Source organism: Paraburkholderia sp. J10-1 (genome assembly GCF_905220165.1).
GTDB lineage: Bacteria > Pseudomonadota > Gammaproteobacteria > Burkholderiales > Burkholderiaceae > Paraburkholderia.
Genome location: NZ_CAJMYW010000025.1, coordinates 1 through 57,671, shown reverse-complemented (window position 1 = coordinate 57,671; position 57,671 = coordinate 1). Strand labels below are relative to the sequence as shown.

The 57,671-nt window shown below is 63.8% G+C and carries 46 protein-coding genes and 1 riboswitch (1 of these 47 running past the window's edge); of the genes, 28 read left to right on the top strand and 18 right to left on the bottom strand.

Going from position 1 to position 57,671, the window contains the following annotated elements; all coding sequences use genetic code 11:
* A protein-coding gene (locus U5A65_RS37395; RefSeq protein ID WP_321916501.1) for an acyl-CoA dehydrogenase family protein crosses the window boundary here: on the top strand, positions 1–521 show its end. Its footprint begins 646 nt before the window's first position; the window shows 521 of its 1,167 coding nt (coding positions 647–1,167); its start codon lies beyond the left edge, outside the window; it ends in the stop codon at positions 519–521.
* A gap of 13 nt (positions 522–534) precedes the next feature.
* Entirely contained in the window at positions 535–1,563 is a 1,029-nt protein-coding gene (locus tag U5A65_RS37390; protein ID WP_321949396.1) for an acyl-CoA dehydrogenase family protein, read from the top strand.
* On the opposite strand, the gene U5A65_RS37385 is transcribed toward U5A65_RS37390, so the two are convergent.
* On the bottom strand, positions 1,524–2,732 hold the full coding sequence (locus tag U5A65_RS37385; RefSeq protein WP_321949395.1) for a M20 aminoacylase family protein: 1,209 nt from the start codon (positions 2,730–2,732) through the stop codon (positions 1,524–1,526). The genes U5A65_RS37390 and U5A65_RS37385 overlap by 40 nt on opposite strands.
* Before the next feature lie 19 nt (positions 2,733–2,751).
* Complete coding sequence (locus U5A65_RS37380; RefSeq protein WP_321949394.1) at positions 2,752–3,966, bottom strand: diaminopropionate ammonia-lyase; 1,215 nt, start codon at positions 3,964–3,966, stop codon at positions 2,752–2,754.
* Between the two features lie 115 nt (positions 3,967–4,081).
* Here U5A65_RS37380 and U5A65_RS37375 point away from each other — a divergent pair, with 115 nt between their 5' ends.
* Both U5A65_RS37375 and U5A65_RS37370 read left to right on the top strand, forming a co-directional pair.
* Complete coding sequence (locus tag U5A65_RS37375; RefSeq protein ID WP_321916507.1) at positions 4,082–4,561, top strand: Lrp/AsnC family transcriptional regulator; 480 nt, start codon at positions 4,082–4,084, stop codon at positions 4,559–4,561.
* A gap of 53 nt (positions 4,562–4,614) precedes the next feature.
* Entirely contained in the window at positions 4,615–5,376 is a 762-nt protein-coding gene (locus U5A65_RS37370) for an aldolase (protein ID WP_321938942.1), read from the top strand.
* A gap of 13 nt (positions 5,377–5,389) precedes the next feature.
* Here the strand turns inward: U5A65_RS37370 and U5A65_RS37365 are convergent, their stop codons facing one another.
* The 3 genes from U5A65_RS37365 to U5A65_RS37355 are packed head-to-tail and all read right to left on the bottom strand — an operon-like array spanning position 5,390 to position 8,176.
* The gene (locus U5A65_RS37365) at positions 5,390–6,154 is read right to left on the bottom strand and encodes a crotonase/enoyl-CoA hydratase family protein (protein ID WP_321949393.1); all 765 of its coding nucleotides are present in this window, start codon (positions 6,152–6,154) and stop codon (positions 5,390–5,392) included.
* 12 nt (positions 6,155–6,166) lie between these two features.
* The gene (locus tag U5A65_RS37360) at positions 6,167–6,946 is read right to left on the bottom strand and encodes an SDR family NAD(P)-dependent oxidoreductase (RefSeq protein WP_321916512.1); all 780 of its coding nucleotides are present in this window, start codon (positions 6,944–6,946) and stop codon (positions 6,167–6,169) included.
* A gap of 36 nt (positions 6,947–6,982) precedes the next feature.
* Positions 6,983–8,176 (bottom strand): thiolase family protein, encoded by a 1,194-nt coding sequence (locus tag U5A65_RS37355; protein WP_321949392.1) that lies wholly within the window; start codon positions 8,174–8,176, stop codon positions 6,983–6,985.
* Between the two features lie 342 nt (positions 8,177–8,518).
* Between U5A65_RS37355 and U5A65_RS37350 the strand changes: the two genes are divergently transcribed.
* From U5A65_RS37350 to U5A65_RS37335, 4 genes are read left to right on the top strand one after another with little or no spacing between them, the layout of a single operon-like run.
* Positions 8,519–9,379 (top strand): IclR family transcriptional regulator, encoded by an 861-nt coding sequence (locus U5A65_RS37350; protein ID WP_321916516.1) that lies wholly within the window; start codon positions 8,519–8,521, stop codon positions 9,377–9,379.
* Positions 9,358–10,905 carry an AMP-binding protein gene (locus tag U5A65_RS37345; protein WP_321949391.1) on the top strand — a complete coding sequence of 516 codons (1,548 nt, stop codon included), beginning with the start codon at positions 9,358–9,360 and terminating at the stop codon, positions 10,903–10,905. The genes U5A65_RS37350 and U5A65_RS37345 overlap by 22 nt, the downstream gene beginning before the upstream one ends.
* Positions 10,906–10,946: 41 nt before the next feature.
* Complete coding sequence (locus U5A65_RS37340; RefSeq protein WP_321916520.1) at positions 10,947–12,077, top strand: acyl-CoA dehydrogenase family protein; 1,131 nt, start codon at positions 10,947–10,949, stop codon at positions 12,075–12,077.
* Positions 12,078–12,113: 36 nt separating this feature from the next.
* Complete coding sequence (locus tag U5A65_RS37335; RefSeq protein ID WP_321938948.1) at positions 12,114–13,136, top strand: CaiB/BaiF CoA-transferase family protein; 1,023 nt, start codon at positions 12,114–12,116, stop codon at positions 13,134–13,136.
* Here the strand turns inward: U5A65_RS37335 and U5A65_RS37330 are convergent.
* Both U5A65_RS37330 and U5A65_RS37325 read right to left on the bottom strand, forming a co-directional pair.
* Positions 13,133–15,241 carry a putative bifunctional diguanylate cyclase/phosphodiesterase gene (locus U5A65_RS37330; protein ID WP_321949408.1) on the bottom strand — a complete coding sequence of 703 codons (2,109 nt, stop codon included), beginning with the start codon at positions 15,239–15,241 and terminating at the stop codon, positions 13,133–13,135. The two genes, U5A65_RS37335 and U5A65_RS37330, sit on opposite strands and share 4 nt — an antisense overlap.
* 55 nt (positions 15,242–15,296) lie before the next feature.
* Positions 15,297–16,763 carry a methyl-accepting chemotaxis protein gene (locus U5A65_RS37325; RefSeq protein WP_321949390.1) on the bottom strand — a complete coding sequence of 489 codons (1,467 nt, stop codon included), beginning with the start codon at positions 16,761–16,763 and terminating at the stop codon, positions 15,297–15,299.
* A 411-nt stretch (positions 16,764–17,174) separates the two neighbouring features.
* On the opposite strand from U5A65_RS37325, the gene U5A65_RS37320 reads away from it, so the two are divergent.
* Complete coding sequence (locus tag U5A65_RS37320) at positions 17,175–19,031, top strand: acyl-CoA dehydrogenase (protein ID WP_321916525.1); 1,857 nt, start codon at positions 17,175–17,177, stop codon at positions 19,029–19,031.
* Between the two features lie 157 nt (positions 19,032–19,188).
* Here U5A65_RS37320 and U5A65_RS37315 read toward each other — a convergent pair whose 3' ends face one another.
* Positions 19,189–20,160, bottom strand: a complete 972-nt coding sequence (locus tag U5A65_RS37315) for a LysR family transcriptional regulator (RefSeq protein WP_321949389.1) — start codon at positions 20,158–20,160, stop codon at positions 19,189–19,191.
* Between the two features lie 403 nt (positions 20,161–20,563).
* On the opposite strand from U5A65_RS37315, the gene U5A65_RS37310 reads away from it, so the two are divergent.
* From U5A65_RS37310 to U5A65_RS37290, 5 genes are all read left to right on the top strand, one after another.
* Positions 20,564–21,718, top strand: coding sequence for a porin (locus tag U5A65_RS37310; RefSeq protein WP_321949388.1), 1,155 nt, complete (start codon positions 20,564–20,566; stop codon positions 21,716–21,718).
* 134 nt (positions 21,719–21,852) lie between these two features.
* A complete protein-coding gene (locus U5A65_RS37305) occupies positions 21,853–22,065 on the top strand; it encodes a hypothetical protein (protein WP_321949387.1) in 213 nt (70 codons plus the stop codon).
* Between the two features lie 466 nt (positions 22,066–22,531).
* Positions 22,532–23,623, top strand: coding sequence for an efflux RND transporter periplasmic adaptor subunit (locus U5A65_RS37300; RefSeq protein WP_321949386.1), 1,092 nt, complete (start codon positions 22,532–22,534; stop codon positions 23,621–23,623).
* Positions 23,624–23,626: 3 nt separating this feature from the next.
* On the top strand, positions 23,627–26,776 hold the full coding sequence (locus U5A65_RS37295) for a multidrug efflux RND transporter permease subunit (protein ID WP_321949385.1): 3,150 nt from the start codon (positions 23,627–23,629) through the stop codon (positions 26,774–26,776).
* Positions 26,777–26,779: 3 nt separating this feature from the next.
* Positions 26,780–28,216 carry an efflux transporter outer membrane subunit gene (locus U5A65_RS37290; RefSeq protein WP_321949384.1) on the top strand — a complete coding sequence of 479 codons (1,437 nt, stop codon included), beginning with the start codon at positions 26,780–26,782 and terminating at the stop codon, positions 28,214–28,216.
* 143 nt (positions 28,217–28,359) lie between these two features.
* Here U5A65_RS37290 and ugpB read toward each other — a convergent pair whose 3' ends face one another.
* The 4 genes from ugpB to U5A65_RS37270 form a co-directional block, all read right to left on the bottom strand.
* Positions 28,360–29,652: a sn-glycerol-3-phosphate ABC transporter substrate-binding protein UgpB gene (ugpB, locus tag U5A65_RS37285; RefSeq protein WP_321916568.1), complete on the bottom strand. Its 1,293-nt coding sequence runs from the start codon at positions 29,650–29,652 to the stop codon at positions 28,360–28,362.
* A gap of 268 nt (positions 29,653–29,920) precedes the next feature.
* The gene (locus tag U5A65_RS37280) at positions 29,921–30,319 is read right to left on the bottom strand and encodes a VOC family protein (RefSeq protein WP_321916569.1); all 399 of its coding nucleotides are present in this window, start codon (positions 30,317–30,319) and stop codon (positions 29,921–29,923) included.
* 47 nt (positions 30,320–30,366) lie between these two features.
* Positions 30,367–31,050: a methyltransferase domain-containing protein gene (locus U5A65_RS37275; protein ID WP_321949383.1), complete on the bottom strand. Its 684-nt coding sequence runs from the start codon at positions 31,048–31,050 to the stop codon at positions 30,367–30,369.
* A gap of 365 nt (positions 31,051–31,415) precedes the next feature.
* Positions 31,416–31,646 (bottom strand): DUF4148 domain-containing protein, encoded by a 231-nt coding sequence (locus U5A65_RS37270; protein ID WP_321949382.1) that lies wholly within the window; start codon positions 31,644–31,646, stop codon positions 31,416–31,418.
* Positions 31,647–32,095: 449 nt separating this feature from the next.
* Between U5A65_RS37270 and U5A65_RS37265 the strand changes: the two genes are divergently transcribed.
* Entirely contained in the window at positions 32,096–33,268 is a 1,173-nt protein-coding gene (locus tag U5A65_RS37265; RefSeq protein ID WP_321938961.1) for a porin, read from the top strand.
* 62 nt (positions 33,269–33,330) lie between these two features.
* A riboswitch (yybP-ykoY riboswitch) is annotated at positions 33,331–33,537 on the top strand.
* 73 nt (positions 33,538–33,610) lie between these two features.
* Positions 33,611–34,609 (top strand): sodium:calcium antiporter, encoded by a 999-nt coding sequence (locus U5A65_RS37260; protein ID WP_321916543.1) that lies wholly within the window; start codon positions 33,611–33,613, stop codon positions 34,607–34,609.
* A gap of 17 nt (positions 34,610–34,626) precedes the next feature.
* On the opposite strand, the gene U5A65_RS37255 is transcribed toward U5A65_RS37260, so the two are convergent.
* A complete protein-coding gene (locus U5A65_RS37255) occupies positions 34,627–35,715 on the bottom strand; it encodes an HPP family protein (RefSeq protein ID WP_321949381.1) in 1,089 nt (362 codons plus the stop codon).
* A gap of 564 nt (positions 35,716–36,279) precedes the next feature.
* On the opposite strand from U5A65_RS37255, the gene U5A65_RS37250 reads away from it, so the two are divergent.
* From U5A65_RS37250 to U5A65_RS37220, 7 genes are all read left to right on the top strand, one after another.
* Positions 36,280–36,669 carry a hypothetical protein gene (locus U5A65_RS37250; protein WP_321949380.1) on the top strand — a complete coding sequence of 130 codons (390 nt, stop codon included), beginning with the start codon at positions 36,280–36,282 and terminating at the stop codon, positions 36,667–36,669.
* Positions 36,670–36,798: 129 nt separating this feature from the next.
* On the top strand, positions 36,799–37,734 hold the full coding sequence (locus tag U5A65_RS37245) for a LysR family transcriptional regulator (RefSeq protein WP_321916548.1): 936 nt from the start codon (positions 36,799–36,801) through the stop codon (positions 37,732–37,734).
* 47 nt (positions 37,735–37,781) lie between these two features.
* Positions 37,782–38,456, top strand: a complete 675-nt coding sequence (locus tag U5A65_RS37240; protein WP_321938967.1) for a response regulator transcription factor — start codon at positions 37,782–37,784, stop codon at positions 38,454–38,456.
* A gap of 195 nt (positions 38,457–38,651) precedes the next feature.
* On the top strand, positions 38,652–41,924 hold the full coding sequence (locus U5A65_RS37235) for an efflux RND transporter permease subunit (protein ID WP_321949379.1): 3,273 nt from the start codon (positions 38,652–38,654) through the stop codon (positions 41,922–41,924).
* Positions 41,914–43,131 carry an efflux RND transporter periplasmic adaptor subunit gene (locus U5A65_RS37230; protein WP_321949378.1) on the top strand — a complete coding sequence of 406 codons (1,218 nt, stop codon included), beginning with the start codon at positions 41,914–41,916 and terminating at the stop codon, positions 43,129–43,131. Before U5A65_RS37235 ends, U5A65_RS37230 begins: the two co-directional genes overlap by 11 nt.
* The gene (locus U5A65_RS37225; protein WP_321949377.1) at positions 43,124–44,578 is read left to right on the top strand and encodes an efflux transporter outer membrane subunit; all 1,455 of its coding nucleotides are present in this window, start codon (positions 43,124–43,126) and stop codon (positions 44,576–44,578) included. Before U5A65_RS37230 ends, U5A65_RS37225 begins: the two co-directional genes overlap by 8 nt.
* Positions 44,579–44,797: 219 nt before the next feature.
* Positions 44,798–45,082 (top strand): hypothetical protein, encoded by a 285-nt coding sequence (locus U5A65_RS37220; RefSeq protein ID WP_321949376.1) that lies wholly within the window; start codon positions 44,798–44,800, stop codon positions 45,080–45,082.
* A gap of 126 nt (positions 45,083–45,208) precedes the next feature.
* Here U5A65_RS37220 and U5A65_RS37215 read toward each other — a convergent pair whose 3' ends face one another.
* From U5A65_RS37215 to U5A65_RS37195, 5 genes are all read right to left on the bottom strand, one after another.
* Positions 45,209–45,955: a response regulator transcription factor gene (locus U5A65_RS37215; protein ID WP_321949375.1), complete on the bottom strand. Its 747-nt coding sequence runs from the start codon at positions 45,953–45,955 to the stop codon at positions 45,209–45,211.
* 33 nt (positions 45,956–45,988) lie between these two features.
* A complete protein-coding gene (locus U5A65_RS37210; RefSeq protein WP_321916556.1) occupies positions 45,989–47,413 on the bottom strand; it encodes a HAMP domain-containing sensor histidine kinase in 1,425 nt (474 codons plus the stop codon).
* A gap of 6 nt (positions 47,414–47,419) precedes the next feature.
* A complete protein-coding gene (locus U5A65_RS37205; RefSeq protein ID WP_028208339.1) occupies positions 47,420–48,094 on the bottom strand; it encodes a response regulator transcription factor in 675 nt (224 codons plus the stop codon).
* A 151-nt stretch (positions 48,095–48,245) separates the two neighbouring features.
* Entirely contained in the window at positions 48,246–48,944 is a 699-nt protein-coding gene (locus tag U5A65_RS37200; protein WP_321949374.1) for a response regulator transcription factor, read from the bottom strand.
* Positions 48,945–48,947: 3 nt separating this feature from the next.
* Positions 48,948–50,429, bottom strand: a complete 1,482-nt coding sequence (locus U5A65_RS37195) for a HAMP domain-containing sensor histidine kinase (RefSeq protein WP_321949373.1) — start codon at positions 50,427–50,429, stop codon at positions 48,948–48,950.
* Positions 50,430–50,840: 411 nt separating this feature from the next.
* On the opposite strand from U5A65_RS37195, the gene U5A65_RS37190 reads away from it, so the two are divergent.
* The 5 genes from U5A65_RS37190 to U5A65_RS37170 form a co-directional block, all read left to right on the top strand.
* The gene (locus U5A65_RS37190; RefSeq protein ID WP_321949372.1) at positions 50,841–51,155 is read left to right on the top strand and encodes a DUF4148 domain-containing protein; all 315 of its coding nucleotides are present in this window, start codon (positions 50,841–50,843) and stop codon (positions 51,153–51,155) included.
* A 1,508-nt stretch (positions 51,156–52,663) separates the two neighbouring features.
* Positions 52,664–54,037, top strand: a complete 1,374-nt coding sequence (locus U5A65_RS37185; protein ID WP_321949371.1) for a replication initiation protein — start codon at positions 52,664–52,666, stop codon at positions 54,035–54,037.
* A gap of 937 nt (positions 54,038–54,974) precedes the next feature.
* Positions 54,975–55,664 carry a ParA family partition ATPase gene (gene parA / locus U5A65_RS37180; RefSeq protein WP_158763032.1) on the top strand — a complete coding sequence of 230 codons (690 nt, stop codon included), beginning with the start codon at positions 54,975–54,977 and terminating at the stop codon, positions 55,662–55,664.
* Positions 55,654–56,691: a ParB/RepB/Spo0J family partition protein gene (locus tag U5A65_RS37175; RefSeq protein ID WP_321949370.1), complete on the top strand. Its 1,038-nt coding sequence runs from the start codon at positions 55,654–55,656 to the stop codon at positions 56,689–56,691. Before parA ends, U5A65_RS37175 begins: the two co-directional genes overlap by 11 nt.
* A gap of 518 nt (positions 56,692–57,209) precedes the next feature.
* Positions 57,210–57,671: pyridoxal-phosphate dependent enzyme (locus U5A65_RS37170; protein ID WP_321949369.1), on the top strand; the 462-nt coding region annotated here is incomplete at its 3' end.

Here is a 57,671-nt window from a genome sequence, read left to right as displayed (position 1 = left end):
CCGAAGTCACGTTCGACGATGTCGAATTGCCCGAGAGCGCGCTGATCGGCACCGAAGGCGCGGGCTGGGAACAGGTCACCGCCGAACTGGCGTTCGAGCGCAGCGGTCCCGAGCGCATCTATTCGAGCATCGTGCTGCTGGAAGAATGGGCGCATACGCTGCGCGAAGCCGCGCGCGCAACCCGCACGCCGGTTGGCGAAAGTGAGCGCCGCACGCTCGGCGCGTTCGTGACCGAACTGGCCACGTTGCGAGCGATGTCCGTCGCCGTCACGGGCGCGCTTGCCGACGGCGCAAGCCCCGCCACCCAGGCCGCCCTCGTGAAGGACCTTGGCACCAGCTTCGAGCAGAGCGTGCCCACGCTGATCGGCGACGCGCTCGGCGCGCAACCGCAGCAAGCCGTGCCCCGCGAGCTTGCCGATACGCTGGACTACGTGACGAAGATCGCGCCGTCGTACTCGCTGCGCGGCGGCACGCGCGAGATCCTGCGCGGCATGATCGCGCGCGGCCTCGGGCTGCGCTAAACGAACGACGAACATGGAGAAGAACACCGTGGATGACATGCTGACCGAATCGGCGCACAACGTGCTCGCACGCCATTGCACGCCGCAATTCGTACGCACCGTGGAAGCGGCTCGCGAGCGCAACGCGGGACGCGCCCTGTGGGACCAGCTCGACGCGCTCGGCTTTCTCGACGCACTCGTGCCCGAGGAGAAAGGCGGTTCGGGCATGCGCCTCGCCGCCACGGCGGGCGCGCTGTTCGAATTCGGCGCGCACGCGCTGCCGCTGCCGGCCGCGCACACGATGATTGCGCGTGACCTGCTTGCCCGCGCGGGCGTCGAAGCGCCGCGCGGTCCCATCGCCATCGCGCTTGGCAATGCCTCGCGGCAAGGCACGGCGTTCGTGCCGTACGGCCTCGTGGCCGACACGCTCATCGTCGAAACCGCCGATGGCGCGAGCCTCGTCCCGCTCGACAATGCCGAATTGCGCGCACACGGCGACAGCCTCGACGCCACGCTCACCTACCCGGCGCACGCGGCGCGCGCGTTGCCCGCAAGCGTGCGTGGCGTGGGCGAGCTGGGCGCGCTCGCCACGGCCGCGACGATGGCGGGCGGCATGCAGCGCGTATTCGACACGACGCTAGGCTACGTGAACGAGCGCCAGCAGTTCGGCCGCTCGCTCGGCAAGTTCCAGGCCGTGCAGCAGCAGTTGAGCGTCATGGCCGAGCACGTGGCCGCCACGCGCGTCGCGGCCCAGTTGGGCTGTGCGGGCCACCACACTTCGGAGCAGCGCATCGCGGCGGCCATTGCGAAGGCGCGCGCGAGCCGCGCCGCACCGCTGGTGGCGAACGGCGCGCACGCGCTGGTGGGCGCGATGGGTATCACCGAGGAGTACGACCTGCAACTCTACACGCGGCGCTTGCACGCGCAACGTCTGCAATATGGATCGGAGTCGTTCTGGGACGATGTCGTCGGCACGCACGCCATCGATCATTGGAGCAACGTTGCGGCGGGCGTCATCGGCATTTACGATGCGCTCGACGAAGCGGCGGCGGTCGCGACGTAATCGTTGATTCCGACCGGCAACGCGAGGCGCGCGATTTCCGCAAAATAGCGCGCGCCGGTCATCAGGATATCGTCGTTGAAGTCGTAGCTGGCGTTGTGCAGCGGAATACCGCCGCGCTCCGGCACGTCGCCGTTACCGATAAAAATGAAATTGCCCGGCACGACCTGCAGGAACGCGCCGAAATCCTCGGAAATCATCATCGGCTGCACGTTCGCGTTCACGGCGGCTTCTCCCGCCACGTTGCGCGCGGCGCACGCCGCCAGTTCGACGAACTGCTCCGAATTGACCGTTGGCGCAAATTCGTGCGTGTACTCGAAGCTGCACTCGGCACCGTGGGCCTGGCAAATGCCTATGCTGACCTCTCGCATGCGGGTTTCGAGCAGCGATTGCACGGCCTTCGAATAGCTGCGCGTATCGCCCTTGATAATCACGTTCGACGGAATGACGTTGCGAATGCCGTCGGTGATGAATTCCGTGCAGGAGATCACGGCTTGCAGGCTCGGGTCGAGATTGCGCGACACGATGGTTTGCAGCGCCAGGACGATTTGCGACGCGATGACGATCGGATCGACACCCATATGCGGGCGCGCCGCGTGCGTACCACGGCCTTTGATATGGATAACAAAATTATCCTCGCTCGCCATGATGCCCCCCGCGCGCGTGGCGAACGTGCCGGCGGGCATGCCCGGCATGTTGTGCGCGCCGAAGATCGCGTCGACGGGAAAGCGTTCGAACAGGCCGTCGGCCATCATCGCCTTGGCGCCGCGGCCGTGCTCCTCGGCCGGCTGGAAGATGAAGCGCACCGTGCCGTTGAAATCGCGCCGCTCGGCGAGCAGCCGCGCCGCACCGAGCACCATCGACATATGGCCGTCGTGCCCGCACGCGTGCATTTTTCCGGCGTTCAACGAGGCATGCGCGCGGCCCGGCGCATGCTCCGCGATATTGAGCGCGTCCATGTCGGCGCGTACGCCGATCGCGCGCTTGCCGTCGCCCACCGTGAGGTTCGCCACGAGCCCCGTGCCGCCAATGCCGCGATGCACGTCGAGCCCCAGTGTCTCGAGGATCTTCGCCACGTAGTCGGCGGTATGGATCTCCTCGAAGCCGGTTTCGGGACGCTGGTGCAAATGCTGTCGCCAGCTTTTGAGTTGGCCTTGCAGCGTGCTTTCCATGTCGATGTCCTCTTTCCGGTTACTGCGTGAGCTGGGTCAGCCACGCGTCGCGACGCGCCGCCACGGTTTGCGCAGACGCGCCGACAAGCTCCGCGTACAGGCCTGGCGCCGTGGCACCCTCGGTGCTGATCAGTAGCACGCGTGAACCCGCATCGAGCCCTGCTGCACGCGCGAGATCGGGATCGTGCATGAGTTTCGCGAGGCCCGCGAGACCCGCCGCGCCCGACTCGCCCGATACGACCGGCACGTCGCCAGCCGCGCCGTTGGCGAGGCTGCGCATCGCTTCTATGGCGTCCGCGTCGTCGATCAACATGAAGTTGTCGACGCACGGTTCGAGTATCGTCCATGCGAGCGGCGACGTCTCCCCGCACGCCAGGCCCGCCATCACCGAATCGACCGATCCGGTGGCAATCGCCGCGCGTCCCGCAACGGCGCTTTGATACAGGCAGTCTGCCTGGCACGGTTCAACCACGATGAAGCGCGGACGCGCGGCGCCATCGCGCTCCCACAAATAACTCGCCACACCGGCCGCCAGACCGCCCACGCCGCCCTGCAGAAACACATGCGTCCACGCGCCGCCGGACTGCTCGATCACTTCCGCCGCGATGGTGCCGTAGCCTTGCATGACGTCGCGCGGGATCGCCTCGTATCCTTCATAAGAGGTGTCGGAAACGACGTGCCAGCCGTTCGCCTTCGCGAGTTGGGCCGCGTGCTCCACGGATTCGTCGTAGTTGCCCGCGATTCGAACGATCCGCGCGCCATACGCGGCAATCGCCGCTTCTCGCTCCGCACTGACGTTCGCATGAAGCACGATTACACAGTGGCAGCCGATCGAGCGCGCGGCTGCGGCAAGCGCCTTGCCGTGGTTGCCATCGGTTGCGCTGATGACCGTGAGGTTCGTGACCATCTCGCGGTAGCGGCCCTCGATCAGCATGCGAGGATCGACGTCCTGCAGAGGCCACAAGCGCATGATGAGACGCATCAGCGCAATCGGTGCGCCCAGCGCCTTGAAGCTGCCAAGAGGAGAACGAAACGATTCGTCCTTGAGGCCAATGCGGGCAACGCCCAGGCGCGCAGCCGCCCCGCCCAGATCCCAAAGCGGCGTCGGCTCCGGGCTGATCAACGCCCACCCGGCAAGCCAGGCCCGGCTCTCGTCGCCCGACTTCACGTTCAAGATCGCCCTGAGCGTTTCCGGGTAGGCGTTGCGTGTGGCGCGGGGGTTGGCGATCAGCATGGGTTGGCTCCGGTGAAGTTGCGATGTCGAAATGATATTGCGCAGCCCCCGCGAAAAAGTCTCATAATGCGGTCGAATCACGCAAAAAAATATCGACTTTCAGGCCCCCGCGCAAATGGCGACACATCTCGACTCCTTCGACCGCAAGCTCCTGATGGAAGTCCAGCGCGACGCCCAGATTCCTCAGAACGAACTCGGCGCGCGCGTGAATCTCTCCACGGCGGCGGTGAACCGGCGTTTGCGCCGTCTCGTGGACGATGGCGTGATCGACCATTACGCGGCGATTGTTTCGCCCGAGAAGGTCGATCATCCCATTACGATCGTCGCGACCGTCGAGGTGGAAAGCGAACAGATCGACCTGCTCGACGCCATGAAGCGCACGTTTGCGCAATGCCCGCAGATTCAGCAGTGCTACTACGTCGCGGGCGAGTGGGATTTCGTGCTCATTTTCGCGGTGCGCAACATGGACCAGTACACGGAACTCACGCGCGAGCTATTCTTCTCGAACAACAACGTGAAGCGGTTCAAGACGCTGGTGAGCATGAGCCGCGTGAAGGTGGGGCTCGAAGTGCCGCTCGCGCTGAACGGCGAATGAGAAACGCGCATTTCGACGCAACACAGCCCTTTGGAAAACAGGAGCCACGACACATGAGCAACACGGCGCATCATGCTGGAGCCATTGAAGGTGACGCGTTGTTCCACCACCCGGAAGTCGCCACGCTGCGGGCCGACCTCGCGCTCGCGCTGCGTGCCGCCGCGCATTACGGGCTCGGTGAAGGCGTCTGCAATCACTTCAGCGTCGCGCTTCCCGGCGAAGACGGCCTCTTCCTGCTGAACCCGCGCGGCCTGATGTGGAGCGAGGTCATGGCCGACGACATCGTCATTGTCGACGCACAAGGGCGCGTGATGGCGGGCCGTCATGCCGTGGAGCCCACGGCGATGTTCATTCACGCCGCCATCCACGCCATCGCAAAGAAGGCCTGTGTGCTGCATACCCACATGCCGTACGCCACCGCCCTCACGCTCACACAGGACTGCGGGCTCGATACCACCTTGTCGCAGAACGCCATGCGCTACCACGGCCGCATCGCGCTCGACCGCGAATACAACGGCCTCGCGCTCGGTCCCGAGGAAGGCGAGCGCATTGCGCATGCGCTCGACGGCAAGGACATCGGCTTCCTCGGCAACCACGGCGTGGTGGTGTGCGGCGAGCGTATCGACTACGCGTTCGACGACCTCTATTACCTCGAGCGCGCATGCGCCGCGCAGGTGCTCGCGGGATCGACCGGGCGCGCGTTGCGACCCGTAGCGGCCGATGTGGCGCAGCGCGTGGCGGACCAGATTCAGGGTGAGCGATTGCAGTCGGAACTGTTCTTCGCAGCGCTGCGAAGAACGCTCAAACACGCCTGAGGAAGGGGCGGTCCTACTTCCCCTGCCAAACCGCCTTGCGCTTTTCCGCGAACGCCGAAGCGCCCTCGCGCGCGTCGGCGGAAGCGAACACCGGGTCGGTGATCCCGCGCTGACGCTCGAACATCTCCGCGCTGGACCAGTCTCGCGACTCGCGCATCACGCGCTTGCTCGCGGCCACCGCAAGCGGGCCGTTCGCCACGATCTTCTGCGCGAGTTCGATCGCGCCCGCCAGCGCTTCGCCCGGCGCGGTGAGGCGGTTGACGAGGCCGAACTCGAACGCGCGTTGCGCGCCGAACATGTCGCCCGTTAGCACTAGCTCCATCGCGATGCGCTCCGGCAACTGCTGTTGCAGACGCAACAATCCACCCGCCGCCGCACACAGCCCGCGTTTGACTTCAGGCAGCCCGAACTGCGCGTTGTTCGCCGCCACGACGAGGTCGCTCGCGAGCACGACTTCGAAGCCGCCCGCGAGTGCATAGCCTTCCACCGCCGCGATGAGCGGCTTGCGCGGCGGCGCTTGCGTGAGGCCCGCGAAGCCGCGGCCCGGCAGGCTCGGCCGTTCGCCCTTCAGAAAGCCCTTCAGGTCCATGCCCGCACAAAAGGTGCCGCCCGCACCGGTGATGATGGCGAGCCGCAGGTCGTCGCGCCGTTCCAGTTCGTCCAGCGCGGCGGCTATCGCTTCGGCCACCGCTTTCGTGCAGGCGTTGCGCGCCTCGGGACGGTTGATCGTGAGGATCTGGATTCCGTCGCGATACTCAATCAGCAATTCGTCGCTCATGGTCGGCCTCACTCAGCGCGGCTGCATGCGAATCGCGCCGTCAAGGCGAATGGTCTCGCCGTTGAGCATCGGATTCTCGAGGATATGCAGCGCGAGCGCGGCGAATTCGTCGGCAACACCCAGGCGCGGCGGAAACGGCACCATGCGGCCAAGCGATTCGCGAATCTCCTCAGGCAGCCGCGCAAGCAGCGGCGTGTCGAACAGCCCCGGCGCGATCGTGCATACGCGGATGCCCTTGCTCGCCAGGTCGCGCGCGGCCACGAGCGTCATCCCCACCACGCCCGCCTTCGACGACGCATACGGCACCTGCCCGATCTGCCCTTCGTATGCCGCTACCGACGCCGTGAGCACGCACGCGCCGCGCTCGCCGCCCGCGTCGGGCTCGTTGCGCGCCATGGCCGCCGCCGCGAGACGCAGTGCGTTGAAGGTGCCGAACAGATTCACGCGCACCACGTTTTCATAGGCTTCGAGCGAGCCCGGCGAGCCGTCCTTTTCGATTACCCGCACCGCACCGCCGCGGCCCGCGCAATGCACGAGCGAGCGCAGCGTGCCGCGCTTGGTCGCCGCTTCGAACACGGCGGCCATGTCGTCGGCGCTCGTCACGTCGGCGGCCACAAAGCTCGCGTTCGCGCCGAGTTCGTCGGCCACCGCCGCGCCGCGCGAGCTGGCGAGGTCGGCGATCACGACCTGTGCGCCTTTAGCCAGCAGGCGCTGCGCGCTCGCGAGACCCAGACCCGATGCACCGCCCGTCACCACCGCCACCGTGCCGGCGAATTTGTTCTGCTCGTCCATGTGTCGTTTCTCCTTCGTCGTTCGTGGTTGCTTTATTTAGAGGCGTTCAATGAGCGTCGCGTTGGCCATCCCGCCCGCCTCGCACATCGTTTGCAAGCCGTAGCGGCCGCCGCTCACTTCGAGCGCGTTGAGCATCGTCGTCATGAGGCGCGCACCCGAGGCGCCGAGCGGATGCCCGAGCGCAATCGCGCCGCCCGCCGGGTTCAGGCGCGCCCCGTCCGCGCCCAGCGACTTCTGCCAGGCGAGCGGCACAGCGGCGAATGCCTCGTTCACTTCGAAGTGCGAAATATCGCCGATGGTGAGACCGCGTTTCTTCAGCAAACGCTGCGTGGCGGGAATCGGCGCCGTCAGCATCATGAGCGGATCGTCGCCGCAAACGTCGAACGCCACAATGCGTGCGCGCGGCTTCAACCCCAGCTGCGCCGCCTTCTGCTCGCTCATGATGAGCAGCGCCGAGGCGCCGTCCGAGATTTGCGAGGCATTGCCCGCCGTCACGTTCCAGCGGATGCCCGGAAAGCGCGCTTCCAGTTCCGCGCTTTCGAACGAGGGCGCGAGGCCCGCGAGCCGCTCGACCGTGGTCCCGGCGCGAATCGTTTCGTCGAGGTCGACACGGCGCACGCCCTCGGGTCCCGGAACCTCGATAGGCACGATCTCGCGCGCGAACTGGCCCGCCGCGCGCGCGGCGTCGGCACGGCTGTGCGATTGCGCCGAGTAGGCGTCGAGCGCCTCGCGCGTGAGCGCCCACTTCTGCGCCACGAGATCGGCGCTCACGCCCTGGCCGACCATGCCTTCGGGATAACGCAAGTGGTACAGCGCGCCATACGGATCGCGGCCGATGCGCGACGACCCCATCGGCACACGGCTCATCGACTCCACGCCACCGGCCACCACGATCTCGTTCACGCCCGCCATGATCGCCTGCGCCGCGAAATGGATGGCTTGCTGGCTCGAACCGCACTTGCGCTCGATGGTGGTGGAAGGCACGTGCTGCGGAAAGCCCGCCGCGAGCCACGCGAGGCGGCCGGGCGTCGAGGCCTGCTCGCCCACCTGACTCACGCAGCCGATCATCACGTCGTCCACGCTGCCGGGGTCGAGGTCGTTGCGCTCGATCAGTTGCTTGAGGACCTGCAAAAGCAGATCCACAGGATGCAGGTCGACGAACGCGCCGCCTGCCTTGGTCCGGCCCATCGGGCTGCGCACTGCGTCGACGATTACCGCGCTATGGGTCATGGTTCTCTCAACGGTTGGAAGTTTCATGGAAAATGAATCGCTTGACTCAAAATACACCTCATCGAATCACAATTTCAATAGTGGTAAACATATTTCGGTTCTATAGGATCATTTTTATTGATTTCTCGTTCACGATCCGCAACACTGTTTGCACGACTTGACACCAGAAGACCGAAAAAGGAGACATCGGCGCGCAGCGGAGCGCTGCGCCGCATCGCGAGGGCGAAAAAATGAGCCTGGCGTCTTAAAAAATTGTTCCGGCGAGTATCGGAAAGCTAGAATCCGGGGTTTGCCGCGGGCCACATCGGCACGCCGCACCCTTACCCCGACGAAGGACCCGAAATGAACGACCAGGCCAACTCCCGCACCGACGACGCCGCCGAGTCACAACCCGACTCGCAGCTCGTGAGCGCGCTCGCGCGCGGCATCCGGATCCTCCAGTGCTTCTCGATGGGCGACGCGGAGCTTTCGGCGCGCGATCTGGTCGAGCGCACGGGGTTGCCCAAGCCCACGGCGCTGCGGCTCATCAACACGCTCGCGGAGTTCGGTCTGCTGCGCTATTCGGAGCGCATTTCGAAGTATGTGCTTGGCACGGAGATGCTGAGTCTCGCCGCCCCGGCGCTTGGCCGCATGACGATCCGGCAGATCGCGCGGCCGATGATGCAGGAGCTGGCCGACTACTGCCACGGCCAGGTCACGCTCGCGGTGGGCTACCGCCTGAACATGGCGTACGCCGAAGTGATTCAGGGCGAAGGCAGCGCGGTGTACCGCTCGGAAACGGGCACGCGGCTCTCGCTTTCGCGCACGGCGTCGGGCCGCGCGTATCTGTGGACCGTGCCAGGCGCTGAGCGCGAGCAGTACCTGCAGGAAACGCTCGCGCGCGATCCCGCGAAGGGCGAGTTGCTCTCGCAGCGCCTCGCGCAGGCGCAGCAGGAGTTGCGCGCGCACGGTTGCACGATCTCGCACGGCGACATGCAGCGCGAGATCCATTCGGTGGCGATTGCGCTGTCCGCCCCGATCGACGACGAGTATTGGGTTTTTGGCTGTTCGATTGCAGTTTTCAACATCAGCGGCAACCAGTTGACCGACGACATCGCCCCGCGGCTGATGTCGCTCGTCAGGCGCGTGGAGGCAGCGCTCGGCAGCATGACTGGGGCCGCGCATGACATGGAGACGAGACCGTGGAGCGTGTCCGCGAACTAGCTGTAGCAGCACCCACGCGGGAAGCCCTGTGCTTCCCCGCACTCAAGCAGAGCATCACCTACCAGGAGCTGGACGAACGCGCGGAGCGTATCGCGCACTGGCTCCTCGGCCTCGGCCTGCAACCCGGCGACGGCATTGCGCTGCTGTTCGAGAATCATCCGGCGCTCGCCGTCATCGCCATCGGGGCTGAGCGCGCGGGCCTCTACTACACCCCGATCAGCATCCAGTTGAAAACACGCGAGGCCGCGCACGTCCTCAAGGACTGCGGCGCGCGCGTGTTGATCGCCTCGCAGGCCATGCATGAACTCGCGGCGACGCTCGTGGCCGAGGGCGCGGCGGCGGGCGTCGCCTGCTTCGTTGCCGGTGCTTCCGAGGCGCCGCCTGGCTTCGCCTCGCTCGAAGCGGCGCTGGCCGGTGTCCATGCGAGCGCGCCGTTGCCGCCCTTGCCGCGCGGCCGCGACTTTCTCTATTCGTCGGGAACGACCGGCCTGCCCAAGGGCATCCGCAAGCCGCTCGTGCCGTTCGAGCAGCGCGATGCCGACGACACCGAAACCGCAGCGTGGCGTCAAACCTTCGGCTTTAGCGCCGACTCGGTCTACCTCAGCACCGCGCCGCTCTACCATGCCGCGCCGCTGCGTTACCTCATGCGCATGCTGCACACCGGGGGCCGCGCCATCGTGCTGCAGAAGTTCGACGCCGAGGCGGCGCTCGACGCCATCGCGCGCTACCGCGTCACGCACAGCCAGTGGGTGCCAACGATGTTCATCCGCCTGCTGAACCTGCCCGAGACCACGCGCGCGCAATACGACGTGAGCAGCCTGCGCGTGGCGATTCACGCAGCCGCGCCGTGCCCGCCGCACATCAAGGAGCAGATGATCGCGTGGTTCGGCCCGGTGATCTACGAGTACTATGCCGGCTCCGAAAGCGTGGGCCTCACGGCAATCGCCTCGGACGAATGGCTCGCGCATCGTGGCTCGGTGGGACGCTCGAAGTACGGACTGATCCATATCGTCGATGATGAGGACCACGAACTGCCCGTGGGCGAGATCGGTCGCGTGTTCTTCGAAGGCGGCCCCGCTTTCGAGTACCACAACGATCCGGTGAAGACGCGCAGCGTCTACAACCGCCATGGCTGGGCCACTTACGGCGACATCGGCCATGTCGATGCAGAAGGCTATTTGTACCTGAGCGACCGGCGCGTGGACCTCATCATCAGCGGCGGTGTGAACGTGTACCCGCAGGAGATCGAGAACGTGCTCGCCGAGCATCCCGCCGTGGCCGACGCTGCTGTGATCGGCGTGCCGCACCCCGAGTTCGGCGAGGCCGTGAAGGCGGTCGTGCAACCGCGCGAGCGCGACGCCGCCAGCCCGCAGCTCGCCGAGGAGTTGATTGCGTTTTGCCGGGCACGGCTTTCGCATATCAAGGTGCCGCGCTCGGTCGAATTCGAGGAGGCGCTGCCGCGCCACGACAACGGCAAGCTGCTACGGCGCATTCTCAAGGAGCGCTACCGCCAGCCGGCAGTTTGATACGGATAACGAAGTTACTAAAGATACTGGAGACACAAAGTATGCGCAGCGTATTCCGCGACGATCACGAAATTTTCCGCGAACAGGCCCGGCGCTTTATCGAGCGCGAAATCGTGCCGTTTCATCATCAATGGGAACAAGAAGGCATCGTGCCGAAGTCGGTATGGCGGCGTGCGGGCGAGGAAGGTCTGCTTTGCTGCACGATTCCTGAAGAATACGGCGGCGGCGGCGGCGACTTCGGCCACGCGGCCATCATGATCGAGGAACTCGCGCGCGTGAACGCGAGCGGCATTGGCTTTCCACTGCATTCGGATATCGTCGCGCCTTATATCTTCGCGTACGGCAGTGAGGCGCAAAAGCGCGAATGGCTGCCGAAGCTCGCGCGCGGCGAGCATATCGGCGCCATCGCCATGACCGAACCCGGCACGGGCAGCGATCTCAAGTCGGTGCGCACCACTGCGCGCAAAGACGGGGATCACTACGTCATCAATGGTCAGAAAACCTTTATCACGAATGGCCAGAACGCCAGCCTCGTGGTCGTGGTCTGCAAGACCGCGCCGGAACTCGGCGGCAAGGGCGTTTCGCTGATCGTGGTCGAGGAAGGCACGCCCGGCTTCAGCAAGGGCCGCAAGCTCGACAAGATCGGCCTGCGCGCGCAAGACACGTCCGAACTCTTCTTCGAGGACGTGCGCGTTCCCATCACGCAGCGGCTTGGTGAGGAAAACCAGGGCTTCTCGTACCTCATGCGCGAACTGGCGCAGGAGCGGCTCGTGATTGCGGTGCGCGCGGCCGCATCGATCGAAGGCATGCTCGAGCGCACGATTCGCTATACGCGCGATCGCAAGGTGTTCGGCCAGGCGATCTTCGACTTCCAGAACGCGCGCTTCAAGCTCGCGCATGCGCGCGCGAAGGCGGAGATGGTGCGCATCTATGTCGACGATTGCATTGCGCGACATCTGCGGCGCGAGCTTTCACCGGTGGACGCCGCGATGGCGAAGCTCAACGCCACCGAACTGCAGAACCAGTTGCTCGACGAATTCCTGCAGTTGCACGGCGGTTATGGCTACATGTCCGAGTATGTGGTGGGCACCGCGTGGGTGGACGCGCGCGTCATGCGCATCTACGGCGGCACCGACGAGATCATGAAGGAAATCATCGCGCGCACGCTGTAACGGCGCGCCAAGCGACACACCGGGAAGCAGGCACACATGATCAAGCCTTTGGAAGGCGTTACCGTCGTGGAGTTCGCGGGGCTCGGCCCCGCGCCGTTCTGCGGCATGCTGCTCGCGCAAATGGGCGCGCGCGTGATCTGCATCGGCCGCGCGGGTGCGCCCGAGCCAACCGGACCGCTTGCGCGCGGGCGCGAATACGTCGCCCTCGACCTCAAACGCCACGCCGACGTTGCCCGCGCACTCGACCTGATCGCGAGTGCCGACGCATTGATCGAAGGCTTTCGTCCCGGCGTGATGGAGCGGCTAGGGCTCGGCCCGCAAGTGTGCCAGGCCCGCCGCGCCTCGCTCGTCTACGGCCGCATGACCGGGTGGGGGCAAACCGGCCCGCTCGCGCACACGGCGGGCCACGACATCAACTACATCGCGATCTCGGGCGCGCTGCATGCGGTGGGTCTCGCGGGCGGCGAGCCTGTGGTGCCGCTCAATCTGGTTGGCGACTTCGGCGGCGGCGGCATGCTGCTCGCGTTCGGCGTGGTGGCCGCGATTCTGCGCGCACGAGGGACCGGCGTTGGCTGCGTGGTCGACGCCGCGATGACCGACGGCGCGGCCATGCTCATGAGCATGATGTACGGCTTCTACGCGGCGGGGCACTGGCAAGACGAGCGCGGCACGAACCTGCTCGACGGCGGCGCGCCCTTTTATCGCACGTATCGTTGCGCGGACAACCGTTATATCGCCGTGGGCTGCATCGAGCCGCAGTTCTATGCGGCGTTCATGAAGGGAATCGGCGCGGAAGATCTATTGGCGCTGCCGCAACGTGACCGGGCGCACTGGCCGCAAGTGCAGGCACGCATTGCCGAGGCCGTTGCCACGCGCACGCGCGACGCATGGACCGCCGTGTTCGAAGGCAGCGATGCGTGTGTGACGCCCGTGCTGAGTCTCGCGGAAGCGCCGCTCGATGCGCACAACACCGCGCGCGGCGCGTTCGCACAGAGCGGCGAGGCGTGGCAGCCGCAATGCGCGCCGCGCTTCGTGAGCTACGGCGGCGCGAGCGCTTAGCCTCGCACCTCGCCCAGCGTCGCTTCATCGTCGGCGAGCAACGAAAGCTGGCCGGTCGCGACAATATGACTGAGCGGCGCCGGGCGGCCGAGCAAATAGCCCTGCACTTCGTCGCAGCCTTCGTCGGCGAGCAGCGTGAGCTGCGCCTCGGTTTCAATGCCTTCGGCCAGCACCGGAATGCCAAGGCTCTTGCCTAGCGCGAGCACCGCGCGAATGATCGCGGTGGCCTGCCGGTTCGATTCGGCCTCGCCGATGAAGGACTGATCGAGCTTGATCTTGTCGAACGGAAACGAGCGCAGCGTGTCGAGCGACGAATAGCCGGTGCCGAAGTCGTCCAGCGCGATACTCACGCCAATGGCCTTGATCCGCTGCAGCACGTCGAGCGAGCGCTCGCGGTCAGCGAAAATGGCGGTCTCGGTCAACTCGAGCTCCAGGCGTTCGGGCGCGAGGCCTGTCTCGACCAGCACGGTCTCCACGAGCTTCGGCAAATCAGCGTGCGAGAGTTGTATGGGCGACAGATTCACGGCCACCTTGTAAGGCGGCAACCACGAAACGGCGCGCATGCATGCTTCGCGCAGCACCCAGGCGCCAATGCCGAGAATGAGACCGTTCTCTTCGGCAAGCGGAATGAATTCGGCGGGAGAGATGAAGCCAAGCCGCGGATGCTCCCAGCGCAGCAGCGCTTCATAGCCGCAAATGTCGCCCGTTGCGATCGAGGTCTGCACCTGGTAGTGCACGCTCAACTGCCCGCGCGCGAGCGCCTCGCGCAAGTCGTGCGTGAGCGAGCGGCGCGCCCGCGCGATCTCGTCCATCGCCGGCTCGTAGAAGCACACAGAATGCGAGAGGTCCGCCTTCGCGCGGTACATGGCGAGGTCGGCGTTGTTGATGAGCACCGTCTTGGTGGTGGCGTCGTCGGGATAGATGGCGACGCCCAGGCTCGCGCCCGAAAGCACTTCGGCGTCGTCGTAGCGCACGGGCCGGTAGAGCGCGGTTTCGAGGCGCGAAAGCAGATCGCCGAGCTCCTCGCGCGAGGCGAAGCGCGTGAGCGCCACGAACTCGTCGCCGCCCACGCGTGCAATGAACTCGCCCTCGTGCATCAGGCTCGAAAGACGCCGTGCCAGAATGCGCAGCACTTCGTCGCCGGCATGATGGCCGTGCAGGTCGTTGATTTCCTTGAAGCGGTTCAGGTCGATGCCGACGAGCGCAAGCTTGCGCGTGTCCTGCGTGCGCGCCAGTTCGGCGTCGATGCGTGCGTTGAAGCTCGCGCGATTGGGCAGGCCCGTGAGCATGTCGCTCATTGCCATCGTGCGCAGATGCTCGACGGATTCGGCGCGCACGCTGTCGTCGAGCAGAAAGCTCACGCAGCCCGCGCCCGCGATCACGAGCGCCATGCACGCCACCGCAAGCGCGAGCGCCTGCAGCGCGGCGGGATTCGAGAAGTGGCCGTCGATCGGCATCGGCACGACCTGGAACGCGGACATGCCGGTGAAGTGCAGCGCGGCGATGGCAAGTGCAAGCACGCCCGCCACGACGCGCGCGCCGGCTTCGGCGTTTGCCCGCGCGCTGGCCGTGTTCTCCTGCGGCCGTCTCGCCGTCACGCCGGCAAGATGCAGCGCCAGCGCACAGATCGCGACCGCGAACGCGATCGACAAGGCGATGCCGACGCGATTCCAGATCACAATGCCTTGCACGCGATACGCGAGCATGCCCGCGTAGTGCATGAGCGCGACCGCCAGCCCGACAATCGCGCCGCCGAGCGCGGGCGCGGCGCGCGTCGCGCGGTTCGCGACCTGGCTCGTGGCGAGCAGAAACCCGAGGAAGCTGCCCACGAGCGCGATAAGCAGCGACGTAATGGTCAGCACGGGATCGAAGGAGATCGGCACGCCCGGCTCGAAGCCCAGCATGGCGATGAAGTGTGTGCACCAGATGTCGGCGGCGGCGACCACGGCCGCGATGAACGACCAGCCGAGACGCTGCAGCGAATGCGTCGCGAACGCGCGCAGGAGCAGCCGCGCCGTGACCCACGAGCCCGCGGCGCAAATCAGCAGCGCGACGACGACGAGCCACAGATTGTGCTTGTAGACGATGCAGCCCACTACGCTCATCACGGGAAAGTCTCCTGGTTCACCACGCGTTCACCCCGGGCATCGCGCCACATTATCACGACAATGCGACGAGGCCGAGCACCTCCCGCAACTTCGCGCTCGTCGCGTGCAGCGACGACGACGCGGCGGCCGCTTCGTTCACCAAAGCGGCGTTGCGGCGCGTGGTGTCGTCCATCTGGGCGACCATGGCGTTGACCTGCTCGATGCCCTGCGCCTGCTCGTGGCTCGACGCGGTGATCTCGCCCATGATGTCGGCCGCGCGGCCAATGCTGCGCACCACGCCCTCCATCGCGGCGCGCGCCTCGCCGGCGAGCTGCGTGCCCGCGCCGACCTCGTTCGCCGAGTTCTCCACGAGCTGCTGGATCTCGCGCGCGGCCGCCGCGGCGCGCTGTGCGAGACTGCGCACTTCGCCGGCGACCACGGCGAAGCCGCGTCCCTGCTCGCCCGCGCGCGCGGCTTCCACGGCCGCATTGAGCGCGAGAATGTTGGTCTGGAACGCAATGCCCTCGATCACGTCGACGATCTCGAAGATGCGTTTGGCCGAGGCTTCGATGGCGCCCATCGTCGTGGTCATGCGCGCCACGACATCGTCGCCTGCCTGTGCAACCGTCGACGCTTCACGAGCGAATGCGCTCGCCTCCCGCGCGTGCTCCGCGCTCGCCCTGACCGTACGCGTGAAGACGTCCATCGAGGCGACCGTCTCTTCGAGGCTGCCCGCCTGGTGCTCGGTGCGCGCGCTCAGGTTCGCGTTGCCTTCCGCGATTTCGAGCGCGGCTTGCTCCACATGTGCCGTGCTCGTGCTCACCTCTTGCATGGCGCGCGCCAGCTGGGCGATCGCCCCTTTGAGCGCGATCGCCGTGGGGGCGCTCGCCGGCACGCCTTCTACCGCGAGGCACACCTCGCGCTCTCGCACCACGCTGCGCACAATGTCCGACAGCTCCGCCGCCTCGATGGCCGCCACGCGCAAACGGTGCGCAAGCACGATTTCAACGGCGGTTTGCGCGACCACGTAGGCGGCATGCAGCAGCACACGCGGCAGGTTCGCTTCGTGCGTGCAGTACACGGCAAAGTTGAGCGCCTGCAGCCGGTCGAACGCGAGGTGATGCACGGCGAAGAACCCGGCCGCGAGCACAATCGGGCGCCAGTCGCGATAGACGAGCAACAGGCCGAGCAGCACGAACACGCCGAAATGGAACTCGGTCATGCCATGCGCCGCCTGAATATGGAGCGCGACGAGCGCCGCGTTGGCGAGCGTGAGCACGACGCGCGAAAGCGCGGTGCCGCGCGCGCAGAAAAACACGAAGCTGCCGGCGCCGAGGAACAGCGCGGCGCCCGCGAGCGCAAGCTGCGGTTCGTAATAGACGAAGCCGATCAGCACCGCCGCGAGAGCGGAGATAACGAGCGTGCAATACATCACTGCGTCGGCGGCGCGCGCGACGTCGTCGAGCGCGCGAATGGCCACGCGCTGTTGCGAGCCGGTCGGTCGAAGCGGCTGCGTGCGACCCGGCGAATCTGCCAGCATGAACGACACTTTGATGAGGAAAAAGTAAGTTGCAGGTGGGCGTTAAAGCGGCGGCGGCTGGTGGACCTTCGAGCGACTGATGGAATCCGGCTGCAAGAAGGACCGCCGTAATGGCGTCGGCGCGACTCGTTGGCGGGCTCGGCAAGATAATCGGGACCCGCGAACGAGTTTACGGCAACGCCTGGCGAAACTTCAGGAAACCCTTTACAGGACAAGTATTTGCAAACGTTTGCAGCGTTATGGTCCTATTTTAATTTCTTACACGGAATGAAAACACATGGGTTTGCGCGTGGGAATGCCGTCCGTCCACGCCTTCGGCTCCTTCAGGCAGGAGAAATTACCAATAGCACGATCGTTCTATTTTAGGTAGGCTTCTCAACTTCTCCTCCCATGATGCGAGACCGTTCCGCCATGTCGCTGATCCTTTCCCGCCGCGATCTGAACTTCCTGCTCTACGAATGGCTCGATGTCGAAAGCCTCACGCGCATCGCGCGCTACGCCGACCACTCGCGCGAGACCTTCGACGCCGCACTCGACACGTGCGAAAAGATCGCCACTGACCTCTTCGCGCCGCACAACAAGAAGAACGATCAGCACGAGCCGCACTTCGACGGCGAAACGGTCACGATCATCCCCGAAGTGAAGACGGCGTTGAAGGCCTTCAGCGACGCGGGCTTGATGGCCGCGGGCCAGGACTATGAATACGGCGGCATGCAGTTGCCGCTTGTCGTCGAGAAAGCGGGCTTCGCGTGGTTCAAAGGTGCGAACGTGGGCACGAGCGCCTATCCGTTCCTTACCATCGGCAACGCGAACCTGCTGCTCGCGCACGGCAGCGCCAAACAGATCGACACGTTCGTGCGCCCCGAACTGGACGGCCGCTACTTCGGCACGATGTGTCTTTCCGAGCCGCAGGCGGGCTCTTCGCTTTCAGACGTCGCCACGCGCGCCGACTTCGAATGCGACTCGCCGCTCGGCGCCCAATATCGTCTGCGCGGCAACAAGATGTGGATCTCGGGCGGCGAGCACGAGCTTTCCGAGAACATCGTGCACCTCGTGCTCGCCAAGATTCCCGGCCCCGACGGCAAGCTCATTGCGGGCGTCAAAGGCATCTCGCTTTTCGTCGTGCCGAAGTACCTCGTGAACGAGGACGGCTCGCGCGGCGAGCACAACGACGTCGTGCTCGCAGGCCTGAACCACAAGATGGGGTATCGCGGCACGACGAACTGCCTGCTGAATTTCGGCGAAGGCACGCAACACACGCCGGGCGGCCGGGCGGGCGCGATCGGTTATCTCGTGGGCGAGCCGCACCACGGGCTCGCGTACATGTTCCACATGATGAACGAGGCGCGCATTGGTGTCGGCCTCGGCGCGACGATGCTCGGCTATACCGGCTATCTGCATGCGCTCGATTACGCGCGCAATCGTCCGCAAGGGCGTCCTTTGGGCGCGGCGGGCAAAGACCCGGCTTCGCCGCAGGTGAGGCTGGTCGAGCACGCCGACGTGCGCCGCATGCTGCTCGCGCAAAAGAGCTATGTGGAAGGCGCACTCGCGCTCAACCTCTGGTGCGCCAAACTCGTGGACGAAGCGAACGCGGCCAGCGCCGCCGAGCGCGAGCCGCTCTCACTGCTCCTCGACCTGCTCACCCCCATTGCGAAGAGCTGGCCTTCGCAATGGTGTCTCGCCGCCAACGATCTCGCCATTCAAGTGCACGGGGGCTATGGCTACACGCGCGAGTACAACGTCGAGCAGTTCTATCGCGACAACCGTCTCAATCCGATTCACGAAGGCACGCACGGGATTCAGGGGCTCGACCTGCTCGGCCGCAAGGTCGTGATCAAGGACGGCGCCGCGCTCACGATCTTCGTGAAGCGCGTGCAGGCCACACTCGAGCGCGCGCACGCTTCGGGCGCAGCCGACGACGCCGCCAACGCCCGCGCGCTCGCGGCCGCACTCGAGCGGCTCACGCAAGTCACGCGGCAGTTGTGGGCAGCAGGCGACCCGGCGGTGACGCTCGCCAATGCTTCGGTGTACCTGGAAGCGTTCGGCCACGTGGTCATGGCCTGGGTATGGCTCGAACAGGCGCTCGTGGCGCGCACGGCGCTCGCCGCGCATGCGGGAACAAGCGGTGAGGAGGCGGACTTCTATCGCGGCAAGCTCGCAGCGGCCGCGTATTTCTTCGCGTGGGAACTTCCGAAGACGGGCGCGCAATTCGACCTGCTTGCTTCGCTCGATCGCACGACACTCGACATGCAGGACGCCTGGTTCTGAAGCAACGATTGCCCCGGTATGTGCGGTCCAGGGGGACTCACTAGCCCCCTGCGACGGCCAGCTTTCTCCCATGAGAGCAACGATGGCGGCCGCAACTCAACTCGCGGGTCTATTGCGCTTGCACGACGCCCGTCACGCGGGACGTGTGCATTGGCCCTCACACTTCGCCGTGGGCGTGCGCACTCTGAAGCGAGCGATCGGCGATGGCGGGGTGGTTCGTCGAAGCAAGGGTAACCTCGAAATGCTCGAGCGCCAGATCGACGAATGTGCGCACCTTCGCTGAAACATGCCGCCTTCCAGGATAAACGAGCGCTAACTCCTTGGCGCCTTCCCGGATTTCGTACTCGCGCAGCACGGGCACGAGCAGCCGGTTCTCGATGTCGTCCTTCACATAGGCTTCGGGCAGGATCGCCAGGCCCATATGCACCAGCGCCAGCTGGCGCAACATGATCATGTCGTTGACCGTGCAGCGCGGGTCGATGCTGATCGTCTCCTCCTCTCCGGCTGCATTGACGAAACACCATTCGCGCCCGTGAATCGCACGCGAAGGCGCGAGAAACCCGCGTAGCGGCAGTTGCGCCGGCGTGGCGGGCGCGCCGTACGTATCGAGATAGCCAGGCGACGCGACCACGACCGGGCGCAACGACGCAAGCGGCCGCCTGACCAGCGTACCGCTGCTCACCTGGCGCGACGTGAGAATACCGACGTCAAAGCCGTCTTCGACGAGATCGACATTGCGATGGAGCAGCGTCAGGTCCACCTTCACTTTCGGATAGCGCTGACAGTAATTCATGACGAGTGGCGGCAATCCGACCAGCGAAAAGGAAGCGGACGCCACCAGCTTGAGCGTACCGCTCGGCTCCGACGACCCACCCCCGACCGACGACTCGATCGAGTCCATCAACTCGAGCATCTGACGGCATCCCTGCACATAAGCCCGGCCGTCCTCGGTCAGCGAGAGGCTGCGTGTGGTGCGATTGATGAGGCGCGTATTGAGGTGAGCTTCGAGCAGCGCCACGTAGCGCGTAACGGCGGCATTGGACAGATCGAGACTCGCTGCGGCCCGGCTGAAGGAGTTGTTCTCGGCAACTTTAAGAAAAACGCGCATTGCCTGCAGTTGATTCAACATGATTCTTCAGACTCTTTTGCTGATATTTCAGGAAATTAGAAAAAAGCATGATTTACCTCTTTCGGCCGAATTTGTTTTTTTACCAATTTAAACTTCTTAAGACAAATTACCTGTTGTGAAGCGACAACGCAAAATCGAATAAAAAGCGAAGCTAATTAGAGATATGAGCCAGGAAATTTCAGTCAAACGCTTGATGCCGCCCCATATACCCGCTTTTTATTCACATAATTTGAACATTAAATTCCCGTTTATCTGTAGTTCAATGATCAAATAAATCTTATATTTCGTTCGCGCTACATCGCCGCGATTTCCGATTCCGATCTCGATACCGGATTTTCAGAATAACCCCTGCGCGAAGTAGTCATTCTCCGATTAGTGATCAGATTCTGTAGGTAAATCACCCATGAAAAAGAAAACCCTGATTTTCGCAGCGGCTTGCGCAGCCTTTGCCGGCGCAGCACACGCCCAAAGCAGCGTCACGCTATATGGCCTCGTCGACGCAGGGCTGACATACGTGAGCAACGAGGTGGCGTCGACTTCGGATATGACGTCCAGCGGTTTGTCGAACGGCAAGGCCATGTTCGGCCTGACCGGCGGCAATGTTCAGCAAAGCCGCTGGGGCCTGCGCGGCGTGGAAGACCTTGGTAGCGGACTCAAGGTCGTCTTCAACCTCGAAAGCGGCTTTGACGTGACTAACGGCAAGACCGCCGACAACTCGCTGTTCAATCGCCAGGCGGTGGTTGGTCTCGCGAGCGACTACGGCACGGTAACGATGGGCCGTCAGTACGATTCGATGGTCGACTACCTCGCGCCGATTTCCGCAACCGGCTCGTGGGGCGGCACCTACTTCGCCCACGTCGACGACGCCGACAACCTGAACGGCACGTTCAGCGTCAACAACTCGATCAAGTATCAAAGCCCGAACTATGCCGGGTTCTCGATGAACGGCATGTATGGCTTCTCGAACAAGGCAGGCGGCTTCGCCAGCAACCGCGCATATAGCGTGGGCGCTAGCTATACCTACGGCGGCCTGCAGGTTGCGGCAGCCTACCTGCAGTTGCAAGGCCTGAACTCCGGCAACACCAACGGCGCGCTGCAGAATGGCGCTGCCCTTGACCTCGGCATCCAGAATCAGCGTGTCTGGGGCCTCGGCGCCAACTATGCGTTCGGTCCGGCGGTCATCGGCACCGTGTTCACGCAAACGCGCTTCCAGGACAAGGTTGCGGACATCTCCGTGCGCTACAACAACTATGAGGTCAACGCGCGCTACAACTTCACGCCGGCCTTCTTTGTGGGCGCGGCCTACACGTACACGCAGAGTCTGCGCAACACCCCCGCCAGCGGCGACACGAACAACCGCGCCGCGCACTGGAATCAGTTCGGCCTGATGGCGGACTACTCGCTCTCCAAGCGCACCGACCTCTATGCCGAAAGCGTCGCGCAAATCGGCGCCAACAACCAGGTCGGCACAAACATGACCCAGATCAACGGCACAGACGCGCCCTCGGCGAGCAAGAGCCAGTACCTCGTGAGCGCGGGCATTCGCCACCGCTTCTAAGCGTCACGGCACCGGCGTAACGCGGCGAGTTGACGGCGGCTTGTAGCCGCCCTCCACTCGCCTTTCGCCGCCCGCGTGCGCCATCCCGGCTCCTACCCGCGATGGCGCACCTTCCAACCCTCCCGATTTGCACCATGAAGTTGAATTCAAAGAGGACTACGAACCTACAGGCAAAGGGTTCGGCGATCAAACGCGAAGTCACCGTGGCGTCACTGCTCACCACCACTGCGCGCGCGTGGAATCTGGTGGAAAAGCAGCAGGACGACACAACGCACCCTACCGCCCGGCATGGCTGGCCGCAGGTCTTCGACGCAGACGGCAAACGCGTCGTGATGCACCGGCCGTAGGTCACTTCGCGCGCGATGCGCAAGGTAAAGCGGAAACGACCTTTCACGAATTGGGTAAAGCACGTCCGGTCGGGCTATTGATGACGAAGGATCGAAAAGTCGACCTAAATTTAAGAATCGTCTCATTTCCCCCATCCAAATAATACGCTTCTAAAACATCCGCTGTCAGTCATTACGGCCGCTTATGACGATAAGCAAAGAACTCATTCTCGATTAGTTTCGAGATGCAGCAATCTTCATTTATTTTTCACCTTTCCTCCCGATACGCACCGTCAACCTCTTGTTGCCATTTCCAGCCAGGTGGAAATGAAGCAATTCGCGGCGGTACGCCCACGTAAAAAACTCAATGATTCGACCATTTCAGTACGCTTTAGCCAGCGTCACACTCGGGCTCTGTCTCGGTATCAGTGCATGTCATAAGGCCAAGCCCCCCGAGAGCGCCCTGCCGACCGCAAACGTCGACGCCATGACGGTCGCGCTGCGCGAGGTGCCGGTAGCTTTCGAATATGTCGGCCAGACCGAAAGCTCGCAGCAGGTCGAAATCCGCTCGCGCGTAAACGGCTTTCTCGAAAGGCGTGTGTATCAGGAAGGCACGCTGGTGCACGAAGGCGACGTGATGTTCGTCATGGACCGCAAGCCCTACCAGGCCGCGCTCGAGGCCGCGCAGGCCGAGTACGCACAACAGCAGGCACGGCTCGAGACTGCGCAGGCCAACCTCGACCGCGTGCGCCCGCTCGCCGCGAAGAACGCGCTGAGCCAGAAGGACCTCGACGATTCGATCGGCCAGCAGCGTGCGGCGGCCGCCGCGCTCGAACAGGCCCGCGCGAATGTCACGACCGCGAAGCTCAACCTCGGCTACACGACGATCACGGCGCCGGTAACCGGCCTTTCGAGCTTCGCGAAGAAGCAGGACGGCTCGTACATCGACGCCTCCAACAGCCTGCTCACCTACGTGGCCAAGCTCGATCCCATGTGGATCAACTTCTCGCTTTCCGAGAACGAGATGCTCGACATGCGCACGCAAACGCGCAACGGTACGCTCAAGCTTCCCGCGCGCGGCCAGCTCGAAGTGGAAATCGTGCTCGCCGACGGCAGCGTCTATCCAGAACGTGGGCATATCTCCTTTACCGACGCATCGCTGAGCGAGGAAACCGGCACCTATCTGATCCGCGCCGTCGTGACGAACCCCGGCGGCTCGCTGCGTCCCGGCCAGTTCGTGCGTGTGCGCCTGATCGGCGCGGTGCGCCCCAACGCGATCGCCGTGCCGCAAAACGCCGTGCAGCAAGGGCCGCGAGGCGCGTTCGTCTGGACCGTCGACAAAGACAGCAAGGCACAGCAGCGCGCGGTCGAAACCGGCCAGTGGAACGGCAATGCCTGGATCATCCAGTCCGGCCTGCATGCCGGAGATCACGTGATCGTCGACAACACGCTGCGGCTCATGCCGGGCGCGCCGGTCAAGGAGCATCCCGTGAGCGCGCCGGCAGCGAGCGCGCCCAGCGCTGGCAGCGCCGCTGCTGGAGCCGCCCCCGCGTCCGGCACGCACGCCGCGGGAGGCTGAGCGATGAAGTTCTCGCATTTCTTCATCGACCGGCCGATCTTCGCCTCGGTGATCTCGATCATTCTCGTGGTCGCGGGTCTCGTAGCGATGTTCAATCTGCCGATTGCTCAGTTCCCCGATATTTCGCCGCCGCAGATCACGGTCAGCACGAGCTACCCCGGCGCGAACGCCGACATCGTCGCGCAGAACGTGGCCGCTCCCATCGAGCAGCAGGTCAACGGCGCGGACAACATGATGTACATGAGTTCGTCGAGCTCCTCGACGGGCGACATGACGCTCACCGCCTATTTCAACATCGGCACCGATCCTTCGCTCGCACAGGTGGACGTGCAAAATCGCGTGAACCTCGCGATGCCCAACTTGCCCGACGCCGTGACGTCACAGGGCGTGCAGGTGCAGAAGCGCTCGTCGGCGTTCATGATGGTGATCGCGGTCTACTCGCCTGAGAACGCCTACAGCCAGGATTACGTGGCGAACTACGCGAACGTCTATGTGCTCGACGCGCTCAAGCGCATTCCGGGCGCGAACCAGGCGGCCATTCTCGGCTCGGCGGACTACGCCATGCGTATCTGGCTCAAGCCCGACCGCATGGCGCGACTCGGCATTACCGTATCCGACGTGCAGAACGCGATCAGTGAGCAGAACCAGCAGTTCGGGGCGGGCCGTCTCGGCCAGGCGCCGACCCAGGGACCGGTGAACCAGACCTTCCCCGTTGCCACCAAGGGCCACCTCACCGAGCCCGCCGAGTTCGACAACATCATCCTGCGCGCGGGCACCAGCAACGATGCGTCGCTCGTGCGCCTGAAGGACGTCGGTCACGCGGAACTGGGCGCGAAGGACTACACGCTGCGCGGCCGCTACAACGGCAAGACCGCCACGCTGATCGCCGTGTATCAGCAGCCGGGCGCGAACGCGTTGCAGGTGGCCAAGCAGGTGCGGCAAACGCTCAATGACCTCAACAAGAGCTTCCCGCCTGGACTCAAGTACGACATCGCGCTCGACACGACCGAGTTCGTGCACGAGTCGATCATGGAAGTCGTGAAGACCCTGCGCGACGCCGTGATCCTCGTGATCATCGTGGTGTTTCTGTTCCTGCAGAGTTTTCGCGCGACGCTCGTGCCGCTTCTGGCCGTGCCGGTGTCGATCATCGGGGCGTTCGTCGGCATGCTGGCGTTCGGCTTCTCGATCAACATGCTCACGCTGTTCGGCATGGTGCTTGCCATCGGCATCGTGGTGGACGACGCCATCGTCGTGCTCGAGAACGTCGAGCGCAACATGACGGAGTTCAAGCTCGCGCCGCGAGAAGCCGCCAAACGCGCCATGGACGAGGTCAGCGGCCCCGTCGTTGCAATCGTGCTCGTGCTGCTCGCGGTGTTCATTCCGGTGGCGTTTCTCTCCGGCATCACGGGCCAGCTCTACAAGCAGTTCGCGGTAACGATCGCGGTTTCGGTGGTGCTCTCGGGCATCGTCGCGCTCACGCTCTCGCCCGCACTCGCGGCCATCCTGCTCAAACCCGGCGAGCAGAAGAAGAACCGCTTCTTCCGCTGGTTCAACGACAAGTTCGAGCGGCTCACCGAGGGCTATGGCAGCTGGGTGCAGACCGCCATCCGGCGCGTGACGCTTTCCATCGCGCTGATCGTCGTGATGCTGATCGCGACAGGCGGGCTCTTCAAGCACATTCCCTCGTCGTTCGTCCCGGTCGAGGACCAGGGCTATCTGCTCGGCGCGGTGGTCATGCCCGATGCTGCGAGTCTCGATCGCACCGGCGACGTCTCGAAGAAGGCGGAGGACTGGTTCGCGAAGCAGCCGGCCGTGAGCGCGGTGGCGGCGCCGATCGGCTACAGCCTGATCGACTCGCAGTACAAGGCCAATGCCGGCACGCTCTTCATCGCGCTCAAGGGCTTCAAGGAGCGCGGCGAGAATGGCAGCGCGCAGGACCTGGTGCTTGCCGCCAACAAGGCGTTCGCCGGGTTCAAGGACGGCGTGGTCGTCACGCTCAGTCCACCCTCCATTCCAGGCCTCGGCACGACGGGCGGTTTCCAGTTCTGGCTGCAAAGCACAGGCGACGGCTCTTATCAGCAGCTCGAAGACAAGGTGCGCGAATTCATCGCCAGGGCGAAGAAGAATCCGGTGTTGCGCGGCGTGAACTCCACCATCAACTCGCGCTCGCGCCAGCTGCTCGTGGAAGTGGACCGCGAGCGCGCGGAATCGCTCGGCGTGGCCGTGCAGGACGTCTACACCGCGCTGCAGACGATGTTCGGATCCTCATACGTGAGTCAGTTCCCCAAGGGCAGCCGCCTCTTCCAGGTGATCGTGCAGGCCGAGCCGCAGTACCGCACGCAGCCTGAGGATATCCAGCAGCTCTATGTGCGCAATCACAGCGGGCAGATGGTGCCGATCAAGGCGGTGACGACCTTCCGCTTCGTGCCGGGCTCCGACATCGTCACGCGTTTCAACAACTTTCCCGCAGCGCAGATCATCGGCGACGCGGCGCCAGGCCACAGTTCGGGCGAGGCGATCGCGGCGATGGAGCAGATCGCGAAGGAAACGCTGGGCGAAGGCTACAGCTACGCATGGAGCGGGCAGTCCTATGAGGAGAAGACGGCGGGCTCCACTGCCGGGCTCGTGTTCGGCTTTGCGTTGCTCATGGTGTTCCTGATCCTTGCGGCGCAGTACGAAAAATGGTCGCTGCCGGTTGGCGTGCTGCTGGCCGTGCCATTCGCGGTCTTCGGCGCGCTGGTGGGCATCCTGCTGCGCGGCATGGAAGACGATGTGTACTTCCAGATCGGCCTGACCGTGCTGATCGCGCTCGCGGCGAAGAACGCCATTCTGATCTTCGAGTTCGCTGTGGAAATGCGCGAGAAGGAAGGGCTCTCACCATTCGACGCGGCGGTGAAGGCCGCGAAAATGCGCCTGCGGCCGATCATGATGACCTCGCTCGCGTTCATTCTCGGCTGTATCCCGCTCGCCATCGCGAGCGGCGCATCGGCGGCGAGCCGGCGCTCACTCGGCACGGGCGTGGTGTTCGGCATGCTCGGCGCCACGCTGATCGCGCTCTTCTTCATCCCCATGTTCTTCTGGGGCCTCGAAACGCTTTCCGAACGCGGCAAGCGCAACACCACGACGCCTACGGCGCCGTCACAGGAGGGTTGAGCGATGAAAAGCCGTATGCGTTGCGCGCTGCGCCCTCTTGCACTGATCGTGAGCGTGGCCAGTCTCGGCGGCTGCGCGGTAGGGCCCGACTATCACCGCCCCGCAGTGGAAACGCCCTCGTCCTACCGTTACGCCTCGCCGCAGGCCGAGGCAGTCGACGCCTCGCTCGAGTGGTGGCGCCAATTCAACGACCCTGTGCTCGATGACCTGATTGCGAAGGCGATCGTACAGAACAAGGATCTCTTGATCGCCGCCGCGCGGGTCGAGGAGTTCTACGGCCGCTATGTCACGACGCGCGCGGGACTGTTTCCGCAAATCGGTGTGAACTTCGATCCGACACGCAGCCGCGGCGTGCCGGCGGCCGGCTTCGCGCCGGTGGTCGGCAACCAGTTCCAGCTGAACGGCACGGTCTCCTGGGAACTCGACCTGTTCGGCCGGCTGCGCCGCATGACCGAGGCCGCGCGCGCCGAGTATCTCGGCACGCAGGCCGCGCAGCAGGCCACGCGCATCGCCATCATTTCGAACGTGGCGACGTCGTATCTGCAACTGCGCGACTACGACAACCAGTTGCAGATCGCGCAGGCCACGCTCGCGAGCCGCAAGGGGTCGCTCGATCTGTTCGAGGAGCGCTTTGCCGGTGGAGTCGTGTCGAAGGTGGATTTGAGCCAGGCACGTTCGGAGTACGAGTCGGCGCAGACTTCGGTGTTCAGCATCCAGCAGCAGATCGCGCAGCAGGAGGACGCGATTTCGCTGCTGCTCGGCCAGAATCCCGGCCCGATTCCACGCGGCAAGGCGATCAACGCCCTGAGCGCGCCGGCCATTCCCTCGGGGTTGCCTTCCACCTTGCTGGAGCGCCGCCCCGATATTCTCCAGGCCGAGCAAACGCTCATTGCGGCGAACGCGCAGATCGGCGCGGCGCGCGCGCAGTACTTCCCCGACATATCGCTCACTGGCATGTTCGGCGCGGCGAGCACCGCGCTATCCGGCCTCTGGATGGGGCCCGCGCGCGTATGGTCGTTCGCGGGCGCGGTCACGCAACCCATCTTCAAGGGCGGCGCGATCGCGGGTTCCGTGCATCAGGCCGAGGCGGCGCAGCAAGAGGCGCTCTTCAGCTACGAGAAGACGATCCAGCAGGCATTTGCCGATGTCGAGAACGCGCTCGTGGGCGCGGCGCGCACGCGCGATCAGCTCGATGCGACCACGCGGCAAGTGAGCGCGCTTACGGAGTATGCGGGGCTTTCGCGCGACCTCTATGAAGGCGGCTACACGAGTTACCTGGAAGTGCTCGACGCGGAACGCAGCCTCTTCAATGCGCAGTTGCAGCAGTCACAGCTTCAGGATCAGCGGCTCGCGGAGATCGTGAACCTGTACAAGGCGCTGGGCTACGGCTGGAATCCGCCTACGCCGTCCGCTGCGAACGGCAACGCGAAACCATCGTAGTCGCGGCGGTGCGGCAGTCCAACGCCGCGCCGAAAAACAAAGCGCCCCAAAAGACGGGACTCGAGTCCGCCATTTGGGGCGCTGCGCGACGCCTCGCGCGAAGGCACCGCATCACATCACTTCAACTCACGAGCCCACGCGCCTCAGTTCGCCGCCTGCTGCTCGAAGCGCCGGAGCAGTTCGTTGCCGCGCGAGTTGGCCGAGTCGAGCGCCTGTTGCGGCGTCTTGGCGCCCGTCCATACCTGTTCGAGTTCTTCGTCGACGACCGTACGGATCTGCGGCATGTTGCCAAGGCGCAGGCCCTTGGTCCACGGCAGCGGCGGCTTGTTGAGCATCTGCTTCGTGGCCGTGTCGGCGCCCGGATGCGACGCGTAGAAGCCTTGTTGCTGCGTGAGTTCGTACGCGGCCTTCGTGACCGGCAGATAGCCCGTGTCCTGATGCCATTTCGCGGCCACGGCCGGCGAGCTCAGATACGCGAGGAACTTCGCCACGCCCTTGTAGACCTCCGGATTCTTGCCGCCCAGCACCCACAGGCTCGCCCCGCCGATGATGGCGTTCTGCGGCGCGCCCTTCACGCTCGGGTCATACGGCATCATGCCAGTGCCGAACTTGAACTTCGCATATTGCTGGACGTTCGCGAGCGCACCGGACGATCCCATCATGATTCCGCAGTCGCCGCTATAGAACTTGGCGTTGGCCTCGTCCTTGCGCCCCACGTACGTGAACGTACCCTGCTTCGCCATGTCCTGCAGGAAGGCGATATGCGCGACCTGCAGCGGCTTGTTGATTTCGAGCTGTGCGTCGAGGCCGTCGAAGCCGTTGTTGCGCGTCGCGATCGGCGCGCCATGCCACGCGCTGTAGTTCTCGATCTGGATCCAGCCCTGCCAGCCCGTGGTGAACCCGCAGCTCATGCCCGAGGCCTTGAGCTTCGCGGCAGCCGCAGCGACTTCGGGCCAGGTCTTCGGCGGCGCGTCGGGAAGGCCGGCCTTCTTGAAGGCGTCGCGGTTGTAGTAGAGCACTGGCGTCGAGCTGTTGAATGGCATCGACACGAGATGGCCCGTCTTCGCGTCGCTGTAGTAACTCGCGATCGTCGGCACGAAGCCCTTTTCGTCGAGCGGCACGCCGGCGGTCTTCATCACGTCGTACACGGGCAGCACGGCCTTCTTCGCGTTCATCATCGTGGCGGTGCCGACTTCGTACACCTGCAGGATGGCGGGCGCGTCGCCGCTGCGATAGGCCGCGATGCCGGCAGCGAGCGTCTGGTCGTAGGTGCCCTTGAAGACGGGCACGATCTTGTATTCGCTCTGCGACGCGTTGAACTGCTGCGCGATCTCATTCACGCGCTGGCCGAGTTCGGACTCCATGGCGTGCCAGAACTGGATTTCGGTGGCGGCATGCGCGGCTTGTGCGCTGCCGGCCAGCACCACAGCGGCCATCAGCGTGCGCAAGCGGCCACGCGAACCTGCGCGTTGTATCTCGTGCTTTTTCATCTGGGTCTTCTTCCTGTTATTGATCGTTGTCCCGGCAAATGCGCGCGATGACACGCGGCCCGGGACTTTGGTTCAGGACTTCGATTTTCGACTTCGATACACCGGGCCGCCCACCGGCGCTCGCTCACGCGCGCGCACGGCACCCTCGGCCCAAGGCAGGGCAAGGGTAGCACAGCGAATGGGACGCCCGTGTGATGGCGCGTGCGGCAGCGTGTCAGCTGCCCACGGGATCGTGGCAACAGACGCAGAGCTTGTTGCCTTCAGGATCGCGAAAGTACGCGCCGTAGTAGTTCGGGTGATAGTGAGGACGCAGGTCCGGCGCGCCCTCGTCGGAGCCGCCGTGTGCGAGCGCGGCGGCATAAGCGGCGTCGACTGCCGCGCGTGAAGGCGCGAGCAGCGCGATCATCTGGCCGTTGCCGGGCTGCGCGGGGTTGCCGTCCCACGGCCGGCCCACCAGGAAGAGCGGGCGTGGCACGCCCGGTTCCATCCAGCCTGCCCAGGGGTAGTCGGGCTCACTGAATTTCAACTCGAAGCCCAGCGCCTTCATGAGTGGGGAATAGAACGCAAATGCCTGCTCAAAATCGTTCACGCCGGTATAGACGTGAGACATCATCGCCATCGTCTCTGCCTCCTGGTTTGCGGCCCCGCTCGGGGGCGGTGTCAGCCGCGCCGTTGCGCCTCGAACAGCACTGAAGCGGGTTTGCCGCTGCGCGGGTCGAGCGGTTCGCGCAGCGCACGCAGGGCGAGGCCGCTCGCATCGAGCAACGCGATCCAGCTTTCCAGCGTGCGAAAGTACCACGGCGGCGCGTCGCGAAACGCAGGGCCGAACCCGGCCCACGATCCGGCGCGCCAGCCATCGACATAAGGTTCATCGCCGCATGCCATGAGCGGATGCAGCGTCTGCACGATGAGCGTGCCGTGCGGCTCCAGCAACGCGGGCACCGCGCGCAGCAGATCATCCACGCAGGTCGCGCCAATGAGCGAAAAATTGCACACCACCGCATCGGCGCGGCAGTCCAGCGCACCTTGCGCGATCTGCTCGTAGGTTAGCAGACGGCAGTCCGCGAGCCCCGCCTCACGCGCGGCCTCCACGAGTGCGGGCACCGCGTCCACGCCTGTGACCGCGTTGCCGCGGCGCGCGAGCGCCAGCGCGAGCCAGCCTTCGCCGCAGCCGAGATCGATCACGCGGCGCGGCGAGCGCGCAAGCACGGCGTCGAGCACGGCTGCATCCGTCGCGAGGCGCCGGCTCGCGATCTCGCCGCCGCGCACGGCAGCGATCCAGGGCGTCGCGTTGCGCTGCCACGATGCGAGAACTTCGGCGTCGGTGCGGATATCGCGATTCATGGGTTTCCTGGTCAGCGCGGATGGCGGATGTGCCGCGCAAACGCGTATTATGCGCGCCGCTGGAAACCCGTAGCGGCGCGCGAACACGACAGCGAAAAGACCCGCCGCGAGAACTACGAACCGAAGAACGGCACGCAAAAGCCGGCCGGCCCGACGCAATCGCCGGGGCCGTTGGGCTGCGGATGCAGGTTCGCGCATCCGGAGAAGGCCGCAGCGACCGTAACGCACAGCGCGGCGCGCAATACATAAGAAAGAACGCGTGATTTCATGAACGGGATGGGATGAGCCGACATTGACTGGCCGCGGTGCGAAGTTCCGTCACGACGCGCGGCCAGTTTCGCCGCGACGCAATTGCGCAAGCGGCGTCAGTGATGCGCGTACAGCGTTCGATCGAGCGTCTGGAGTTGTCCGTCGCGCTTGGCGTGCACGAGTTCGTGGCGCACCTGTGCGCGCGTGACCGGCGCGTCGGTCTGGGGAACTTGTGCGCTCGCCAACTGCTGCGCGGGTGCTTGTGGTGCGCTCGCCGCCTGTGCATGCGCAAGCGCCGAAATCGACAGCATGATTGCGACGCACACGCCGCTCTGGAATATCTTCACCTCGTTTCTCCTGTGCGGCCTCGCGGCCGGGGTCATCGGTCAGGGCCGCAAGCGTTGAGCGCTCCGGCATCGAGTCGCGTTGCGGCTCTTGAGGCAAGGATAGAGGCGCGACTTTCGCCAAACATCCGCACGAAAATGAAGAAATGTTTAACCAGAGACTTGCCGATACCGGCTTCGATATTTATTTAGGAACTCTTATCAATCACATAAACTTGCCGCGAAAAAACAACGCCGGTACACGCCACGGCCTTGTGATGCCGAACTGACGGTGCATTGGCGCTCATGCGCTTTCTGAAACTCAGTCTTTCCGTTTTTCAAATTCGTCCATGCAGGGCGATACGCATAATCGCCGCTGAATTTCGGGGCGCCGGCCCGCATCGTGTCTTCACGTGCCTTCGCGCGCCGCGAATTCACTCTCACCTACGCCACTCATCAACGAAGATCATTCAATGAAAAAAACCGCTCTCGCCGCCGCCTTTACGCTGGCAACCTTCGCCTCCATCGCCCACGCGCAAAGCAGCGTGACGCTCTACGGCTCGCTCGACACCTCCGTTGCCTGGTTCGGCAACCAGCAAGGCAAGAACGGCTCGGGCGGCACGTTCCAGATGATGTCCGGCAACCTGTCGCCTAACCTCTGGGGCCTGCGCGGCACTGAGGATCTCGGCAACGGCCTTTCGGCGATCTTCAAGCTCGAAAGCGGCTTCAATATCGACAACGGCAAGCAGAACCAGGGTGGTCGACTCTTCGGCCGCACGGCGATGGTCGGCCTGAATTCGAACACCGCCGGCGCTGTCACGCTCGGCCGCCAGTACGATCCGCTCATCGACTTGCTGCAGCCGCTCACCAACGACGGCGCATTCGGGTCCGCGTTCGCCACGCCGGGCGACATGGACAACTACGACAACAGCTACCGCACCAGCAACTCGATCAAGTACGCGAGCCCTAACTTCGGCGGCCTGCAAATGAGCGCGATGTACGCGTTCGGCGGCCAGCCCGGCAGCACCGGCGCGGGACAGACATGGGCCGTGGCGGCCGCTTACAACCATGGTCCGTTCGGCTTCGGCGCGGGCTACTTCAAGGCCAACAGCAACGGCGGCACGGCCGCGACGTTCGACGGCCTGAATCCGAACACCGATGTGAACGTGGATTCCACCGCCATTACGGGCGGCTTCGTCTCCGCGAACTCGCTGCAGATCATTCGTGCAGCCGGCGACTACACGTACGGGCCGGTAACGGCAGGTCTCGCGTACAGCAACGTTGAGTACGCGAACTATCAGAGCGCGGCCGGCGCGAACAGCAACACGAAGTTCAACACGGGCCAGGCCTTCATCAACTATCAGGTCACGCCGGTCGCGCTCGTGGGCTTCGGCTACAACTACACGAAGGGTCACGGCAACGGCGTAGACGCGAGCTACAACCAGTTCAGCCTCGGCGGCGACTATTTCCTCTCCAAACGCACCGACATCTACGTGCTCGCGGGCTACCAGAAGGCTTCGGGCAAGACGATCGATGCGGGGACGGGCGAACTCGTCAACGCGGTCGCCTCGTTCGGCGACTTCGGCAACGATGCGACCAACGACAAGCAGGCCATGGCGATGGTCGGCCTGCGTCACAAGTTCTAATTCGCATCGAGCGGCGAGTGCGCCGGAAAATCGCTCGCCGCCATGAACTTCGGCTATAATCGCCCCCTGTCTTAGGGGAGTAGTCTGCAACGCCAACCTGGGCGTTGCGCCGCCGTCAACATAATTGGTGCCCCTGCACCATGGCGTCGGCAGCCGTATTGCGAGTGACTGCAGCGAATCGCTGCAAAGCGCGGCCTGACGAGACCTATGACGTTTTCCCTTTCACCCGGGCCGGGCGAAGGGAAGCGTCATGGTTTCGGTGCCCGGCTCGCACAATACGGCAATAACAATGACTCGTCTCGCCCCGCATCACCTTCTCATTTGCGCCACGGAGCGTTCGTCATGATCTTGACGTTCGCCCTGCTCGTTGCCTCGGCCGGCATCATCTACTTGTCCTGCGAGACCTTCGTCAATAGCGTCGAGTGGCTCGGTCAAAAGCTCAAGGTCACGCAGACCGCCACCGGCACGATCCTCGCCGCGTTCGGCACGGCGTTGCCCGAGAGCGTGGTCACGCTCGTTGCGGTCGCTTTCGGTGGGGACCCCGCACACAAGGAAATTGGCGTAGGCGCCGCGATTGGCGGGCCGCTCGCGCTCAGCACGATCGCCTATGCCGTAGTGGGCGTCGCACTGCTCGCCACCGCGAAACGCGTGGGCCGCGAGCGCGCTACCACCGTCGATGTAAATACGCGCCGCCTGCGCCGCGACCAGCTCTGGTTCCTTGCGATCTTCGTCGCGAAGATCGCGCTCGGGCTCGTGCTGTTCAGCTTCAAGCCGCTGCTGGGCATCGCGTTTCTCGCGGCCTACGCGTTCTACTGCTGGAAGGAGCTGTCCGCCGAAGACAGCGGCGAAGTGGAAGGCGATCTCGAGCCGCTCAAGCTGCGCCCACACGACGAGAATCCGGCCATGGTGTGGATTCTGCTGCAGACGCTCGGTGCGCTCGCGGTGATCTTCGCGGCCTCGCATCTGTTTGTGCAGCAGATCAGCGCCGTGGGGCCGTGGCTCGGCCTGAGCCCGCAGTTGACCGCCGTGTTGTTCAGCCCGATCGCAACCGAACTGCCCGAGATCATGAACGCGATCATCTGGGTGCGTCAGGGCAAGGAGCGCCTCGCGCTTGCGAACATCAGCGGCGCGATGATGATTCAGGCCACGATTCCCACGGCGTTCGGCCTCTTCTTCACGCCGTGGCATCTCGGCACGCCTTCGATTCTTGCGGCCGTGACGACCATGGTCGCCATTCTGTTTCTGCAGTGGGCGTTTCGTGCGCCAAAGGTGCGCAGCCGTCAGCTCACGCATGTCGGCTGGCTCTATGTGGTGTTCGCGGCGTTGCTGTTCGTGGTTTGACGCGGTTCTGAGCTACCTCAGGCCGCAGCGGCGGCCTGGGCGGCGCCCGCATGGTGATGAAGCCAGCGGATCATGTCCGAATGCCTGACCACGCCAACGAGCCGCCTCGCGTCGTCCATGACGGGAATGTCGTGATAGGCGTGCTCGATGAAGATCGGCACCAGATGCGCGAGCGGCGTGGCCCGATGGACCGCGTGCACGCCGGCCGCCATCACCGCCTCGACCGTTTCCTCCACGCGCGCCGACTCGCGCAGCACCGCGCGGCGCAGTGCATTCCAGAATCGCTCGATGCCGGCCGCCTGCACGAGATCGCCGAGCGCGTGATGCGTGACGACGCCAACCACGCGGTCCATGGCGTCGACCACGGGCAGCGTCGAAGCGCCGTGGCGGCGGAACATGTCGTGCGCCGCCCGCGCCCCCATTGTTGCGGGCACAGCGGGACAGCCAATCGACATGATTTCCTCACAAGTTAGTTGTTCGAACGACTTTTGCGGAACGTTCAGCGGCTGCAATCGATGTTGCGAGAGCGCAGCAAGCGGCATGGCAGCGGCTTGCTGCGGAGCACGAAACGCGGCGCGCGGATAGCGGTGTCCGGTCAGCGCGTGGAAGGCGAGCGCAGCGCTCAGCAAGGCGAAGGACTGGAACGCGATCGGCGCAAGCACGAAGTGAAAGCCGAGTGCGTGCACAGCGGGACCGCCGAGCACGGCCGTGAGCGCGACCGCGCCTGAAGGCGGATGTACGCAGCGGCACAGGAACATCGCGCAGATCGCGAGCGCCACGGCGACGGAAGCCGCCGCGATGGGCGACGCGATCCATTGCGCGCACGCCACGCCCACCAGCGCGGAGACGAAGTTGCCGCCAAGAATCGACCACGGCTGCGCCAGCGGGCTGTCCGACGCGCCGAAGAGCAGCACCGCGGAGGCGCCCATGGGCGCCACGAGCAACGGAATATCGCCCGCCGCGCCGAATATCAAATGGGTTGCGAGCCCAGCGAACGCGATGCCGATCATCGCCCCGCCGCAGCGCCGCACGCGTTCGCCCCACGGCGGCGCCGCCGGGTTGGGCACGAAACTCGTCAGCCATTCGGTGAGCGTGGCGCGGGTCATAGCGGGGCTTGCTGGTCGGTATGTCAGCCAGAATACCGACGCCCGCCGAATATCAACAATTGATATTTCTGAGCGCATATATAATTCATTCTGTATGCATGTTTGGAGCCGCCACGTCGCTCAGTGTGCCTTTGCGCTAACCTCAGAGGGCTTGCGGGCTGCCTAGTCAGTGCCGCCGCCCCGAGTGCCAGCCTTTCGGACAGGGCAATCGATGGCTTTGAATTACTTTGGACTGCCATGCTTGTTCACCATCTGGCGACCGTTGCGATGATTGGCATTCTGCTTTTCATTGCAGCGTTTCTGATCGGCGGGCGCAATAATCACGCGCCGCCATTGCGCAAACAGCACGTATACGAATGAACGCACGCATCGCGAGGCATGAAAGGATAGCCATCCGGCGGCCCGGATGATTAACACGCGCACTGCACGCAATGCCGCCATCACAGGAAAGCGAATCGTCGCTTTCTAAATTTGTTTTCATCTGGAGTGCGCCGCAACTTAAATCATGCGTTCCGATTGGCCACCGATAATGCCTTCCAGTTTCAGCACTGCGAGGAACGCAATATGCAAAAGCCGATGTCGATCGAACTCGTCAACGAATACGGCCAGCACGCGGTTTGTGTGCAGATAGGCTCTCAGGTTGCGCTGCTCGACACGCCCGATGTCGATGGCCTGATCGAAGAACTCAGCAAGCTGCGCGCGCACATGCAGCCTGCGGTACCCGAGCAGCCTTTGCGCTCGCATCAATACGTGCTCGAGATCGATCCGTGCTGGTACACGGAACGCAATCCCCTTTTCGACGGCACCGTCGTGTTTCTGCGCCATACCGGTCTCGGCTGGGCGGGTTTCGCGATTCCCACCGAAAGCGCGCATCGCCTCAAGGCCGCGCTCTCGGCGCACGAAGCCGCCGCGCAGCGCGACGCGCAGGTCTTCGCGCAAGCACTGCCTAATTAGGCGCGCTTCGCGCCGCTTCATTCTTCCCGTCCGATCACGCATGCAGCGTGTACGAAACGTCGCCGCTGTGTGCGGCGTCGATGCCCGCGCTCGGCCTCGTGCCGGCGCGTCTGCCCAGGAATATCGCCCATGAACCAGCTCCAAGCCATGCGTGTATTTACGCGCGTTGTCGATCTGAGCAGCTTCAACCTTGCCGGCAAGCAGCTCGGCATGTCGGCTGCGGCCGTCACGCGCAGCGTCGGTATGCTCGAAGCGCATCTGAACATGCGCCTCTTGAACCGCTCGACACGCAGCCTTTCGCTCACCGAAGCCGGACGTCTGTATCTGGAGGGTTGTCGTGCCGTGATCGAAAAGCTCGATGAAGTCGAGTCGGAACTCGTGCGCGCCACGCGCGACCCGAGCGGCGTGCTGCGCATCGCCGCGCCTGCCGTGTTCGCAAGTTCCGGACTCCCCGCCGTGCTCGGCGCGTATCGCGCAATCAATCCGCGCGTGGAATTCGACGTGACGGCCTATGACACGCACATCGACCTGATCGAAGGCGGCTTCGACGTGTGCTTCGCTACCGACCGCCAAAGCGTAAACGCCTCACTCGTGAGCCGCAAGCTCACTTCAATCAAGGAGATGCTCGTGGCCACGCCTGCGTGGCTCGCGCGCCACGGCATGCCGCGCAATCCTGCCGAACTCGCCGGGCACGGCCTGCTCGCGATTTCCAATGCGCCGCGCCACTGGGAGTTCTCGAACGCCGAGGGCGTGCAGCGCATCAACGTGACCGGCCCGATGACGGCCAACGGCTACGCGACCGTGCGCGCCGCCGCGCTCGCGGACATGGGCATCGCACTGCTGCCGCTCCCGCTCGTGGTCGACGACCTCGCCCGCGGCGCCCTCTTGCCCGTACTGAACGCGTTCGACGTGAACGGCGGCGTGCAGCACATCTCGATCGTCTATTCCGGCCGCAACTACCTCACGATGAAGATCCGCAGCTTTATCGACTTCGCGGTCGAGCAGTTCCGCACGAACGCGGCGCAGACACGGCCCGCGCCGACGCCGCTGCGCGCAGTTGCCTGATACTGCCCGATGTTTTTAGTTCTTTTCGTCACAACGGGTGCAAAGCCATGCCCAGAATACTAACCATTGAAGACGATGCCGTTACCGAGCGTACTGTCGTGCCCACGCTCGCCTCCACCGGCTTCACCGTGGACGTGGCCCGCTCTGGCCGCGAAGGCATTGCGATGGTCATGGCGGGCGACTATGACGTCGTCGCGCTCGAACGGCGCCTGCCCGACCTCGACGGTCTCACGATCGTCACCACCATGCGCGGCGTGGGTATCGAAACACCGGTGATCGTGATGAGTTCGACCACGGGCGTCGAGGAACGCATCCAGGGCTTGCGGGCGGGCTGCGACGACTACCTCACACGGCCGTTTTCGATCGACGAGATGTCTGCGCGCGTCGAAGCGCTCGTACGTCGGCGCACGCGCCCCGCCACGACGGAAACCGTGCTGCGCGTAGGGCCGCTCGAACTCGATCTCGTCAAGCGGCGGCTCAGTTGCCGCGACAACGTGCTGCGCCTGCGTCCCACCGAGTTGCGCGTGCTCGAATTCATGATGCGCCACGCGGGCCAGGTACTCACACGCACGATGATCTTCGAAGGCGTGTGGGGCGGCCGCTTCGACCCCGGCACCAACCTCGTGGATGTTCACGTGGGACGCCTGCGCAATCGCGTGGACACGCCCGGCCAACCTTCGCTCATCCGCACGATACGCGGCTCGGGTTATCTGCTCGGCTGACGCAATCTCCAATATTGCTGCCGCTCTCTCAGCTTCGCCTCATTTCGTAGTCCTTGAAGCATCATGAGACCGGCATGCAGCTAAATCTTTTTTCATTTGCCTGGCTCCCGCGTGTTAGGACGCGCCCGACACAATACCGGCGTCGGCTGCCCCACGCGTGGCGCGCAGCCTGACGCCTGAACGGAGCCCCATCTGATGCTGAAAATCGTCCGGCTAGCCTTGAACCGTCCTTATACGTTCATCGTGCTGGCTCTCCTGATCCTGATCGCGGGCCCGCTCGCAGCGCTACGCACGCCTACCGATATCTTTCCCGACATTCGCATTCCCGTCATCAGTGTCGTGTGGAACTACGCGGGCCTGCAACCCGACGACATGGCGGGTCGCATCGTCAGCTACTACGAGCGCACGCTAGGCACCACTGTCAACGACGTGGCGCATATCGAGTCACAGTCGTTTCGCGGCTACGGCGTGGTGAAGATCTTCTTCCAGCCGACCGTCGACATTCGCACGGCCACCGCGCAGGTCACTTCGGTTTCGCAAACAGTGCTCAAGCAGATGCCGCCCGGCACCACGCCGCCGCAAATTCTCAACTACAACGCGTCCACGGTGCCGGTGCTGCAACTCGCGCTCACGAGCAACACGCTCGACGAGCAGAAGCTCGCCGACTACGCGACCAACTTCATCCGGCCGCAACTGCTTTCCGTGGCAGGCGTCGCGATTCCCACGCCCTATGGCGGCAAGGTGCGCGAGGTGCAAATCGACCTCGACCCGCAAGCGCTGCAGGCGAAGAAGCTTTCGGCGCAAGACGTGGCTACCGCGCTCGCGCAGCAGAACCAGATCATTCCCGCCGGCACGCAGAAAATCGGCCGCTACGAATACAACGTCCGCCTGAACAATAGCCCGCTTACCATCGACCAGCTCAACGCGCTGCCCATCAAGACCGTGGGCAGTGCGGTGATCTATATGCGCGACGTGGCTCACGTTCGCGACGGCTATCCGCCGCAATCGAATATCGTGCGCGTGGACGGCCACCGCGCCGTGCTCATGAGCATTATGAAGAACGGCTCGGCTTCGACGCTCGACATCATTGCCGGCGTGAAAGCGAAACTGCCCCTCATCGAGCAGTCGTTGCCGCCCGGACTCAAGCTTGTTGCGCTCTCCGACCAGTCGGTGTTCGTGAAGGGCGCCGTGAGCGGTGTCGCGCGCGAAGGCTTGATTGCGGCCGCGCTGACCTCGGCGATGATCCTGCTCTTTCTCGGCAGCTGGCGCTCGACGCTCATAATCGCAGCCTCGATTCCGCTCGCCGTGCTCGCCGCAATTGCGGGGCTTGCCGCGTGCGGCGAAACACTCAACGTGATGACGCTGGGCGGTCTCGCGCTCGCGGTGGGCATTCTCGTGGACGACGCAACGGTCACAATCGAGAACATCAACTGGCACCTGGAGCAAGGCAAGGACGTTCGCAGCGCGATTCTCGACGGCGCCGCGCAAATCGTCATGCCAGCGCTCGTTTCACTGCTTTGCATCTGCATTGTCTTCGTGCCGATGCTGCTGCTCGACGGCATTGCGCGCTTCCTTTTCGTGCCCATGGCCGAGGCCGTGATCTTCGCGATGATCGCCTCGTTCGTGCTCTCGCGCACCTTCGTGCCGATGATGGCCCGCTATCTTCTCAAACCGCACGCTTCGCAAGGTCATGCTTCGGGCGAGCTGGCCGCCGTCATGGCGCCGCATGGCGCTCACGGCCGCATGCCACCCGCGCGCAATCCGCTGGTGCTGTTTCAACGCGGTTTCGAGCAACGCTTCGAGCGCGTGCGCGCGGGCTATCGCGTCGTGCTCGGACTCGCGCTCACGAACCGGCGGCGCTTTGTCGTGGGCTTTCTCGCTATCGTCGCGCTCTCGTTCGCACTCACGCCGTTCCTTGGCCGCAACTTCTTCCCCGATATCGATTCCGGTGAAATCGCCCTGCACGTGCGCGCGCCTATCGGCACGCGCGTGGAGGAAACCGCCGATCTGTTCGACCATATCGAAGACACCGTTCGCGAGGCCATTCCGCCCGATCAGCTCACCAGCGTGATCGACAATATCGGACTGCCAAACAGCGGTATCAACCTGACTTACAACAACAGCGGCACGATCGGGCCGCAGGATGGCGACATCCTGATCTCGCTCGCAAAGTCACACGCGCCCACCGCGCAATATGTGCGCGAGTTGCGCACGGAGCTGCCGCGCCGCTTTCCGGGCACGACGTTCTCGTTCCTGCCTGCCGACATCGTGAGCCAGATTCTCAACTTCGGTTCACCCGCGCCGATCGACGTGCAGGTGAGCGGACCGAATCAGGCCGCGAACAAGGTCTTTGCGAATGAGCTGCTGCACAAGATCGCGAGGATTCCCGGCATTGCCGACCCGCGCATCCAGCAGGCGTCGACTTATCCGCAGCTCACGGTGGCCGTCGACCGCTCGCGTGCGGATGAACTCGGCATTACCGAGCAAGACGTGACCAACTCGGTGGTCGCGAGCCTTTCCGGCACGAGCCAGGTGTCGCCCACTTACTGGCTCAACCCCAAGAACGGCGTGTCCTACCCCATCGTCGCGCAAACACCGCAATACCGCATGACCACACTTTCCGACCTCCAGAATCTGCCGGTTACGGGCAAGAGCGGCAGCTCTCAGATTCTTGGCGGCATCGCCACGATTACACGTGGCGTGAGCGATGCCGTCATCTCGCACTACAACATCGAACCGCTCTACGACATCTACGCGACCACGCAGGGTCTCGATCTCGGCGCCGTCTCGTCGCAGATCGACACCGTGATTCACGCGAGCGCCAAGGACTTGCCGAAGGGTTCGACAGTCACCATGCGCGGCCAGGTGCAGACCATGAACAGCGCGTTCACGGGTCTTCTGCTCGGGCTCGCCGGCGCCGTGGGGCTCATCTATCTGCTGATCGTCGTGAACTTCCACTCGTGGAGCGATGCGTTCGTGATCGTGAGCGCCCTGCCCGCCGCGCTTGCCGACATCGTGTGGATGCTGTTCACCACGCACACGCCGCTCTCCGTGCCCGCGCTCACCGGCGCGATTCTCTGCATGGGCGTGGCGACCGCGAACAGCATTCTCGTGGTGTCGTTCGCACGCGAGCGTCTTGCCGTCACCGGCGACGCCATGCGTGCCGCGCTCGAAGCGGGTTTCACGCGCTTTCGCCCCGTGCTCATGACGGCGCTCGCCATGATTATCGGCATGGCGCCGATGGCGTTCGGCATGGGCGACGGCGGCGAGCAGAATGCGCCGCTCGGCCGCGCCGTGATCGGCGGGCTGCTCTGCGCGACCTGCGCAACGCTGCTGTTCGTGCCCGTGGTGTTCAGCCTCGTGCACAAACGCGCGAATGGCAAAGACGGCCACCATAAAAATAGTCAGCAAACCGAATCATCTACGAATCAACCTGCCCTCGAATCGGGAGAAGCCCATGTCCACTGAAATCGACATCGCCTCGCCGCAGCCGCTGCGTCACCTGAAGTCCACTGCGGCGATCGCGCTCATGGTCGCGGCCGGCATCGTGTCCGGCGGCATCTTCAGCCGTGTGCACGCGCACCAGGAACTCGCCACGTGGACCGACGCGCAGGCCATTCCCACTGTTGCCACCGTGCAGCCACAAGCGAGCCCGGCGTCGCAGCCGCTCGTGCTGCCGGGGCGTCTGGCCGCTTACATCAACGCGCCCATCTATGCACGCGTGTCCGGCTATTTGCACGCGTGGTACGCCGATATCGGCACACACGTGAAGGCGGGCCAGCTGCTCGGCCTGATCGACACGCCCGACCTCGACCAGCAGTTGCAGCAGGCGCGCGCCGATCTACAGAACTCCGTCGCCAATGAAAAGCTCGCCGCCACCACCGCGAAGCGCTGGACCGAGATGCTCAAGCAGGACTCGGTCTCGCAGCAGGAGGCCGACGAGAAAACCTCCGACCTGATCGCGAAGCAGGCTACCGTAGAGGCCAACGAGGCCAACGTGCGGCGGCTCGAGGCGCTCGAGTCATTCAAGCGCATCACGGCGCCGTTCGATGGCATCGTCACCGCACGCAAGACCGACGTGGGCGCGCTGATCGACGCGGGCAGCGGCAGCGGCCCCGATCTCTTCACCGTCTCGGACGCGGGCCAGTTGCGCGTGTACGTGAGCGTGCCGCAAAGCGACGCCGCCTCGATCAAGCCAGGCATGCGCGCCACGCTCACCGTGCCCGAACGCCCAGGCGTAAAGTTCGACGCCAAGCTCGTGGACACCGACCAGTCGATCTCGCCTGCTTCGGGCACGATGCTCGTGCAGCTCGCCGTGGACAACAAGCAGGGCCTGCTCTTCCCCGGTGAGTACACCGAAGTCCATCTCGCGATGCCCGGCGACTCGCACGCGCTCTTTGTGCCCGCGAGCGCGCTGATCTTCCGCGCGCACGGCATGCAGATCGCCGTCGTGGACGCGCATCAGCACGTGCAGTTGCGCGACGTGACGATCGGCACCGATCTCGGCACGCGCGTGGAGATCACGGCCGGCCTGCATGCGGGCGAACGTGTGATCGACAATCCTCCGGATTCGCTCGCGAGCGGCGACCGCGTGCGCCTCGCGTCCGCCAACGCGCCAGGCGCGCAATCGACGCAGACGGCAGCCGTGCACGACGCGGAGCGTGCGCATGGTTAAGCCGTCTGTGCGTGCGCAACCGTTGCGCGCCGCTGCGCTCGCGGCGGCCCTGTTGCTCTCGGCGTGCTCATTCGCGCCCACGTATCACGCGCCCGCCACGGCCATACCCACGCACTTCAAGGAAGCGGGCGGCTGGCAGACGGCGCGCCCCGCCGACCAGCTTCCGCGTGACGGCTGGTGGCGCGCGTTCGACGACCCCGTGCTGAATCAGCTCGAGCCGCAGGTTGCGAAGGCAAATCCGAACGTTGCCGCCGCGCTCGCGCGCCACGACGAAGCCGATGCCCTCGTCGCGCAGGCGCGCTCCGCGTTGCTGCCGAGCGTCGGTGCGCAAGCGAACGTGTCGCGCGAGCGCCAGTCGGCGCTGCGTCCGCTGCGCGGCTCGGATCAGCCGAACGTGTACAACTCGAACACGCTCGACGTGGGGATCGGCTACGACCTCGATCTATGGGGCAAGGTGCGCAACGAGGTGAAGGCCGGCGAGGCGTCGAGCGTAGCCAGCGAAGCCGACATCGCTTCGCTGCAATTGAGCCTGCAAGCGAAACTCGCCACCACGTGGTTCGACCTGCTCGGACTCGACCAGCAGTCGAAGCTGCTCGACGACACCATTGCCGCCTATCGTCATGCGCTGGAGCTAACCGAGAGCCGCCATCGCGGCGGCATCGCTTCTTCGCTCGACGTTTCGCGCGCGCAAACGCAGCTCGCCTCCGCGCAGGCCGCAGCGGACGACGTAAGCGCGCGCCGCGCACTCTACGAGCACGCCATCGCCACGCTTATCGGCGTACCGGCTTCACAGTTCAACGTCGCGCCGGACACGATCCGCCCGCATATGCCGAATCTGCCCGCGGGATTGCCATCGTCGCTTCTGGAGCGGCGGCCCGACATCGCCGCCGCGGAGCGGCGCGTCGCCGCCGCCAACGCACAGATCGGCGTGGCGAAGGCCGCGTTCTTCCCCGATCTTTCGCTCGGGCTGGACGGCGGCTTCCAGAGCGACACATTCTCGCCGTGGATCGTCGCGCCCAACGAAATGTGGTCCATCGGTCCCACGCTGATGATGACGATCTTCGACGGCGGCCGTCGCGCGGCGGTCGTGCGCGGCGCGCAGGCGAAGCTTGCCGAAAACGGCGCGCAGTACAAGGCAACGGTTCTCAATGCGTTCCAGCAGGTCGAGGACAACCTCGCGCTGCTGCACCATCTCGGCGACGAAGCGCAGCGCGAAGACGAGGCGCTCACGGCGGCGCAGCGCACGCTTACGCTTTCGATGTCGCGCTACCGCGACGGCGTGGTCAGTTACCTCGACGTCGTGACGGCGCAAACGACCGAACTCTCCACGCAGATCTCCTCGCTGGAACTGGACACCCGGCGCCTCGATGCCACCGTGGGCCTCATACAGGCAATAGGCGGCGGCTGGAGCACGCAAGACCTGCATGAGGACAAGGCGGCTTCCTGAGCGCCTCTGAAGCGGCCTTAGCCGCTTTGATTATCACCACTAGAACCCCGCCCTCGCGCGGGGTTTTTCCTTTCACCGAATCCTCTCAGGCTGATAAACATTTCTTCATGGTGCTGCATCGGGTTCGATAGGGTGACCTAACTATTCTACTCACACCGGGATGCGGTTTATCGCATTCGCTAACCGGCTAACCGATCTCACTCCTGGAGGAATAGTCACATGAAGGCTCTCATGATCATCGCTGCGCTCACCGGTGTCGTTGCCACCACGTCCGCCTTTGCGCAAACCTCGGCACCGACGGCCGGCACGCAGGCCAGCCAGGCCGCCGCCGCCACCCAGGTCGCATCGAACGACACGGCCCCCACGGTTGCGCCCGGCGGATGGGTAGCGCCTTATGGGCAAGCGGTGCACGAAAAGACGCGTGCGGAGGTCTACCACGAGCTCGTTCAGGCCGAACAGGACGGTCAGCTTGCATACCTGAACTCCACGCTTTACGCGCACTGAGCACGACTGGCGGGGCTTTTCGAGCATGAGCGAGCGGCACGCATTCAGCGTGCCGCTCGCTTTTTGATGTTAACAAACGCACGCGCGTGGATGCGGATAGGTAACCGGTTCCCACAAACGGTTACCTCAGCGCGCGTCTCGATCGGACGAGGGCGACGTCAGTTGATAGCCGTAGCGGCTGATGGTTTCGATACGCACGTCCATACCCTGGCGCGCGAGCTTGCGCCGCAGCCGCGACACGACGAGATTGACGGTCGAAGCATCGATGTCGTCCTTCTCGGGCCACGCATAGCGGATCATGTGGTCACGCGGCACGGGCATATTCGTCTGACGCAGCAGGCATTCGACGAGCAGGTACTCGCGGCGCGTGAGGTCCGCGCGGCGCGCGCCCTCCACGATCTCGCGCGTACCCGCATCGAGTTGTGGCGCGTTCTGGACGCTCCGGGCGCCGCTTGCGGTCTGCACGGCCTGCGCGGGCTGTCCACCCTGCGCGCCGCCGCATGCCGCCGTGGTGCGCAATAGCGCGAGCATGCGCTCGTGCATCTCGATGAACGAGAACGGGTAACGAAAGCACGCGTCGGCGCCCGCACGCAGCACCTTCGAGCGCTCGCTCGCGCTCGCTGCGATGCCGAGCACGGCGATGATCGTCGCTCCGCTTGTGACCTTCGAGAGTCCAGGAAGGATGCCGTGCAGCGCAGGCAGCAGCGCGCCGTCGAGCGCCATGACGATCACCGCGTCGAAGGGCTCTTCGCCTGCGACGAACCATCCGTCGCGCAGGTCTTCCGCGCGCTGCAGGCTATGTGCGCTTTCCTGCAGGGCCTTCTGAAGCCAGGCGCCTTCGGCGTGAATCGGGGAGATGAGGAGGATGCGCATGACTGCGGGTGCCTGGCGGCTGGTCGGCAGGTATCAGGCGAGCGAGCGCGGCCAGCATTCCACGCTCATTCGCGTGCCGGGGCCGCCCGGCTTCCCGAGCTCTTGTGCATCGTCGATACGTAGCGTGAAGTCGTGAACACGCATCACGGCCGCCACGATAGAAAGCCCCAGACCCGAACCGGCGACATGACGCACAGCCTCGCCGCGATAGAAGCGTTGCAGGACCGCCGCGCGCTCGCCAGGCGCAATGCCGGGGCCGTTGTCCGCCACTTCGAGCAAGGGGCCGAGCGGCGTGGAACGCAACGTGACGCTCACCGCACCGCCTTGCGGCGCGAACTTGATGGCGTTGTCGATAAGATTGTTGAACGCCTCGAAGAGCAGCGCGCGGTCGCCATGAATCTCGGCAACGGGCTCAGCCGCGATGCGCCATTCGAGTTCGCGGCTCTCGGCGAGCGGCTCGTAGAGTTCGGCGAGTTCCTGCACCAGTTCGTGCAGGTCGACGGTCGCAAAGCCGCCACGCCTTTGCAGCGTGCCGATCTCGGAGATGCGCAGCATGGCCCGGAAGCGTTCGAGCAGTTGCCCGGTTTCGGTGCGCGCCTGATCGAGCAGCACCGCGCCGGCGGCGTCGCCGCGCACGCTGTCGCGCTCGGCCACGCGCGCGAGCAGGGTATGCAGATGCACGAGCGGCGTGCGCAGGTCGTGCGCGATGCCGTCGCAAGCGCCCTTCACTTCGCCCATCAGCCGCTCCACTTCGTCGAGCATGTGATTCACGAGATGGGCGAGCATGTCGAGCTCGTCGTCGCCGCCCACCGGCAGGCGCCGGTCGAGGTCGCCGCGCGCGATGCATTCGGTCACGCGGCGAATTTCGCGCACGCGCCGGATCTGGCGCATGCCGAACACGAGACCGCCCGCCGCGGCGCCGAGCAACGCGAGCACGGCGCCCGCTGCGAGCGAACGCACCATGATCTTGCGAATGCGCAGCACGCTGGTCATGTCACGCGCGACAACAAGGTGCATGCCGCTCGGGCGCACCTCACCCATCGCGCGGACCACGGGCGATACGTCGCGGTTGAGCAGCTTCAGTGTATGGGCATGCGTGCTGCCTTCGCGCGTGTAGGTAAGGTGCGGCGGCGGCGCAAGCAGATCGCCCGCGACGTAGCGGCCGTCACTCGTAAAGAGTCCGTAGTAATTCACATGCATGTGCTCGTGTTCGAGCCGCTGATAGATCGCGTCGGGTAGCTGCGCATCGGGAATCGAGTCGAAATAGATGAGCTGCCAGCCCATGATCGTGTCGGCGTCGCGCTCGATGGTGGTGGTAGCCGTCCACGCAATGAAGCCAACGAGCAGCGTGAGAAAAACGCCGAACAGCGCCGTGTAGGCGCACAGCCAGCGAAACGTCGTGGTATGCCAGCGCCTGCGCAATTGCGCGGAAGCGGCGGAAGAAGTACGGCTCGACAAAGCGGGTTATCCGAGAATGTAGCCGGAGCCGCGCACGGTCTGGATGAGCGGCGGCACGCCCGGCGGATCGATTTTCTTGCGCAGGCGGCCCATGTGCACGTCGATCAGGTTGGTGCCCGGATCGAAGTGGTAGCCCCACACGGCTTCGAACAGCATGGTGCGTGTGATGGTCTTGCCTGCGTGGCGCATCATGAATTCGAGCACGCGATACTCGGTGGGGAGCAGCACGACTTCTTCGCCGTCGCGGCGCACCTTGCGCGAAATGAGGTCGAGTTCGAGCGGCCCCACGCGCAGCGCGGTCTCGCGCGCGACGCTCGCGGCCTGGCGGCGGCGCAGCAGCACTTCGAGGCGCGCGGTGAGTTCTTCGGGGTCGAAGGGTTTGGTGAGGTAGTCGTCGCCGCCCGCGCGCAGGCCGCGCACGCGTTCATCCACGTCGCCGAGCGCGCTCAGCATCAGCACCGGCGTCTGAATGCCGACCGTGCGCATGGCCGTGAGGATCGACAGACCGTCCACGCCCGGCAGCATGCGGTCGAGCGTAATGGCGTCGTATTCGTCGCTCATTGCGCGCGCCATACCGTCGCGGCCGTTGTCGACCCATTCGACGGCAAAGCCGCGCTGCGTCAGCTCGCTGACGATCTCGTTGGCTGTGACGGCATCGTCCTCCACCGTCAAAACGCGCACCTGACTCATCTTTCTCGCACTCCGTCGTGCCGGCCGCACGACTATTCAAGAGCCTCGAGTTTACCGTTGCGCCCACGCCGCGCCGCGATTCCTTTCATGAAATTAAATTTAAGTTTGCAAACGCAATACGGTCTCGCGCGCCCTTCGGCACTTACATATCGATTACACCGACGATTGGCTGGCGCGCGCGCAAGTCGAGTTGATAGCCGTAACGGTTCACAGTCTCGACGCTCGCGTGCGCGCCGTGCGACGCGAGTTTGCGCCGCAGGCGCGACACGACGAGGTTCACGCTCGAGGGCTCGACGTCGGCCTTGTCGGGCCACGCATAGCGAATCAGGTGCTCGCGCGCAACCGGCGCGCCCGCATGGCGCAGCAGGCATTCGACCAGCAGATACTCGCGCGTGGTGAGGGGCACGCGCCGAGCGCCTTCCACGAGGTCGCGTGTGGACGGGTCGAGGCGCACGAGCGGCGCGCTCGCGTGAACGAGCGCGCCGCGACGCAACGCGAGCATGCGCTCCTGGATCTCGAGAATGGACCAGGGTTGCACGAAGCACGCATCGGCGCCGGCGCGCAGAAGTCGCGCGCAGTCCGCGGGTGTCGCGCGCGCGAGCGCAACGACGATCGTCGGCGCGTCGCGCATGTGCGTGAGGGCCGCAAGCGCGGAGGCGATGCCGTCGTGCACCTCTGGCCCGGCAGCACAAAGGAACACCGTATCGAACGGTTCCTGCGACGCGAGATAAACGGCGTACTCGACGTTGTCTGCAATCTCGACGCTGTTCAAGCTCTCGCTCAGCGCCTTGTACAGGTAACTTCGCTCGGTCGCCGAGGACGAGCACAGCAGGAGCCTCATCGATCACGAGCCCGCTTGGCCATGCTGCGCTCGATGCGTCCAGCAGTCGATCGTGACGATCGCGCCGGGATTCGCCTCGCCAATCGCAAGGCGAAAGTCGTGCAGCCGCACGATCGCCGAGACGATGCCGAGTCCGAGGCCGGTGCCCGGGAGGTGACGCGTCCGCTCGCTGCGATAGAAGCGCCCTGACACCGCGGCGCGTTCGCCGGGCGCGATGCCGGGCCCGTTGTCGGCGATGACGAGCTGCGGTCCACACGAACCGGCGCGCAACTCGACCTTGACCGCGCCACCGCGCGGCGTGAATTTGATAGCGTTGTCGAGCAGGTTGCTCAACGCTTCGAAGAGCAGTGCACGGTCGGCGGGAATGGGTTCGACCGGCGCCAGAGAGACGTGCATGTCAATGGCTTTTTCCTCGGCAAGCGGCGCATAGAGTTCGCCTAGCTCGTGCACGAGATCCAGCAGGGCGACGCTCGAGAAGCCGCGGCGGCGATCCATCGCGCCAATTTCCGAAATACGCAGGAGCGCAGAGAAACGGTTGAGCACGGCATCGGCCTCCCCTCGCGCGCCAACGAGCACGCCGGCGAGAACCGCCTCGCCGCGCTGCTCCATGGCCTCGGCAGCGTGCGAGAGGCGCAGGCGCAATCGCGTGAGCGGTGTGCGCAGATCGTGGGCGATACCGTCGCATGCGCTTTTCACCTCGCCCATCAGACGCTCGACTTCATCGAGCATGCGGTTCACGAGATGCGCGAGCATGTCGAGTTCGTCGCGGCCGGCTACCGGCAGCCGCATCGCGAGGTCGCCGTCCGCGATTCCGCGCGTGGCGCGCTTGATCTGCGCGACGCGCCGGATCTGCCGCATGCTGAGCACGAGTCCGGCACACAGGCTGCCGGTGAGGCACAAGAGGCCGCCACCGAACAACGCCTTCAGCAGTTCGTCATGAACGTGGCGCACGTCGGAGAGCGTGCGCGCGACGACGAGGCGCGCGCCGTCGGGCCGAATCTCGCCCATGGCGCGCAGGGACGATCGCACGGAGCCAGGCTCGAGCGCGAGCGTCTGGCCGCGAGTGTGCTGGTGAGTTTGACCATAGTGTCCCAACGCAAGACCCGTTGGCATAACGCGGATATCGCCGGCAAGCCAGTGCCCGTCCGGTGCGAACAAGCCGTAGAAGTTGTCGCGCCGGTCCGCACGCGTGAGGCGCGCTTCGATCGCGCTGGCGAGACTCGCGTCGCTGCGCGAATCGAAGTACCGCAATTGCCAGCGCAGGCCGCTGTCGGTCTCCCGCATCATCGCGTGCGTCACGGAGTACTCGATGACGCCAAGCAGTGCCATGAACGCGAGCGAGAAGATCGCGGCGTACGCGGTGAACCAGCGGAACGTGGTCGTTTGCCAGTGGTCGCGGCCCATGTCCCGCACGTGCGGCGTTGCACGCGACGACGCCGGAACGAACAGACCACGCCCGAGCGCAACCCAGGCAGGCAGGTTCATCGGACGCCTCGCGTAAGCGCTGGCAAACCGTGCAAGGCCGGCATGCTTGCGGCCGCGCGCCGTGCGGGCGCTGCTTTCTCGCTGAGTGACATGGCTCCCCCTGATGGCTGACTGACGAACCGACGAACACGGATACGCTCGTGCCCGGCCATCATAGTGGCGCGCCCTCGACGCAACGGCATCATGGCAATGAAGAGCGCGTCATCTTCTTACTGCTGCGTGACGGGTACCTGTCATTTTGTCAATTCGTGCGTACGCGGGGTCCCGTGTGACTCACGCGTAGCGCAGATGAACTTTCTGTCATTCGGTTGAGCCCGATTCAGCACCAGCGCCTCCTTATCCTCGAATCCGCTTCTTCGCGCATTCGCGCCTTTTCATTTCGTTGCGGGTTCATCAAAAGGAGGATTCATCATGAAGTCATGGCTGAAGTTCGTATGGGTGCCATTTGTGGGAGCGGTGAGCGTAAGCGCGCTCGCCGCGCCGCATCTGACGCAGCGGGAATGCCACAGCTACCCGTTCGTCAAACCGGCCCACGAGGTCACGCATGCGGACCTGATGCGGGAACTGAGAGAACTCGAGGCGGTGGGTTACCAACCGCACGCCGAAGACGACAACTATCCGGCCGATATCGAAGCTGCAGAGCAACGTCTCGCGGATGTGTATCGCAGCGATTGCCGGCCGCAGCACACAGCCGCCGTGGTGACCTTTCCCGCGAATTCCGACTGATATCGGGTCGCCCGGCGAGCCGTAGGTCACCGATACGGTTTGTGCAGTGCACCTTAGCCGGATCTTTTCGAGCGTGAGGTGCTCGTTGGGCGCCGGCCCATGTGGACCTTCGGATGCTCCCATATCTGGTGACCTGAAACGGGTAACCGGAAATGGGATCAGCCATTGGTACACGAATGCGTTTTCCAGGTTGCTCGCTCCGGCGACCTGGGTTGAGGGCAAGTCGGGGACCGGTGGGGCGCTTCGCGCTCGCTCCGCTGGGTTTCGTAGTCATTCAGTCGGTCCCATAGGCTGTTACCTTGAACAAGGAAGCCCACCATAGCCGGAGACCCAACGCGCATTTTTGCCGATAAATCAGTGACCTAAGTCGGAGTCTGAAAGTTAGATCTGAAGAATAGGGGACTTAGGTAATGCGCTATGGTGGTTGCAGAGCGTTGATCTACAGGCTAGGTAACCAGGAATGGGGCCACGGAGGTTGGTGACCACTCACATGCATTAAGGTCCCCGGTTTTGGGAGACGTCTTTCTCATCGAACGCGTGTTTCAGTGTTTACCTATCACGCTTTAACAACTTTAGTAAACCTTTAGGCGCCGCAAACCCTTACCAGGCAAGGCTTTGCGGCCGATTTGGTGGCACGTTATGGGATTTGAGGTCCCGGGTATGGGAGTTTCGGGTTGTGGATATGGGACTTCGGTAGCCGACGATGGGGTTTACGGGTTGTGGATATGGGGGGAAGGTTGCCCGCTATGGGAAAAGAAGCGGTTTTCCCTTCAGGTCACTGTTTATGGGAGTCAGGGAAGGTATCCGGCAATGGGACGCCTTGCCTTGCGGGAGGACGTTTTACAGGGCCTCGCACCTGAATACAGGTAACCGGCTTTGGGAAGCTGCTTGGGTAACCTGTTATGGTGGCTTTTCGGGAGAGGAGTAACGGCGTCCTTGGGTCCAAATTTGTGCCCCCCGCGTGAATCCTCGCACGCAAAGAAGCTGGTTGGAGCAAGGTAACAGGCTATGGGACCTGCTAATGGTTACCTGTTATGGGAGGACGCGGGGATTTGTGAACCTCCAAGGGCGTATTTTTCGTTCGCATGGGTAGCCATTTGTGGGAGCGGCGTCAGGTCACCATTTATGGGCGCCGTGAACCTGCGGATGCTTGGCCGATGCGTTCCAGGGAACCACGCCGATAGCAACGCGAAAAATCCCATGGATGGGTACCTGTGGAGACCAAATTAGCAGAGTGAGTACTCACATCCTGCCTAAAGGTCACTGGATATGGGATAGTTTCCAGGACTCGGCGATGCAAAGGTCACCGGCTATGGGGGCGTGCGAGGGAGCGGGGCCGAGCGCTTCGGAGAGATTCCAGGTGGCCTTCGAGACGGGAAATCTGCAGCTGTCAATGCTCTACGCCCTTGGGTGTCGTACCGCGTCACGATTGCGCTTGCGGCCTTGAGTCACCTGATCGGTTGGTATACAGTTACCAACCGACCAGGTTCCCTTTCAACGTGGGTCATATGGCAAGAAAAAAGGCCGAAGCCGGCGACGCCGACAAACAAGGTGCACTCGTATTCCAGCAAGGCCAGCCGCCTGATCTGTTCCGCAAGGCCGTCCCGGCGATTCATATCGCCCCCAAGTCCGGGTCGATCAGCCTGCAGCAGCGCAAGATGTTCAGTTCGCTGATCAAGAACGCCATTCGCCAGGATTCCCTCGACCGCGGCCGCTCGTCGTTCGAGATCACGATCTCCGCCCTCTCCCAGGACGTCGATCTGAACAGCAACAACACCGAGTACGTCAAGGAGACGATCAACTCGCTGATCAGCACGGTCGTCAACTGGGACTACCTTACGCAGGACAAGCGCAGTATCTGGAAGGCGTCCGGTTTGCTTGCTGGCGCTGAGCTCGAGCGATCGGTATTGCGATACACCTTCTCCGAGCAGATTCGCGGCGAACTGCTCAATCCCGAGATCTACGCGATGATCGATATGCGCATCACGCGTCAGTTCAGGAAGGCGCATTCGCTTGCGCTTTGGGAGAACGTCGTGCGGTACGAGGCCGTGGGTGTGACCGCGCGCTTCCCGCTCGCGACGCTGCGCGATCTGATCCTTGGGCAAGATACTTCGGCGCAATCGTACAAGCTCTACAAGCAATTCAAGAGCCGTGTGCTGGTGCCGTGTATCAAGGAAGTGAACGAGATTTCGGATCACATGTTCGAACTCATCGAGCACAAGGTGGGACGCTCGGTTGTCGCCCTGCAGTTCCGTGTGACCCGCAAGCCGGAGACCGATCCGTCCCAGGAGCTGCGAGCAAACGAGACGCTGCTGATTGGCGAGATGTCGAAGTTCAGTATTCCGGTTTCCGAGGCTCGGCGCCTGCTCAAGCAGTACGGCGAAGCGAAGATTCGCACGGCAGTGGCGTATACCGCGGCGCGCGTCGCGCAGAAAAACGCAGCGCCGCTCGCGAATGTCGCGGCGTATTTCCGCAAGGCGCTGACAGAAGGTTACGAGTTGCCAGGTGCGAATGCCGCTGCGCCCGCCTCCGACGCGAGCCGCGCACGCGAAAGCCAGGATCAGGTGAAGGACCGCTATATCGCGGCGAAGATCAACGAGGCGCGCGCCTACTTCAATGAGCTTGAGTACGACGACCAGACTGCGCTGATCAAGCGCTATAACGAGACGGTCGGCATGGACAAGCTCAAGGTGTCGACGGCCAAGGTGCCAAGCAAGATGGCGTCGACGAACTTCTTCCGTTGGGTGGTGCTGGACACCTGGGGGCAACCGACTGCTGCCGACCTGCTCGAATTCCTGTTGAGCGGACAACAGGCGCCCGCGGCGGGCGAAGGCCAGCAGGCTGCGGAGATTGATCTTGCGTTGAAAGTACGGGACGAGTGAAGGTAATGATCGAAACAGGCGGCGGCTTCGGCCGCCGTTTTTTTTTCACTGACCCACGGCGAGTCGATGTAGGTCGTACATAAGTTAATTTGGCTAAATATAACGATCTAGAAATTGTAGTCAAATATATATTTCAAATCAGCTCTGTATTAGACAAACTCTCGTTCTATTCGTGGCGCCCTAGAATATCGGCTGCGAGCGTGCCTCCGAATGATGTTCGTACTTCGTCGTGCGTCGCCTGTGATGACTGGTACCGCACGATGAGGCCGTGCTGTTCGCCTTGATCTCCACGTGGAGAGTTGCTGTTTCGAACGAACAAGAACCTGCAGGTCGAGCTACATGCGTGCAATGGGCGTACCCGGTTGCTGACGCAATCTGCGCGGGGTGTCGCCTGTCCACGCACAAGTACTTTGCCCGGAATGCCCATTGAAGAATCTCCACGTGGAGATTCGATGATTTCATGTGGCGGCCGAATTGTTGTCCGGTTGCACGGTTCACGCTCACAGCACTGACTGGCTTAGTCGCAGGTCACTCTGATGAATCTCCACGTGGAGATTTGTGCGCCGATCCTCGATTCACTTGACCGGAGATTTCTCCCGTACTCTTGTGCAACTTCAGTCTTCGATCCACCGGCACTCGTTCATTGCACGATTATGCGAAGACGCTGCGCTTCGTCGATCTTCGATCTCCACGTGGAGATTGATCGCTGCCGTCGCTAACACATCACCAGCCCCAATCTGACCAACCGGCAATGCATCGCATTGTGTTCATTCCTTATCCGCTCGGCCAACTGGTTGTGAACTGGCAACGTCTGAGACGGAAATCCTAGAATTTACTTTAAGTTGCCGTTAGACTCTCGAATGACTTGCCGGAGTCTCCACGTGGAGAATGTGCCTGGGAGGCTTGTCCGCTGTTGAACAATTGGATGGAGAAACGAATGGGTCTCGTGATAGCCGTAGCGAACCAAAAAGGTGGAGTTGGGAAAACCACCACCAGCATGAATCTGGCTGGGGCATTTCAGGCGGAAGGCTATAAGGTCTATGTAGCCGATGCCGATGGTCAGCAATCTTGCATGAGTTGGTGTGCCGCGGCAGGTCCCGAGACGCCTCTGCCGTTCCGCGTTGGCAGCATTCATAAGCTGGAAAAGATGATCGGGCCGGAAATCGCTGCGCTAGCGAACGACTACGACGTCGTCATCGTCGACTGTCCGCCCAATATCAACGATCTGACGACTGCGCGCGTTTTGGCCGTAGCGGACGCTACCGTCATTCCGACGGACGCATCGCCGATCGATATCTGGAGTAGCGAAGGGATGATGGAGTTGGTCGAGCGTACGCGCGTTGCCAATCCGGCTGGAAAATTCGCAATTTTGCTGAATAAATCTAATTCGAAAACGTTGCTGCACACGCAGATGAGCGCGATTCTCGCGGAAAGCAATGTCCGCGTGTTCTCGGCAACCATCAAGCAGCGAGAACTCTATCGCCAGGCAGCAGCGCTTGGCCGCACCGTCTTCGATGTGCGCGGCGTGCGCGGGGCGAAAGTCGCGAAGGACGAGATTAGCGCCGTCTACAACGAGATCATTGCGCTGGTTCAGGAAGAAGAAGAGGAGGTCGTCAATGGCCGCTAAGCTGAATTTCACCAGCAAGGTGCGCGCGGGCATGGCTGCCGAGCGTGTTTCGGCTGGCGAACGTCTCGCTGAAGCCGACGTTGTCAATATCGCGCAACGCGATGCCGGCGCGCCGAACGCCGCACTTGATACCGCCGACACGCCGGCCGCGCAGTCTGCTGAAATCGCCGAGGCGCCGCTTTCGCTGCATGCGGTTCGGAGAATTTCGGTCGAAGATGTCGTTTCCAATCCGTACAACCCGCGCGCGTTCTACAGCGCCGAGACGATCGACGAACTGGCTGAGAGCTTCGCGACACAAGGACAGATCACGCCTATCCTGGTCACGAAACTCGCGGCGTTTCCCGGCCAATATGTGATCGTCGACGGCGAGCGCCGTATTCGCGCTGCGCGCTCGCGCGGCGACAAGTTCATCGATGCCGATGTCCGCGAGGGTCTCGACAACCAGAACTTGTACCTGCGCGCTTATCACGCCAACAAGGAGCGCGAGGAGCAGACGGTATTCGACGATGCGCTCGCGTGGAAGAAACTGCTCGACGATCGTGTCTACGTCGACCAGGTCGAGTTGGGCGTGGCCGTTGGCGAAGACCCGAAGCATATCAGCAAGGTGATCGCGCTCACGTCGCTGCCGCCTTATCTGCTGCAACGGATGGCGCAGAATCGCAAGGATGTCGGGCTCGGACATGCGTACAACATCAAGCTGATCTTCGACCGGGCGGGCGCGACGGTCGCCGAGCATTGGCTTGCGCAGGTGATCGAAGGCAAGGCAAGCGTGCGCAAGCTCGAAGCGGCGGCCTCGGCGGAAGCGGGCGCGCGCAGCGTGGGACCGCGTCGTACGCATTACCAGTCACGCGTTCAGTTCAATCGTCCGGATGGCGTCGCATTGGGCGAGCTGAAGCTGTTTGGCGACGGGCGCGCGGAGTTGAGCCTCAAGGGCATTGCGCCCGCCGATCAGCAGCGCCTGGCCGAGCGCATGAAGGTCGTCATTGAGCAGTGGGCCTCGGAAATGGACGCATCTGAGGCGACCTGAGCATCGCCAGTATTTGGCTAACGGTGGCAGGGAAGGGCGTCGTCAGGCGCCCTTTTTCGTTGGTTCGGTTGTGCAATCGATGCACGCCACTTGAGCGGGGTCGAATCCGTGAAACAGAGGCGAAAAAATATAAGATCAAACATAACCGTTTATAATCAATGCATTAGATTACGTTTTCTAGAATGTTTCACGAAACATGCTAGCTGGAGTGAGATTAGAACGAGATTTTTACGCAGCTCACCGTGAAGATACTCACTCCAGGCAAAAAGCGTATCAAATGAAACGTAATTTGTAGTGCGTTGCGAAAGATCCAATTGTGAGGAATTGACAACACCCGTTCCCCCAGGTCATTCTTACAGACATGAACTGCCGCCTTTTCACGATTGCGCTGATTATTCGCACCATTCAACGAATGGTGGGTTAGCGTACGTCTGGCAGTAGTGACAACAACCCGCCCCAAGAGGCGGGTTTTTTGTTTCCGCCTCCTGGCCAAAACGAAAGTGAGTACAGGAGCCGTCATGCAGGTGTATCAAAGCCGTCCCGCCACCAAAGTCGCTGAAGCCACTGATTCCGCCCAGTCCCGCCGCGACGAAAACGACTACCTCCGGAAGATTCTCACGGCGCGTGTGTACGACGCCGCCCGCGAGACCGAACTCGAGCGCGCCCCGAACCTCTCGGCCCGCCTGCGCAACGCCGTGTTCCTCAAGCGCGAGGACAACCAGCCAGTGTTCTCCTTCAAGCTGCGCGGCGCGTATAACAAGATGGCGCACCTCTCTCCCGCGCAGCTGGAGCGCGGCGTGATCACCGCCTCGGCGGGCAATCACGCGCAGGGCGTGGCGCTTTCGGCGGCGAAACTGGGCGTGAAGGCCGTGATCTGCGTGCCGGTGACCACGCCGCAGGTGAAGGTCGATGCGGTGCGCGCCCACGGCGGTGCGACCGTCGAGGTCGTGCAGGCCGGCGAGTCGTACAGCGACGCCTAC

Coding starts and splice junctions, on each gene's coding strand:
- ugpB (WP_321916568.1), bottom strand. CDS start 29,652: ATGGCCGCTGTGGTGCTGGCCGGCAGCGCACAAGCCGCGCATGCCGCC.
- U5A65_RS37175 (WP_321949370.1), top strand. CDS start 55,654: ATGGCCGCTAAGCTGAATTTCACCAGCAAGGTGCGCGCGGGCATGGCT.
- U5A65_RS37325 (WP_321949390.1), bottom strand. CDS start 16,763: ATGCTGGCAGATTCGCCGGGTCGCACGCAGCCGCTTCGACCGACCGGC.
- U5A65_RS37385 (WP_321949395.1), bottom strand. CDS start 2,732: ATGGAAAGCACGCTGCAAGGCCAACTCAAAAGCTGGCGACAGCATTTG.
- parA (WP_158763032.1), top strand. CDS start 54,975: ATGGGTCTCGTGATAGCCGTAGCGAACCAAAAAGGTGGAGTTGGGAAA.
- U5A65_RS37265 (WP_321938961.1), top strand. CDS start 32,096: ATGAAAAAAACCGCTCTCGCCGCCGCCTTTACGCTGGCAACCTTCGCC.
- U5A65_RS37275 (WP_321949383.1), bottom strand. CDS start 31,050: ATGAATCGCGATATCCGCACCGACGCCGAAGTTCTCGCATCGTGGCAG.
- U5A65_RS37260 (WP_321916543.1), top strand. CDS start 33,611: ATGATCTTGACGTTCGCCCTGCTCGTTGCCTCGGCCGGCATCATCTAC.
- U5A65_RS37305 (WP_321949387.1), top strand. CDS start 21,853: ATGAAGTTGAATTCAAAGAGGACTACGAACCTACAGGCAAAGGGTTCG.
- U5A65_RS37230 (WP_321949378.1), top strand. CDS start 41,914: ATGTCCACTGAAATCGACATCGCCTCGCCGCAGCCGCTGCGTCACCTG.
- U5A65_RS37330 (WP_321949408.1), bottom strand. CDS start 15,241: ATGAGCGTAGTGGGCTGCATCGTCTACAAGCACAATCTGTGGCTCGTC.
- U5A65_RS37195 (WP_321949373.1), bottom strand. CDS start 50,429: ATGAACCTGCCTGCCTGGGTTGCGCTCGGGCGTGGTCTGTTCGTTCCG.
- U5A65_RS37310 (WP_321949388.1), top strand. CDS start 20,564: ATGAAAAAGAAAACCCTGATTTTCGCAGCGGCTTGCGCAGCCTTTGCC.
- U5A65_RS37350 (WP_321916516.1), top strand. CDS start 8,519: ATGAACGACCAGGCCAACTCCCGCACCGACGACGCCGCCGAGTCACAA.
- U5A65_RS37375 (WP_321916507.1), top strand. CDS start 4,082: ATGGCGACACATCTCGACTCCTTCGACCGCAAGCTCCTGATGGAAGTC.
- U5A65_RS37215 (WP_321949375.1), bottom strand. CDS start 45,955: ATGCGCATCCTCCTCATCTCCCCGATTCACGCCGAAGGCGCCTGGCTT.
- U5A65_RS37250 (WP_321949380.1), top strand. CDS start 36,280: ATGCAAAAGCCGATGTCGATCGAACTCGTCAACGAATACGGCCAGCAC.
- U5A65_RS37390 (WP_321949396.1), top strand. CDS start 535: ATGGAGAAGAACACCGTGGATGACATGCTGACCGAATCGGCGCACAAC.
- U5A65_RS37340 (WP_321916520.1), top strand. CDS start 10,947: ATGCGCAGCGTATTCCGCGACGATCACGAAATTTTCCGCGAACAGGCC.
- U5A65_RS37300 (WP_321949386.1), top strand. CDS start 22,532: ATGACGGTCGCGCTGCGCGAGGTGCCGGTAGCTTTCGAATATGTCGGC.
- U5A65_RS37280 (WP_321916569.1), bottom strand. CDS start 30,319: ATGATGTCTCACGTCTATACCGGCGTGAACGATTTTGAGCAGGCATTT.
- U5A65_RS37240 (WP_321938967.1), top strand. CDS start 37,782: ATGCCCAGAATACTAACCATTGAAGACGATGCCGTTACCGAGCGTACT.
- U5A65_RS37185 (WP_321949371.1), top strand. CDS start 52,664: ATGGCAAGAAAAAAGGCCGAAGCCGGCGACGCCGACAAACAAGGTGCA.
- U5A65_RS37235 (WP_321949379.1), top strand. CDS start 38,652: ATGCTGAAAATCGTCCGGCTAGCCTTGAACCGTCCTTATACGTTCATC.
- U5A65_RS37315 (WP_321949389.1), bottom strand. CDS start 20,160: ATGTTGAATCAACTGCAGGCAATGCGCGTTTTTCTTAAAGTTGCCGAG.
- U5A65_RS37370 (WP_321938942.1), top strand. CDS start 4,615: ATGAGCAACACGGCGCATCATGCTGGAGCCATTGAAGGTGACGCGTTG.
- U5A65_RS37295 (WP_321949385.1), top strand. CDS start 23,627: ATGAAGTTCTCGCATTTCTTCATCGACCGGCCGATCTTCGCCTCGGTG.
- U5A65_RS37290 (WP_321949384.1), top strand. CDS start 26,780: ATGAAAAGCCGTATGCGTTGCGCGCTGCGCCCTCTTGCACTGATCGTG.
- U5A65_RS37380 (WP_321949394.1), bottom strand. CDS start 3,966: ATGCTGATCGCCAACCCCCGCGCCACACGCAACGCCTACCCGGAAACG.
- U5A65_RS37365 (WP_321949393.1), bottom strand. CDS start 6,154: ATGAGCGACGAATTGCTGATTGAGTATCGCGACGGAATCCAGATCCTC.
- U5A65_RS37225 (WP_321949377.1), top strand. CDS start 43,124: ATGGTTAAGCCGTCTGTGCGTGCGCAACCGTTGCGCGCCGCTGCGCTC.
- U5A65_RS37200 (WP_321949374.1), bottom strand. CDS start 48,944: ATGAGGCTCCTGCTGTGCTCGTCCTCGGCGACCGAGCGAAGTTACCTG.
- U5A65_RS37255 (WP_321949381.1), bottom strand. CDS start 35,715: ATGACCCGCGCCACGCTCACCGAATGGCTGACGAGTTTCGTGCCCAAC.
- U5A65_RS37355 (WP_321949392.1), bottom strand. CDS start 8,176: ATGACCCATAGCGCGGTAATCGTCGACGCAGTGCGCAGCCCGATGGGC.
- U5A65_RS37335 (WP_321938948.1), top strand. CDS start 12,114: ATGATCAAGCCTTTGGAAGGCGTTACCGTCGTGGAGTTCGCGGGGCTC.
- U5A65_RS37360 (WP_321916512.1), bottom strand. CDS start 6,946: ATGGACGAGCAGAACAAATTCGCCGGCACGGTGGCGGTGGTGACGGGC.
- U5A65_RS37320 (WP_321916525.1), top strand. CDS start 17,175: ATGTCGCTGATCCTTTCCCGCCGCGATCTGAACTTCCTGCTCTACGAA.
- U5A65_RS37190 (WP_321949372.1), top strand. CDS start 50,841: ATGAAGTCATGGCTGAAGTTCGTATGGGTGCCATTTGTGGGAGCGGTG.
- U5A65_RS37245 (WP_321916548.1), top strand. CDS start 36,799: ATGAACCAGCTCCAAGCCATGCGTGTATTTACGCGCGTTGTCGATCTG.
- U5A65_RS37220 (WP_321949376.1), top strand. CDS start 44,798: ATGAAGGCTCTCATGATCATCGCTGCGCTCACCGGTGTCGTTGCCACC.